Source organism: Dietzia massiliensis (assembly GCF_018390595.1).
Classification (GTDB): Bacteria; Actinomycetota; Actinomycetes; order Mycobacteriales; family Mycobacteriaceae; genus Dietzia; species Dietzia massiliensis.
Window position 1 is genome coordinate 1 of record NZ_JAHBAV010000011.1, and the last position, 56321, is coordinate 56321.

General features: G+C 71.7%; 52 protein-coding genes, 2 pseudogenes and 1 riboswitch (1 of these 55 running past the window's edge). Of the genes and pseudogenes, 23 read left to right on the forward strand and 31 right to left on the reverse strand.

From position 1 onward, the window contains the following. Positions 1 to 288: 288 nt before the first annotated feature. From KHA85_RS04610 to KHA85_RS04620, 3 genes are all read right to left on the reverse strand, one after another. The gene (locus KHA85_RS04610) at positions 289 to 1557 is read right to left on the reverse strand and encodes an MFS transporter (protein ID WP_308936851.1); all 1269 of its coding nucleotides are present in this window, start codon (positions 1555 to 1557) and stop codon (positions 289 to 291) included. 48 nt (positions 1558 to 1605) lie between these two features. Next, the gene (locus KHA85_RS04615) at positions 1606 to 2478 is read right to left on the reverse strand and encodes a bile acid:sodium symporter family protein (protein ID WP_213184941.1); all 873 of its coding nucleotides are present in this window, start codon (positions 2476 to 2478) and stop codon (positions 1606 to 1608) included. Positions 2479 to 2593: 115 nt separating this feature from the next. Next, positions 2594 to 3817, reverse strand: a complete 1224-nt coding sequence (locus KHA85_RS04620; RefSeq protein ID WP_213184942.1) for an NADP-dependent isocitrate dehydrogenase — start codon at positions 3815 to 3817, stop codon at positions 2594 to 2596. A gap of 157 nt (positions 3818 to 3974) precedes the next feature. Continuing rightward, a riboswitch (SAM riboswitch) is annotated at positions 3975 to 4091 on the forward strand. A gap of 54 nt (positions 4092 to 4145) precedes the next feature. Here KHA85_RS04620 and KHA85_RS04625 point away from each other — a divergent pair. The 5 genes and pseudogenes from KHA85_RS04625 to KHA85_RS18435 all read left to right on the forward strand — a co-directional run bounded on the left by KHA85_RS04625 (position 4146) and on the right by KHA85_RS18435 (position 8391). Next, on the forward strand, positions 4146 to 5480 hold the full coding sequence (locus KHA85_RS04625) for an O-acetylhomoserine aminocarboxypropyltransferase/cysteine synthase family protein (RefSeq protein ID WP_213184943.1): 1335 nt from the start codon (positions 4146 to 4148) through the stop codon (positions 5478 to 5480). A gap of 9 nt (positions 5481 to 5489) precedes the next feature. After that, complete coding sequence (gene metX, locus KHA85_RS04630) at positions 5490 to 6659, forward strand: homoserine O-acetyltransferase MetX (RefSeq protein WP_213184944.1); 1170 nt, start codon at positions 5490 to 5492, stop codon at positions 6657 to 6659. Next, positions 6656 to 7129, forward strand: coding sequence for a hypothetical protein (locus tag KHA85_RS04635; RefSeq protein ID WP_213184945.1), 474 nt, complete (start codon positions 6656 to 6658; stop codon positions 7127 to 7129). The genes metX and KHA85_RS04635 overlap by 4 nt, the downstream gene beginning before the upstream one ends. 319 nt (positions 7130 to 7448) lie before the next feature. After that, positions 7449 to 7547: pseudogene (locus KHA85_RS18430) on the forward strand (type IV toxin-antitoxin system AbiEi family antitoxin domain-containing protein); the annotation flags it as partial. Between the two features lie 508 nt (positions 7548 to 8055). Continuing rightward, positions 8056 to 8391: a putative endonuclease domain-containing protein gene (locus KHA85_RS18435; RefSeq protein WP_308936854.1), complete on the forward strand. Its 336-nt coding sequence runs from the start codon at positions 8056 to 8058 to the stop codon at positions 8389 to 8391. A gap of 370 nt (positions 8392 to 8761) precedes the next feature. Here KHA85_RS18435 and KHA85_RS04645 read toward each other — a convergent pair whose 3' ends face one another. Next, positions 8762 to 9115, reverse strand: a complete 354-nt coding sequence (locus KHA85_RS04645; RefSeq protein WP_213184946.1) for a DUF3017 domain-containing protein — start codon at positions 9113 to 9115, stop codon at positions 8762 to 8764. A gap of 8 nt (positions 9116 to 9123) precedes the next feature. After that, complete coding sequence (locus KHA85_RS04650; protein WP_213184947.1) at positions 9124 to 9981, reverse strand: bifunctional methylenetetrahydrofolate dehydrogenase/methenyltetrahydrofolate cyclohydrolase; 858 nt, start codon at positions 9979 to 9981, stop codon at positions 9124 to 9126. 60 nt (positions 9982 to 10041) lie between these two features. Between KHA85_RS04650 and KHA85_RS04655 the strand changes: the two genes are divergently transcribed. The 5 genes from KHA85_RS04655 to KHA85_RS04675 are packed head-to-tail and all read left to right on the forward strand — an operon-like array spanning position 10042 to position 13883. Then, a complete protein-coding gene (locus tag KHA85_RS04655) occupies positions 10042 to 10533 on the forward strand; it encodes a tRNA (cytidine(34)-2'-O)-methyltransferase (RefSeq protein ID WP_213184948.1) in 492 nt (163 codons plus the stop codon). 14 nt (positions 10534 to 10547) lie between these two features. Then, entirely contained in the window at positions 10548 to 11519 is a 972-nt protein-coding gene (locus KHA85_RS04660; protein ID WP_213184949.1) for a metal ABC transporter substrate-binding protein, read from the forward strand. Next, positions 11516 to 12334, forward strand: a complete 819-nt coding sequence (locus KHA85_RS04665; protein ID WP_213184950.1) for a metal ABC transporter ATP-binding protein — start codon at positions 11516 to 11518, stop codon at positions 12332 to 12334. Before KHA85_RS04660 ends, KHA85_RS04665 begins: the two co-directional genes overlap by 4 nt. Continuing rightward, positions 12331 to 13200, forward strand: coding sequence for a metal ABC transporter permease (locus KHA85_RS04670; RefSeq protein WP_213184951.1), 870 nt, complete (start codon positions 12331 to 12333; stop codon positions 13198 to 13200). Before KHA85_RS04665 ends, KHA85_RS04670 begins: the two co-directional genes overlap by 4 nt. Further along, positions 13197 to 13883 carry a metal-dependent transcriptional regulator gene (locus KHA85_RS04675; RefSeq protein WP_063974160.1) on the forward strand — a complete coding sequence of 229 codons (687 nt, stop codon included), beginning with the start codon at positions 13197 to 13199 and terminating at the stop codon, positions 13881 to 13883. The genes KHA85_RS04670 and KHA85_RS04675 overlap by 4 nt, the downstream gene beginning before the upstream one ends. 178 nt (positions 13884 to 14061) lie before the next feature. Here KHA85_RS04675 and KHA85_RS04680 read toward each other — a convergent pair whose 3' ends face one another. Further along, entirely contained in the window at positions 14062 to 15453 is a 1392-nt protein-coding gene (locus tag KHA85_RS04680; RefSeq protein WP_213184952.1) for an FAD-binding oxidoreductase, read from the reverse strand. Positions 15454 to 15562: 109 nt separating this feature from the next. Between KHA85_RS04680 and KHA85_RS04685 the strand changes: the two genes are divergently transcribed. After that, a complete protein-coding gene (locus KHA85_RS04685) occupies positions 15563 to 16594 on the forward strand; it encodes an SLAC1 family transporter (RefSeq protein WP_213184953.1) in 1032 nt (343 codons plus the stop codon). A 41-nt stretch (positions 16595 to 16635) separates the two neighbouring features. On the opposite strand, the gene KHA85_RS04690 is transcribed toward KHA85_RS04685, so the two are convergent. After that, entirely contained in the window at positions 16636 to 19959 is a 3324-nt protein-coding gene (locus KHA85_RS04690) for an error-prone DNA polymerase (protein ID WP_213184954.1), read from the reverse strand. Between the two features lie 33 nt (positions 19960 to 19992). Then, positions 19993 to 20916, reverse strand: a complete 924-nt coding sequence (locus KHA85_RS04695) for a ferredoxin family protein (RefSeq protein WP_213184955.1) — start codon at positions 20914 to 20916, stop codon at positions 19993 to 19995. 86 nt (positions 20917 to 21002) lie between these two features. Between KHA85_RS04695 and KHA85_RS04700 the strand changes: the two genes are divergently transcribed. Continuing rightward, positions 21003 to 21644 (forward strand): AMIN-like domain-containing (lipo)protein, encoded by a 642-nt coding sequence (locus tag KHA85_RS04700; RefSeq protein WP_213184956.1) that lies wholly within the window; start codon positions 21003 to 21005, stop codon positions 21642 to 21644. Between the two features lie 32 nt (positions 21645 to 21676). On the opposite strand, the gene KHA85_RS04705 is transcribed toward KHA85_RS04700, so the two are convergent. Continuing rightward, positions 21677 to 23329, reverse strand: coding sequence for a DNA polymerase Y family protein (locus KHA85_RS04705; protein ID WP_213184957.1), 1653 nt, complete (start codon positions 23327 to 23329; stop codon positions 21677 to 21679). Continuing rightward, positions 23326 to 24087: a DnaE2-dependent mutagenesis accessory factor ImuA' gene (gene imuA' / locus KHA85_RS04710; RefSeq protein WP_213184958.1), complete on the reverse strand. Its 762-nt coding sequence runs from the start codon at positions 24085 to 24087 to the stop codon at positions 23326 to 23328. The genes KHA85_RS04705 and imuA' overlap by 4 nt, the downstream gene beginning before the upstream one ends. 72 nt (positions 24088 to 24159) lie before the next feature. On the opposite strand from imuA', the gene KHA85_RS04715 reads away from it, so the two are divergent. After that, on the forward strand, positions 24160 to 25551 hold the full coding sequence (locus tag KHA85_RS04715; protein ID WP_308936852.1) for a DUF2254 domain-containing protein: 1392 nt from the start codon (positions 24160 to 24162) through the stop codon (positions 25549 to 25551). 94 nt (positions 25552 to 25645) lie between these two features. Next, positions 25646 to 26599, forward strand: a complete 954-nt coding sequence (locus KHA85_RS04720; protein WP_213184959.1) for an L-lactate dehydrogenase — start codon at positions 25646 to 25648, stop codon at positions 26597 to 26599. 2 nt (positions 26600 to 26601) lie between these two features. Here the strand turns inward: KHA85_RS04720 and KHA85_RS04725 are convergent, their stop codons facing one another. Next, the gene (locus KHA85_RS04725) at positions 26602 to 26748 is read right to left on the reverse strand and encodes a hypothetical protein (protein ID WP_007630246.1); all 147 of its coding nucleotides are present in this window, start codon (positions 26746 to 26748) and stop codon (positions 26602 to 26604) included. A gap of 124 nt (positions 26749 to 26872) precedes the next feature. Between KHA85_RS04725 and KHA85_RS04730 the strand changes: the two genes are divergently transcribed. Beyond that, positions 26873 to 27274: a DUF6157 family protein gene (locus tag KHA85_RS04730; RefSeq protein ID WP_043567586.1), complete on the forward strand. Its 402-nt coding sequence runs from the start codon at positions 26873 to 26875 to the stop codon at positions 27272 to 27274. Positions 27275 to 27310: 36 nt separating this feature from the next. On the opposite strand, the gene KHA85_RS04735 is transcribed toward KHA85_RS04730, so the two are convergent. The 4 genes from KHA85_RS04735 to KHA85_RS04750 are packed head-to-tail and all read right to left on the reverse strand — an operon-like array spanning position 27311 to position 30946. Continuing rightward, positions 27311 to 27931 carry a GDSL-type esterase/lipase family protein gene (locus KHA85_RS04735; protein ID WP_213184960.1) on the reverse strand — a complete coding sequence of 207 codons (621 nt, stop codon included), beginning with the start codon at positions 27929 to 27931 and terminating at the stop codon, positions 27311 to 27313. A gap of 53 nt (positions 27932 to 27984) precedes the next feature. Further along, positions 27985 to 28686, reverse strand: coding sequence for a LuxR C-terminal-related transcriptional regulator (locus KHA85_RS04740; protein WP_043567584.1), 702 nt, complete (start codon positions 28684 to 28686; stop codon positions 27985 to 27987). Beyond that, positions 28683 to 29954 carry an ATP-binding protein gene (locus KHA85_RS04745; RefSeq protein WP_213184961.1) on the reverse strand — a complete coding sequence of 424 codons (1272 nt, stop codon included), beginning with the start codon at positions 29952 to 29954 and terminating at the stop codon, positions 28683 to 28685. Before KHA85_RS04745 ends, KHA85_RS04740 begins: the two co-directional genes overlap by 4 nt. 11 nt (positions 29955 to 29965) lie before the next feature. After that, the gene (locus tag KHA85_RS04750) at positions 29966 to 30946 is read right to left on the reverse strand and encodes a mechanosensitive ion channel family protein (protein WP_213184962.1); all 981 of its coding nucleotides are present in this window, start codon (positions 30944 to 30946) and stop codon (positions 29966 to 29968) included. Between the two features lie 90 nt (positions 30947 to 31036). On the opposite strand from KHA85_RS04750, the gene KHA85_RS04755 reads away from it, so the two are divergent. Beyond that, a complete protein-coding gene (locus tag KHA85_RS04755) occupies positions 31037 to 32284 on the forward strand; it encodes a PspC domain-containing protein (RefSeq protein WP_213184963.1) in 1248 nt (415 codons plus the stop codon). Beyond that, a complete protein-coding gene (locus KHA85_RS04760) occupies positions 32281 to 32649 on the forward strand; it encodes a hypothetical protein (protein WP_213184964.1) in 369 nt (122 codons plus the stop codon). The genes KHA85_RS04755 and KHA85_RS04760 overlap by 4 nt, the downstream gene beginning before the upstream one ends. Positions 32650 to 32897: 248 nt before the next feature. On the opposite strand, the gene guaA is transcribed toward KHA85_RS04760, so the two are convergent. Further along, positions 32898 to 34511 (reverse strand): glutamine-hydrolyzing GMP synthase, encoded by a 1614-nt coding sequence (gene guaA, locus KHA85_RS04765; RefSeq protein WP_308936853.1) that lies wholly within the window; start codon positions 34509 to 34511, stop codon positions 32898 to 32900. 161 nt (positions 34512 to 34672) lie between these two features. Between guaA and KHA85_RS04770 the strand changes: the two are divergent. From KHA85_RS04770 to KHA85_RS04775, 3 genes and pseudogenes are all read left to right on the forward strand, one after another. Next, positions 34673 to 35443 (forward strand): annotated as a pseudogene (locus KHA85_RS04770) (wax ester/triacylglycerol synthase domain-containing protein); the annotation flags it as partial. Positions 35444 to 35532: 89 nt separating this feature from the next. Continuing rightward, positions 35533 to 35682 (forward strand): WS/DGAT domain-containing protein, encoded by a 150-nt coding sequence (locus KHA85_RS17855; protein WP_236885199.1) that lies wholly within the window; start codon positions 35533 to 35535, stop codon positions 35680 to 35682. 12 nt (positions 35683 to 35694) lie between these two features. Continuing rightward, positions 35695 to 37089 (forward strand): WS/DGAT/MGAT family O-acyltransferase, encoded by a 1395-nt coding sequence (locus tag KHA85_RS04775; protein ID WP_236885190.1) that lies wholly within the window; start codon positions 35695 to 35697, stop codon positions 37087 to 37089. Positions 37090 to 37123: 34 nt separating this feature from the next. Here KHA85_RS04775 and KHA85_RS04780 read toward each other — a convergent pair whose 3' ends face one another. From KHA85_RS04780 to guaB, 3 genes are all read right to left on the reverse strand, one after another. Beyond that, positions 37124 to 38887 (reverse strand): FAD-dependent oxidoreductase, encoded by a 1764-nt coding sequence (locus KHA85_RS04780; RefSeq protein ID WP_213184966.1) that lies wholly within the window; start codon positions 38885 to 38887, stop codon positions 37124 to 37126. 193 nt (positions 38888 to 39080) lie between these two features. Next, entirely contained in the window at positions 39081 to 40220 is a 1140-nt protein-coding gene (locus KHA85_RS04785; protein ID WP_213184967.1) for a GuaB3 family IMP dehydrogenase-related protein, read from the reverse strand. Positions 40221 to 40226: 6 nt separating this feature from the next. Beyond that, a complete protein-coding gene (guaB, locus tag KHA85_RS04790) occupies positions 40227 to 41762 on the reverse strand; it encodes an IMP dehydrogenase (protein ID WP_213184968.1) in 1536 nt (511 codons plus the stop codon). A gap of 113 nt (positions 41763 to 41875) precedes the next feature. On the opposite strand from guaB, the gene KHA85_RS04795 reads away from it, so the two are divergent. Next, positions 41876 to 42298 carry a DUF5319 domain-containing protein gene (locus KHA85_RS04795; protein WP_043568413.1) on the forward strand — a complete coding sequence of 141 codons (423 nt, stop codon included), beginning with the start codon at positions 41876 to 41878 and terminating at the stop codon, positions 42296 to 42298. Between the two features lie 126 nt (positions 42299 to 42424). On the opposite strand, the gene KHA85_RS04800 is transcribed toward KHA85_RS04795, so the two are convergent. The 4 genes from KHA85_RS04800 to groES form a co-directional block, all read right to left on the reverse strand. Then, positions 42425 to 43450 carry a hypothetical protein gene (locus KHA85_RS04800; protein ID WP_007632300.1) on the reverse strand — a complete coding sequence of 342 codons (1026 nt, stop codon included), beginning with the start codon at positions 43448 to 43450 and terminating at the stop codon, positions 42425 to 42427. Further along, positions 43447 to 44028, reverse strand: coding sequence for a sigma-70 family RNA polymerase sigma factor (locus KHA85_RS04805; protein WP_043568407.1), 582 nt, complete (start codon positions 44026 to 44028; stop codon positions 43447 to 43449). The genes KHA85_RS04800 and KHA85_RS04805 overlap by 4 nt, the downstream gene beginning before the upstream one ends. Positions 44029 to 44302: 274 nt before the next feature. Then, entirely contained in the window at positions 44303 to 45925 is a 1623-nt protein-coding gene (gene groL / locus KHA85_RS04810) for a chaperonin GroEL (RefSeq protein WP_007632302.1), read from the reverse strand. Positions 45926 to 46048: 123 nt separating this feature from the next. After that, positions 46049 to 46342: a co-chaperone GroES gene (gene groES, locus KHA85_RS04815; protein WP_197471542.1), complete on the reverse strand. Its 294-nt coding sequence runs from the start codon at positions 46340 to 46342 to the stop codon at positions 46049 to 46051. Between the two features lie 313 nt (positions 46343 to 46655). Between groES and KHA85_RS04820 the strand changes: the two genes are divergently transcribed. Beyond that, a complete protein-coding gene (locus KHA85_RS04820) occupies positions 46656 to 47471 on the forward strand; it encodes a formate/nitrite transporter family protein (RefSeq protein WP_213184969.1) in 816 nt (271 codons plus the stop codon). Between the two features lie 7 nt (positions 47472 to 47478). Beyond that, positions 47479 to 47796 carry a DUF4190 domain-containing protein gene (locus KHA85_RS04825; protein ID WP_061229094.1) on the forward strand — a complete coding sequence of 106 codons (318 nt, stop codon included), beginning with the start codon at positions 47479 to 47481 and terminating at the stop codon, positions 47794 to 47796. 73 nt (positions 47797 to 47869) lie between these two features. Here KHA85_RS04825 and tsaD read toward each other — a convergent pair whose 3' ends face one another. The 8 genes in view from tsaD to glmS are tightly spaced (at most 21 nt apart) and all read right to left on the reverse strand, a layout consistent with a single transcriptional unit that may run on beyond the window. Continuing rightward, entirely contained in the window at positions 47870 to 48907 is a 1038-nt protein-coding gene (gene tsaD / locus KHA85_RS04830; RefSeq protein WP_213184970.1) for a tRNA (adenosine(37)-N6)-threonylcarbamoyltransferase complex transferase subunit TsaD, read from the reverse strand. Continuing rightward, positions 48904 to 49470 (reverse strand): ribosomal protein S18-alanine N-acetyltransferase, encoded by a 567-nt coding sequence (gene rimI, locus KHA85_RS04835; protein ID WP_213184971.1) that lies wholly within the window; start codon positions 49468 to 49470, stop codon positions 48904 to 48906. The genes tsaD and rimI overlap by 4 nt, the downstream gene beginning before the upstream one ends. Next, complete coding sequence (gene tsaB, locus KHA85_RS04840) at positions 49467 to 50255, reverse strand: tRNA (adenosine(37)-N6)-threonylcarbamoyltransferase complex dimerization subunit type 1 TsaB (RefSeq protein WP_213184972.1); 789 nt, start codon at positions 50253 to 50255, stop codon at positions 49467 to 49469. Before tsaB ends, rimI begins: the two co-directional genes overlap by 4 nt. 4 nt (positions 50256 to 50259) lie before the next feature. Next, positions 50260 to 50781, reverse strand: coding sequence for a tRNA (adenosine(37)-N6)-threonylcarbamoyltransferase complex ATPase subunit type 1 TsaE (tsaE, locus tag KHA85_RS04845; RefSeq protein ID WP_213184973.1), 522 nt, complete (start codon positions 50779 to 50781; stop codon positions 50260 to 50262). Further along, the gene (locus KHA85_RS04850) at positions 50778 to 52019 is read right to left on the reverse strand and encodes an alpha/beta fold hydrolase (RefSeq protein ID WP_213184974.1); all 1242 of its coding nucleotides are present in this window, start codon (positions 52017 to 52019) and stop codon (positions 50778 to 50780) included. The genes tsaE and KHA85_RS04850 overlap by 4 nt, the downstream gene beginning before the upstream one ends. Beyond that, entirely contained in the window at positions 52016 to 53245 is a 1230-nt protein-coding gene (alr, locus tag KHA85_RS04855) for an alanine racemase (RefSeq protein WP_213184975.1), read from the reverse strand. Before alr ends, KHA85_RS04850 begins: the two co-directional genes overlap by 4 nt. A gap of 4 nt (positions 53246 to 53249) precedes the next feature. Next, positions 53250 to 54803, reverse strand: a complete 1554-nt coding sequence (locus tag KHA85_RS04860) for a bifunctional ADP-dependent NAD(P)H-hydrate dehydratase/NAD(P)H-hydrate epimerase (RefSeq protein ID WP_213184976.1) — start codon at positions 54801 to 54803, stop codon at positions 53250 to 53252. A gap of 21 nt (positions 54804 to 54824) precedes the next feature. Next, on the reverse strand, positions 54825 to 56321 hold the 3' portion of the coding sequence (gene glmS, locus KHA85_RS04865; RefSeq protein ID WP_213184977.1) for a glutamine--fructose-6-phosphate transaminase (isomerizing). It continues 360 nt past the right edge of the window; only the last 1497 of its 1857 coding nucleotides appear in the window; its start codon lies beyond the right edge, outside the window — the gene reads right to left on this strand; it ends in the stop codon at positions 54825 to 54827.

Here is a 56321-nt window from a genome sequence, read left to right on the forward strand (position 1 = left end):
CGTCGGTCGCCAGGTGGCGCCGGATCGACGCGACCGTCCCTGCCCAAGCGTAGAACCCCGGAGCGATCTTCGGCGCCGCGGGATCGAGGGCGAGCCCTTCGGCGAGACCGTCTCGAACCGCCTCGACTACAGCTCGCTCCGAGATTCCAAGGCGTCCGAGGATCTCCTTCGACGCCGGACGCCCGGGCGTGGCTTGCGCTGCATTCCCCATGGTCAGCCTCTCGGTGTGGTGACGAAAGCCGGTTGTCCCGGCCGCGTGCCCGCACCTTCTCAGACGGCTACGACATTTCAGGGCGCCGCGGTTTCTCCCTTGCGCACCGACCGCACGGCCACGGCGAGGATCGCCAGCCCGAGCGCCGCCAGCGCGGCACCGGCGAGGGCGGGCGAGGTGTAACCCCACCCGAACGCGATCACGACCCCGCCGAGCCAGGCGCCGAGCGCGTTGGCGGCATTGAGTGCCGAGTGGTTGAGCGCGGCGGCCAGCGTCTGCCCGCGGCCGGCGTGCCGCATGAGCCTCGACTGCAGCCCGGGCACGAGCGCCGAGCCCGTGGTCCCCACGAGGAACAGACCGATCACCGCGGTAACGGGGTGATGCGCGGCGAGCGCGAACCCCGCCAGCACGAGCGTCATCACGGCGGCGATGCCGACGAGGCCCCGGTCGAGGTCGCGGTCGGCGACGATCCCGCCCACGATGTTGCCGGCCACCATGCCCAGCCCGTAGACGGCCAGGACGGCGGGCATCCACGCGCGGTCGATCCCGGCGACGTCGACCATCGTCCACTGGATATAGGTGTAGATCGCGAACATCCCGCCGAAGCCCACGCAGCCCACGGCCAGCGTGGCGAGGATCTGTGGCCGCGCCAGGGCGGCCAGCTCCTCGCGGGCGCGCACGACCACCGTGCCGGTGGGTTCGGGGACGACGACGAGGATGGCCGCCACGGTCAGTGCGCCGATCACCCCGACCGCGAGAAAGGCCGACTGCCACCCGATCGACTCCCCGAGCCAGGTCGCGGCCGGGACACCGATCACGTTCGCGACCGACAGGCCCAGCAACACCTGGGAGACCGCGCGCGCCTGCCTGCCCGGTCCCGCGAGGGACGCCGCCACCAGTGAGGCGACCCCGAAGTACGCGCCGTGCGGGATGCCGGCGACGAAGCGGGCGACCACCAGCAGTTCCGCGGTCGGCGCGAAGGCCGCCGCCACGTTGCCGACGGTGAACAGGGCCATGAGCACCAGCAGCAGGGTGCGCCGGCGCCACCGCGACGTCCACACGGTGAGCAGCGGCGCGCCCACCACCACGCCGAGCGCGTAGGCGGTGATGACGTTGCCGGCCTGTGGCTCGGTGAGCCCGAAGCCGTCCGCGATCGAGCGCAGCAGACCCATCGCGGCGAACTCGGTGACGCCGATGCCGAACCCGCCCAGCGCGAGCGCGAGGATCGCCGCCGCCACCCGCCGGGCGGTGGGCGCGGGCCCCGCGGTGGCGGACGCGGACGCCGCGGTGGCGGAGACGGTGGGGGCGGCGGCCGGCTCGGCGGCGGGGTCGGGGCGCGTGGTCACCGGAGCAGGCTACGCCGCCCGAACAGGTGGTCCCGCCGCGCAACCCTCTCAGGGGGCGGTACGCATGAGGCGCCGTCCGCCGTAGACCACGAGGAACGAGGTGACATACATGACGATGCTGTAGACGGCGGCGGCGAGACCGACCTCTTCGTCACCGATGACCGTGAAGGCGATGAGCATCGTCAGGGTCGTGTTCTTGATGCCGAACTCCACCGCGACGGCGATCTGCTCGGCGCGGCCCAGTCGGCACACCCACGCGAGGAGCCCGCCCAGGAGGATGAACGCGATGTTGAGGACGATCACCGCCGGGCCCACGGTCGCGACCAGGTCGACGATCCGGTCCCGCTCGCCCAGGACGATGCCCACGATCAGCGCCACCAGCACGATAAGCCCCACCACCCCGACGAACCGCTCGATGCGCGCGGCCAGCGACGGCGCCTTCGCCCGCAGCACCATGCCGATCGTCACAGGGATGAGGATGACGCCCAGCAGCAACCCGAAGGTCTGACCGAGCGGGACGCTGACCTCCGAGTCCGCCGCGCCCGGGATGAACCGGACGCCGAGGTCGAACCACAGGGGCAACGTGAGGATGACGGCGACGGAGGTGATGGCGGTGAGGATGACCGACAGGGCGACGTTCCCGCGGGACAGGTAGGTGATGAGGTTGGACGTGGCACCGCCGGGTGTCGCGGCCACCAGCACCACCCCGAGTGCGAGCATCGGCGTGAGGTCGAAGAGGAGGGCGACCCCGACCCCCATCAGCGGCACCAGGACGAGTTGGCCGACCAGGCCGACGATCGTGGCCCACGGCGACCGGGCCTGGACCGCGAAATCCTCCCGCGTGAGACTGAGACCGATCCCGACCATGATGATGGCCAGGGCGATCGGCAGACCGACGTCGATCAGCGGGCTCTGGTCCACGGGACCTCCTGGGGCCTCTGGGCGGGGGCGGCCGCACCGTGATGTGGACCACTGTCCGGTTGACCGTAGCCCATCTCGCCACGGGCGGTGGGCCCGTGCGCCGATCCAGCCCGGGTCAGGAGCCGGCGCGGGTGCGCTTGAGGTTATCGTCGAGCGCGGCGAGGAAGTCCTCGGTGTTGAGATACTCCTGGTCGTCTCCGACGAGCAGGGCGAGGTCCTTGGTCATCTGACCGCCCTCGACGGTGTTGATGACGACGTCCTCGAGCTGGTGGGCGAACTCGATCACCTCGGGGGTGTTGTCGAGCTTGCCGCGGTGCTCGAGGCCCCGGGTCCACGCGAAGATCGAGGCGATCGGATTGGTGGAGGTGGGCTCGCCCTGCTGATGCCGGCGGAAGTGGCGGGTCACGGTGCCGTGGGCGGCCTCGGCCTCGCATGTCTTCCCGTCCGGGGTGAGCAGGACCGAGGTCATCAGGCCGAGTGAGCCGAAGCCCTGCGCCACGGTGTCGGACTGCACGTCGCCGTCGTAGTTCTTACACGCCCATACGTATCCGCCCTCCCACTTCAGCGAGGACGCCACCATGTCGTCGATGAGGCGGTGCTCGTAGGTCAGACCCGCCTCCTCGAACTCGTCCTTGAACTCGCGGTCGAAGACGTCCTGGAAGATGTCCTTGAAGGCGCCGTCGTAGGCCTTGAGGATCGTGTTCTTGGTGGACAGGTACACCGGGTAGCCGCGGTCCAGGCCGTAGTTGAACGAGGCGCGCGCGAAGTCCTCGATGGACTTGTTGAAGTTGTACATACCCATCACCACTCCGCCCTCCTCGGGCAGGTCCACCACCTCGTGCTCGATCGGCTCGGACCCGTCGGCCGGCGTGAAGGTGATGGTGACCCTGCCCGCCCCCGGGGCCTCGAAGTCGGTGGCGCGGTACTGGTCACCGAAGGCGTGACGGCCGACGATGATCGGTTTGGTCCAGCCCGGCACGAGACGGGGGACGTTGGAGATGATGATCGGGGCGCGGAAAATGGTCCCGCCGAGGATGTTGCGGATCGTGCCGTTCGGCGAGCGGTACATGCGCTTGAGCCCGAACTCCTCCACGCGGGCCTCGTCGGGCGTGATGGTCGCGCACTTGACGCCGACGCCGTGCTCCTTGATCGCGTTGGCCGCGTCGACGGTGATCTGGTCGTCGGTGGCGTCACGACTGGAGATCCCGAGGTCGTAGTACTCGAGGTTTACGTCCAGGTAGGGATGGATCAGTTCGTCTTTGATGAACTTCCAGATGATGCGTGTCATCTCGTCGCCGTCGAGTTCGACGACCGTCCCCTCGACCTTGATCTTTGACATCGGCCCCTCTTTCCCCGCCCGGACCTCGTGAGACCGGCGCTGTCGGTGAATATCGTGACGCACATCTCATGTTACTGACGCGGGGCACGCGGCACCTGCCGAAGCGGGGTGGCCCCTCGTTGCAGCCGCGAAGCGGCTTAGGCTAGCCTGACCCCCAGGTCATGAGTTCCAGCGCGAAGCCCCGGCTCGCTGGACGGCAACCCTCCACCGCGGTGGGGTGCCCCGGGAGACGACCTGGCCACCACCCGACCGGGTGGACGGGCAAGCGCGGGTCCGCTGTCTGACGAAGCGGCCGGACCCTTCTGAGGAAAGGAGGGGCTCCGCCCCTATGACCTACGACAACAGCAACCCTGACTGGGCCTTCGAGACCCGCCAGATCCATGCCGGGCAGCCCGTCGACTCCGACACCGGCGCCAGGAACCTGCCGATCTACCAGACCACCTCGTACGTCTTCGCCGACGCCAAGCAGGCGGCCGACCGGTTCGCCCTCGCAGAGATGGGCCCCATCTACACCCGTATCACCAACCCGACGGTGGCGGCGGTCGAGGACCGCATCGCCTCTCTGGAGGGCGGCGTCGCGGGTCTGCTGTTCGCGTCCGGTCAGGCGGCCGAGACCGCCGCCATCCAGGCCATCGCCCAGTCCGGCGGCCACGTTGTGTCCTCCCCGCGCCTCTACGGCGGCACGCACACCCTGCTGCGGCACACCCTGCCCAAGTACGGCATCGAGACCACTTTCGTCGAGAACCCGGACGACCCCGCCTCGTGGCAGGCGGCGGTGCGCCCCAACACCAAGCTGTTCTTCGCGGAGTCCATCTCGAACCCGCTCAACGACATCCTCGACATCCCGGCGATCGCCGAGGTGGCGCACGACAACCAGGTGCCGTTGGTCATCGACAACACGGTGGCGACCCCCTACCTGATCCGTCCGCTCGAGCTGGGAGCCGACGTCGTGGTGGCCTCGGCGACCAAGTACCTCGGTGGCCACGGCTCGTCCCTGGGTGGAGTGCTCGTCGACGGCGGCAAGTTCGACTGGCGTGTGCAGCGAAACGGTGAGGACGTCTTCCCGTCCTTCACGACCCCCGACCCGGCGTACCACGGGCTGGTCTACGCCGACCTCGGCGCGCCCGCGCTCGCGCTCAAGGCCCGCGTCACCCTCCTGCGGGACACCGGTGCGGCCGCGTCCCCGTTCAACGCGTGGACCCTCGCCCAGGGCATCGACACCCTGAGCCTGCGGATCGAGCGCCACGTGTCCAACGCGCAGCGCATCGCCGAGTGGCTCGAGGCCCGCGAGGACGTCGCCAAGGTGCAGTACGCCGGCCTCGCGTCGTCGCCGTACAACGAGCTGCAGAAGAAGATCTCCCCGAAGGGCGCCGGCGCGATCGTGACGTTCGACATCGTCGTCCCCGACGGCGCGTCGGACGAGGAGGTCAAGCAGCGCGCGTGGACGTTCATCGACGCCCTCAAGCTGCACTCGTGCCTGGTGAACATCGGCGACGTGCGGTCGCTGGTGTCCCACCCGGCCACGACGACCCACTCACAGGGCACCCCCGAGGCCAACGCGATCGCGGGTGTCACGTGGGCGACCATCCGCCTCTCGGTGGGCATCGAGTCCGTCGAGGACCTCATCGCCGACCTCGAGCTCGGTTTCGCCGCGATCTCCTGACCCGATCCCATGGTCAGCTCTTCCGATCCGCTCGCGCTGTTGCCCCCGGGTGACGGCACCCTCGGCCATGTCGCCATCGGCGACATCACATTGGTCACCGGTGTCGTCCTCCCGGGGGTGACGCTCGCCGTCCAGCGGTGGGGGCGGATCGCAGAGGACCGCTCTAACGTCGTGCTGGTCGAGCACGCGCTCACCGGTGACTCGCACGTCGTGGGACCGGTCGACTCGCTGCACCCCACCCCGGGATGGTGGAACGGGCTCGTCGGGCCCGGTCTGCCGCTGGACACCGATCGCTACTGCGTACTGTCGGTCAACGTCCTGGGTGGCTGCCGGGGGTCGACCGGCCCCAGTTCGCTACACCCCGACGGCCACTACTGGGGAGCCCGGTTCCCCGCCGTCTCGGTGCGGGACATGGTCGAGTCCGAGCGCGTTCTGGCCGATCTGCTGGGCATCGAGCGCTGGGCCGCCGTGATCGGCGGATCCATGGGCGGGGCCCGCGCCCTGGAGTGGATGGTCTCCCACCCGGACCGCGTCCGCGCGGCGTGCGTACTGGCGGTCGGCGCCCGGGCGTCGGCCGATCAGATCGGTATTCAGACCGCGCAGATCATGGCCGTCACCTCAGACCCGCACTGGCAGCAGGGCGGGTACCACGGCACCGGCCGCACCCCTGTGACCGGCCTGGGCATCGCCCGCCGCATCGCCCACCTGTCCTACCGGGGTGAGGTGGAACTGGACGAACGCTTCGCCAACCGTCCGCAGCCGGGCGAGGATCCCCGCGGCGAGGACCTGTCCATGTCGGGCCGCTTCGCCGTGCAGTCGTACCTCGACCACCAGGCCGGCAAGCTCGTCTCCCGCTTCGACGCCTGCACGTACGTGCTGCTCACGGACGCGTTGAACCGTCATGACGTGGGCCTCGAGCGCGGCGGCGTCGAGGAGGCACTGCGCTCGTGTCCGGTTCCCTGCGTCATCGGCGGCGTCACCACCGACCGGCTGTACCCGCTGCGTCAGCAGGAGGAGCTCGCCGCGCTGCTCCCCGGAGCGGAGCCACTGGTCGTCATCGACAGTCCCGCCGGGCACGACGGGTTCCTCACCGAGGCGGATGTGGTCGGCCCGATGCTCGCGCGCACCCTGGAACTCGCCGAGCAGGGAACCGCCGAGAAGACGCGGGGGCACGCGTGACTGGCCCGGACCACCACGATCACCCGCATCACGCGGCCGAGCGGGACCAGACCCCCCGCCCCGCCGCGATGCTGCTGGCCGGACTGGCGGCCGGCCTGGGGATCATCGGCGTGGCCATCGGTTTTGCCACCGTGCTCGGCCTGGCCGCCACCGCGAGCGGAGGCAGCGGTACCGCCGGATTCGGGCCCCTGGTCGTCTCAGCCGTCTCCTCGCTGGTCCTGGGGCTGCTGCTCCTCGTCGGCGCGGTCCTGCTGTGGCGGGCGCACCGTGCGTCGCTGGTGGTGATCAGCGCCGGCGTGGGCCTGCTGACGCTCAGCTCACTCGCCCGGACGGTGCTGGACAGCCTCACGTTCATCTCGGTGGTCGGCACCGTGTTCTCGTTGCTCGCCCTGGCCGCAATGGGATATCTCATCGCGTCGGACGGGGTTCGCGATCATGTCCGCGAGGGCGTCCCCCTCCGGCTGCGCTGACCGACTCCCCCGCCGACGCGGTCCCCCGGCGAGCCGCGCAACTCGCCTACGCGCTTCGTGCCGTCAGGTCGCAACGCCGCCCATCGGATCGAGCGCCGCCCAAGGGAACCCCTAGGCGGCGCGCATCCCGATAGGTGACCTGCGATGCAATGACGTGCCGTCGTGCGAGATCGTCCATCCATGACCCGCGCGCGGCACGATGCGTGCTGCTCAGCCCGGGAAGTCCAGCACGCGTACTCGTCCATCCGCAGGCCCGGCGCTCTCCACAGCTAGGCCGCGTCAGGCGGTGCTGAGCCGATTTCCCGGAGTCTGGGCCCAGATGATCGGGCCCGTGAACACACCAGACGACCTGATCTCCCTGCTGGTCACCTCCGATCAGCTACTCGCCCGCGGAATCACGAGTCAGAGCATCAGCCGCGCGGTGAAGTCCGGCGATCTGATCCGACTCAGGCCCGGGTTCTACGTCGAAGGACGAGCGCGTGACCTCGGAAGGCGCGAGCGCCACCTCTTGTCGATTCTGGCCGCGGACGCCGCACTCGACGCGCCGGTCTTCTCCCACTCATCCGCGGCCCTCCTCCACGGGCTTCCGGACTGGGGTCTTCCGCTGCGCAGGGTCGCGGTGTGCGAGGACGGCCCGACGCCGCGGTCCCGCACAACCAGTCTGACGACCTTCCGCACCGCGCCCGGCCTGTCCGATGAGGTGATGACGGTCAATGGATTGCGGGTCACCACCCCGGCACGAACAGTCACCGACATCGCGATCTCGACCGCCCAGAGACGCTGCCGTGGCGGTCGCCGACGCGGCGTTGTACGGGGAGATCGTCACCAGGGACTCGCTCGACGAGTCTCTGCGCAGATCCGCGGGTCGTCGCGGGATCAGACGTGCACGGCAGTCGCTGAGTGTCGTCGACGGGAGGAGCGAGAGCGTGGCAGAGAGCCTCAGCCGGCCGACCTTCCACGACTTCGGCCTACCGGAGCCCGAGCCTCAGGTGGACGTCTTCACCTCTCGAGGCGTTCGGGTCGCCCGTGTGGACTTCTTGTGGCGGGAGTACGGCGTGATCGGAGAGTGCGACGGTTTCGGCAAGTACTTCGACGGGCTGAGCCCCGGCGAGACACGGCGCCGCCTGGGTATGGAGAAGGACCGCGACGCCGAACTGATGGCCCTCGGTTACCGGGTCCTCCACTGGCGGTGGCGCGATCTGCAGGAACCGCATGTGCTGGCTGCGCGGATCAAGCGTGTGCTCCTCGCAGCCGCTGCGTGATCGGGGCCGATCCGGCGGACCCGCCAGCGGCTGTGGCCCGGGCCCTCCCGACCGGGTGCAACCACCGGACAGAAGCCGCCGGGCGCACCCCCAGAGCTAGCGCCGCCTATCCGACTATGCGCCGCCTACGGGGCCCCATAGGTGGCGCGCGGTCGGATAGGTGGCGCGCGGTCGGATAGGTGGCGCGCGATTCGATAGGTGTCGCCGACGTCAGCGGAGCGGCGACCGGGCGCGGAGGCTGCCGCGAGCCCAGCAACCGCACCGAGCGCCACAGCACGGCCAAGCGCGGAGGCTGCGGCGAGCCCGGCAACCGCGCCGGACACCGCAACCCCGCGGGGCATAGCACCCCCGCCGTGCACGACCCGGAGGATCAGCCGGTACCGAGCGAGTCGACGGAGGTGGCCAACCACAGGATGACGGCTCCGATCCCGACGTAGAACGCCACGTCGAACCCCTTGCCGCGTACCCCGAGCAGCCGCGCCCGCTCGTCCGGGAGCACCGCGCGCAGGGTCGCCGCCGCCAGCGCAACCAGCCCCAGCAGAAACGCGCCCCTGCGCCAGCGTTCGAGGACGACGAAGCCCAGCGCAACGACGACCCCCGCCAGCACGAGCGCGAGCGGCCACTGCGCACGCACCTGCGCCCACGTCAGGCGGGCGGGACGCGCCCGGCGCGGCCGGGCGTCGGTGGCCCGGTGCCGGGCGCGGTCGGGAGCAGGGTCGGTCACGATAGCCGTCAGGTGTCGGCGTCGAGCCGCTCGCAACGCTCGACCACGTTGCCCAGCAGGAACGCGCGGGTGAGCGGTCCGACGCCGCCCGGGTTGGGTGAGATCGCCCCGGCGACCTCCCACACGTCCGGGTGCACGTCGCCGGCCAGCTTGCCGTCGAGTCGGGAGACCCCCACGTCCAGCACGGCGGCGCCGGGCTTGACCATGTCCGGGGTGAGCATGTGAGCCACTCCCGCGGCGGCGACGATGACGTCCGCGCGCCGGGTCTCCGCCGCCAGGTCACGCGTGCCGGTGTGGCACAGGGTCACGGTGGAGTTCTCGCTACGCCGCGTGAGCATGAGGCCGATCGGGCGACCGACGGTGACGCCGCGGCCGACCACCACGACGTGCGCACCGTCGAGCTCCACCCCGAAGCGACGCAGCAGGTGGATGCAGCCGTTGGGGGTACACGGCAGCGGGGCGGGCTCGCCCAGCACGAGCTTGCCGAGGTTGACGGGGTGGAGTCCGTCGGCATCCTTGACCGGGTCGATGCGCTCGAGGATCGCGTTCTCGTCGAGGTGCTTGGGCAGCGGCAGCTGCACGATGTACCCGGTGCACGCGGGATCGTCGTTGAGCTCGTCGATCACGGCCTCGAGTTCGGCCTGGGTGGTGTCGGCGGGCAGATCACGTCGGATGGAGGCGATCCCGACCTGCTCGCAGTCGCGGTGCTTCATCTTGACGTAGGAGTGGCTGCCGGGGTCGTCCCCCACCAGAACCGTGCCGAGCCCCGGGGTGATCCCCTTCTCCCGCAACGCGGACACGCGCCGGGTGAGGTCGGCGACGATCTCGTCGCGGGTGAGCTTGCCGTCCAGCTTGATCGCGGTCACGCGCACCAGTATCCCACTCCCGGGCGCGCCCGTCGTCGCGGCGCTGCGAGAATGGCCCCCATGACCGGTGTGGGTGTGCGCGTGCTGTTCGACCGTCCGTGTATCCCACCCAACACCGGCAACGCGATCCGCATGGCGGCCGGCGCCGGGTGCGAGCTGCACCTGGCGGGCCCGCTGGGCTTCGACCTGTCGGAGCCGCACCTGCGGCGGGCCGGGCTGGACTATCACGACCTCGCGCACGTCGAGGTCCACGAGGACCTCGAGGCGGCGTACTCCCGACTCCTGCCGGCGCGGGTGTGGGCGTTCTCAGCCCGAGCCGACCTCGCGCTGCCCCAGGTGCGGTTCGCCCCCGGCGACGTCCTGCTCTTCGGCCCCGAACCCACCGGCCTGGCCGAGGACGTCCTAGCCGATCCGCGGGTGACGGCGCGGGTGCGGATCCCGATGCTGCCCGGGCGGCGTTCGATGAACCTGTCCAACGCCGCCGCGGTGGCGGTCTACGAGGCGTGGCGCCAGCAGGACTACCGGGGCGGTATGAATTTTCCAGCCAATTGATTTAACGTTTCGGCATGCCGAAACCCAGAGGCGCTGCCACCCGTAGCGCCGCCCCCCTCCGAGCAACCGCCGCAGCGCTCACCACTGCGCTCGCGCTGCTGTCCGGGTGCGCGGTCGGCGCCACCGGCCCGGCGGACGTCGACGACCGGCCGCGCACCGTCGCGCCCGGGGACCGAGTCGTGGTGGCCACGACGTTCACGATCCTGGCCGACATGGTCGACCGCGTCGGCGGCGACCGCGTGGTGGTCGAGTCCGTCACCACGCCGGGCGCCGACGTACATCAGTACGAGCCGACCGTCGAGGACCTCAAGCGGGTCGAGGGCGCGGACCTCGTGGTGAGTAACGGGCTGGGGATGGACGACTGGCTCCTGCGGTTCATCGACGGGACCGACGCCGCCCACCTCGTCACCTCGGACGGGGTCGAGCCCCTGCCCATCCGGGCGGGCAACTACACCGGCCGCCCCAATCCCCACGCGTGGATGTCGCCGGTCGAGGGCGCACGCTACGTCCACGCGATCGCCGGCGCCCTCGCCGACCTCGATCCGGACGGCGCGGCGGAGTACCGCGCCCGCGCCGAGGACTACGTCGCCGACCTCGAGGAGATGGCGGTCCGCGCCCGCGACGCGGTAGCGGAGGTGCCGGCGGACCGCCGCGTGCTCGTCACCTGCGAGGGGGCGTTCTCCTACCTGGCCCGCGACCTGGGGCTGGAGGAGCTGTACCTGTGGCCGGTCAACAGTGAGAACCAGGGCCTGCCCCGGCAGGTCACCGCGTTGATCGACCGGATCCGCGAGCGGGAGATCCCCGCGGTGTTCTGCGAGTCGACGGTCTCCGACGCCGCCATGGAGCAGGTCGCCGCCGAGACCGGCAGCCGCTTGGCGGGCCTGCTGTACGTCGATTCGCTCTCCGGCCCCACCGGACCCGTGCCCACCTATCTCGACCTCCTCGACCACGACCTCGAGACGATCACCCGGGAGCTGACCTCATGACCGATCGGCCACTGCCCTTCTCCCCGGACGCCGGCCCGCCCGCCGTCGTCGTCTCCGACCTCACCGTCGACCAGGGACAGGTCCGGGCCCTCGACGCGGTCTCGCTGTCCGCGCGGCGGGGGGAGATCACCGTCCTGCTCGGCCCCAACGGCTCCGGCAAGTCGACCCTCCTGCAGGCGCTGCTCGGCCTGGTCACCCCCACGGCGGGCTCCGTCCGTCTTCTCGGCACGTCCGTCCGCGGCGCGCTGCGCAGCGGACGGGTCGCGGCGGTGCCGCAGGCCGACGGCATCGACGAACACTTCCCCGTCACGGCCGCCGAGGTCGTCATGCAGGGCCGCCGGCACTTCACCGGGCCGTGGCGTCGGCCGTCGGGACGGGACCGGGACGCGGTGGCGCACGCCCTCGAGAGGGTGGGGCTGTCGGGGCTCGCGTCGCGGCGCATCGGCGAGCTCTCGGGCGGCCAGCGCCGCCGGGTCATGTTGGCGCGCTGCCTGGCCCAGGAGGCCGACCTGCTCCTGCTCGACGAGCCGTTCAACGGGATGGACGCCGGTAGCGAGGAGGTCTACATCGACGTTCTGCGCGAGCTCACCGCCGGCGGCCGCACCGCGCTGGTCTCCACCCACCACCTGGGCACCGTCGAGCGACTCGCCGATTCGGTGGCATTGCTCAACGGCCGCCTGGTCGCCCACGGCCCGGTCGCCGAGACCACGACGCCGCACGTCCTGTCGACACTGCTCGGCGCCCGCCTCCCCGGCGCCGCCGGCTCCACCCCGGGCGCCACCGCGTCCCCTGTCACCGATCGGGCCGTCTCGTGATCGAACTGCTCACCGAACCGATGTCGTACGAGTTCATGCGCCGCGCCCTGCTCGTGGTGACGGCCTCCGGGATCGCCGGCGCGCTGCTGAGCTGCTGGCTGGTCCACATGGGGTGGTCGCTCATGGGCGACGCCGTGTCGCACGCGGTCCTGCCGGGAGTGGTGATCGCGGCGCTGACCGGCATCCCGTTCGCGGTCGGCGCCCTCGTCGCCGCGCTCATCGCGGTGTGGTTGATCGGCGCGGTCCGCGAGAGCGGGACGGTGCGGCCGGACGCCGCGATGGGCATCGTGTTCACGGCCCTGTTCTCGTTCGGTCTCGTGCTCATCGCCCGGTTCCCCACCCAGCAGGACCTGCACTCGATCCTGTTCGGTTCCGTGCTGGGCGTCCGCGACTCCGACCTCGTGCAGGTGCTCGTGGTGGCCGCGTTCACGGTGATCGTGCTGCTCACGTTCCGGCGCGACCTGATCCTGCTGGCGTTCGACCGGCTCCACGCGCACACCCTGGGGCTGCGCACCCGGGCGCTCACCGCCCTGCTGCTGGCGACGCTGGCCACCGCGACGGTCGCCGGGGTGCAGTCCGTGGGTGTGATCCTGGTCGTGGCGACGCTCATCATCCCGGGCGCGACCGCCCAGTTGGTGGCGGACACGATGCGGGGGACGATGGTCCTCGCCGTCGTCGTTGCCCTGATCGGCGGTGTCACCGGCCTGTACCTCGGCTACTACGCCGACCTCCCGCCCGGCCCGGTCGTGGTCCTCACCCAGGCGGTCATCTTCGCGGCGGCGCAGTTGCTCGCGCCCCGGCGCGGGGTGATCCCGCGGGCGGTGGCGAGCGCCCGCGGGCGACGATCGGGGATGATGGTCACATGACCGTCGACCCGCCGAGAGCCCTCGCCGACCTCACCCCGACGATCCAGGCCTACCTCATGGCCGTGCACGCGCTCGGCGCCGGCGGCGACCCCGTGACCTCGAGTGCACTGGCCGAACGTCTCGGCGCGTCGCCTTCCTCCGTGAGCGAGGGCGTCCGCAAGCTGGTCGCGATGGACCTCGCCGAGCACCGCCCGTACGCGCCGGTGGTGCTCACGGAGGCGGGTCGGTCGTTCGCGGTGGCGATGGTGCGGCGGCACCGGATCATCGAGACGTTCCTCGCCCGCTGCCTGGACTACCCGTGGGACGAGGTGCACGCCGAGGCCGACGCGCTCGAGCACGTGGTCTCGGACCGGTTCGTCGACGCCCTCGACGTGTTCCTCGACCACCCGCGCCGCGATCCCCACGGCGATCCCATCCCCACCCGCGACGGCCACCTCGACCCCCTCGGCGACACCCCGTTGGATCACGTCGAAGAGGGCTCTACGGGTGTGGTGACCCGGGTCTCCGACCGCGACAACGCCGTTCTGCGCCACCTCGCCGAGATTGGCCTACGCCCCGATTCCCCCGTGGAGGTGGTCTCCCGGCAGGTCGAGTTGGGGATCATCTCGGTGTCGCTGGCGGGCCGGGTCGTGCAGGTGGGCACGCCGGTGGCCGCGGCGGTGCGGGTGCGCGTCGACGACTGACGTCGGGCACCCCGTGCGGCGAGCGGGGCGACGACGACGAGGTCCGCATCCGCCCCGCTCCCCCGCGGTCACTCGCAGAATCGGTCGGTGACCATGAGGTGGGTGCTCGTCGGCCGGGCGCGACCGCGCATCGGGGAAATCCCCGGGATCCGGCCTGATTCCGGCCCGGTGACGGCCGCTACAGCATCGTGCCGGGGTTGAGGATCCCCTGCGGGTCGAGCGCGTTCTTGATGCGCCGGGTCAGGGCCATGACGTCATCGCCCAGCTGCGCGGGCAGCCAGGGAGCCTTGAGGCGTCCGACGCCGTGCTCCCCCGTGATCGTCCCGCCCATCCCGATCGCGAGGTCCATCACCTCGCCGAACGCGAGGCGGGCCCGGTCGGCGCGGTCCGGGTCGTCGTCGGTGAGGACGATGATGGGGTGGGTGTTCCCGTCACCGGCGTGGGCGACGAGGGCGATCGGGACGTCTCGGCGCGCGGAGATCTCCTCGATTCCCGCGACGAGCCGGGGCAGCGAGGGCAGCGGCACGCCGACGTCCTCGAGGAGCAGGGTCCCGACCTTGCCCAGGCTCGTGAACGCGGCCCGGCGCGCCATGGTGAACTGTTCGCCCTCGTCGGGGTCGTCGGTGGCGAAGACCTCGGTGGCGCCGTGGGTGCGGAAGGCCTCGGCCATGAACTCGGTCTCGGCCGCGCGGTCGGGTCCGGTCAGCTCGGACTGGGCGAGCAGCATGGCGCCGGCATCGGTGTCGAGACCCATCCGCAGGTCCGCCTCGACGGCCCGGATGCTGACGGTGTCCATGAACTCGAGCATCGCGGGGCGGATCCGGCGGGTGATGGCCAGGACCGCCTCGCTGCAGGCGACGACGTCGGGGAAGATCCCCACCACCGTCGACCGCGGTGGCTGGGCGGGGATCAGCCGCAGGATGATCTCGGTGACGACACCCAACGTCCCCTCGCTGCCGACGAACAGCTTCGTCAGGCTCAGCCCGGCGGTGTCCTTGAGCCGCGGTCCGCCGAGTCGGACGGCGGTGCCGTCGGCCAGGACGACCGTCATCCCGAGGACGTAGTCGGTGGTGACGCCGTACTTCACGCAGCACAGTCCGCCGGCGTTGGTCGCTATGTTGCCGCCGATCGAGCAGATCTCGTAGGAGGACGGGTCCGGCGGGTACCAGAGGCCGTGTTCGGCGACGGCCTGCTTGACCTCGGCGTTGTACAACCCCGGCTGGACGGTGGCCGTACGGGTGACAGGGTCGACGTGGAGGTCGCGCATGAGTTCCGTGGACAGGACTATCCCGCCGTCCACGGCGGTGGCGCCGCCGGACAGCCCGGATCCCGCGCCGCGCGGGACGACCGGGACGGAGTGGGTGCTCGCCCAGCGCATGACCTCCTGGACGTCCTCGGTGGTGCGTGCGCGCACCACGGCGAGGGGCGTACCGGGGTCGGGGGCCTTGGCCCAGTCCTGCCGGTAGCTCTGCAGGACGTCGGGGTCGGTGATGAGGTGTGAGTGGTCGAGACGGGTACGGAGGTCGTCGAGTGCCGCGGCGGGATGACGGTCGGCGGAGGGGACGCTCATGCCCCGAAGGTACGGCGTCGCCCCACCTGCCGCCGCGGTATCCGCGCATGGTCCGCGCCCTCCACCCCCCGGTTCTTCGCGCGTGGGCGGCCGGGGGCATAGTGTCCTGGTGACCGAGACCTCCGGAGCAGGACGAGAACCTGCGGCGTCCGCTGTTCCCGGCCCGGGGCCGGCGTGGTTCGGCGCGGTGATGGGAACCGGTGGCCTGGCCACGCTTCTGCAGATGCACTCGGTGCGGGTGCCCGGTTTCTCCCCGGCAGCGGTGATCATGCTTGTCGCGGGATGGGTGCTCTTGGTCGGGCTGGGCGCGGGGTTCGCCAGGTCGGTGGCGCGCGATCCGGACATGTGGACGTCGTCTGTGCGGGACGCGGCGATGCTCCCGCTGTGGGGCATGGTTTCGATGGGACTGCTCGCGGTGGGGTCCGCCTCGTTCGTCGTGGTGGACGCCCATGCGCCGACGCTGGCGTGGATCGCCTTCGGCGTGGATGTGGCGTTGTGGGCCGCGGGCACGGTGCTCGGCCTGGCCACGGCGGTGGGGTTCGCGGTGTGGCTGTTCGCTACGCGACCCGACCATCCGCTCCCCACGTGGGCGTTGCCGATGGTGCCGCCGATGGTCTCGGCGACGGCGGGTGGCGTGATCGCCCGGCAGTTCGAGTCGGATGTCGCGAGGGTCCTGTTGTCGGCGGCGTGCGTGTTCTGCTTCGTGCTGGCCCTGGCGCTGGGGAGCGCGGTGATCGTGATGGCGTACCACCATGCGTGGTTCCGCACGCCGGTGCCGGTGGTGCTGTCGACCTCGACGTGGATTCCGCTGGGGATCGTGGGACAGTCCACGGCGGCGGCCCAGGTGCTCTCGGGTCCGGCACTGGCGGGTGTGGCCCGGGTGTACGGGGCCACCGTGCTGGTCGCCGGTGCGGGGCTTGGCGCGTTCGCGGTTCTGACGACGGTGCGGGGATTCCTGGCCCGGATGCCGTTCACCCCGGGGTGGTGGGCGATGACCTATCCGTTGTCGACCTGCGGCCTGGGCGCTCATTACCTCGGATGGCATGCGGCGAGCCTGCTGACGGTGGCGGTGCTCATCGTCATCTGGGTGGTGTGTGCGGTCGCCAGCGTCCGCGCGATCGCCTCGGTGCGGGCCGCCTGACACCGCCCCTCGGCGGGCCCCTCTGTCGCCGCCCCGGGTGGTCACCGGAAGTCCCTGCTGCGTCCGATGGCCATGCCCAGGTGGAGTCGTTCGATCTTGTCCGCCACCACGCTGACCGCGCCCGAGCGGTTCTCCACGGTGCCGCGAACGATGAGCGCCGGGGCCGATGAGACGATCGGCCGGTAGCGCGCCCACAGCCCGACCGAGCAGACGATGTTGGTCATGCCGGTCTCATCCTCGAGGCTGAGGAAGGTCACGCCCTCCGCGGTGGCGGGCCGCTGTCGGTGGGTGACCGCCCCGGCGACCCGGATGCGGCTGCCGTCGGGGACGTGCGCGAGCCCGGCGGTGGTGCACACCCCCTGGGAGTCGAGCCACGGCCGGGCGTGGACGGTCGGGTACTCCTCCGGGCTGATGCCGGTGGCGGCGAGGTCCGCGGAGGTCAGTTCGAGAACGCTCATCCCGGGGAGTGCGGGAGCGTCGACCTGGCTGAGCCCGGGCAGCATGCCGGGCTTCTCACGGGCCGCCGTGGCCGCCGACCACAGGGCCGCGCGGCGTCCTCCCGTGCCGAGCGAGTCGAGCGCCCCGGCGGTGGCCAGTGCCTCCATCTGCCGGACGGACAGTCCGGTGCGCCCGGCGAGGTCGGCCGCGGAGGTGTAGGGGCCGTGTCTGTCGCGCTCGTCGGCGATCGCGGTGGCCAGGTCCTCCCCGATCGCCCGCACGGATTCCAGGCCGAGGCGCACCTCGGTGCCGTCGTTCTCGCATGTGGCGCCGCCGAGCGAGCGGTTGACGCACGGCCGGTGCACGGTGACACCGTGTCTGCGGGCGTCGGCCACCAGCGACTGGGGTGAGTAGAAGCCCATGGGCTGGCTGCGCAGCAGGGCGGCGCAGAAGATCGCCGGGTGGTGACACTTGAACCACGCGGAGTAGTAGACGATCGCGGCGAAGGACTGGGAGTGGCTCTCGGGGAAGCCGTAGTTGGCGAAGGCGCACATCTTCTCCCAGATCCGCTCCCCCACCTCCGGGCCGGTGTACGGGGTCCCCGGCGGGCTGGTGCCGATGCCGTGCAGTTCGCGCATGCCCGCGAAGAACCGCTCCTTCAGCCGCGCCATCCGTTCCGGGGACCGCTTGGCCCCCATCGCCCGGCGCAGCTGGTCGGCCTCCGCGCCGGTGAAGCCGGCGATCACCGTGGCGATCTGCATGAGCTGCTCCTGGAACAGCGGGATCCCCAGCGTCCGTCCCAGCACCTCTTCCAGGGCGGGATGATCGAATTCCACCTTCTCCCGCCCGTTGCGTCGGCGGATGTAGGGGTGGACGGAACCGCCCTGGATGGGGCCCGGGCGGATGAGGGCGACCTCCACCACGAGGTCGTAGAACGTCCGCGGTCGCAGCCGCGGCAGGGTGGCCATCTGGGCGCGCGACTCCACCTGGAACACGCCCACGGAATCGCCGCGGCACAGCATCTCGTAGACCTGTGGGTCCGCGAGGTCCAGTCGGGCCAGGTCCACGTCGAGGTCCTTGTGCTCGGCCGCCAGGTCGATGGCGTGGTGGAGTGCGGTGAGCATGCCCAGACCCAGCATGTCGAACTTGACCAGTCCGACCGCCGCGCAGTCGTCCTTGTCCCACTGCAGTACCGTCCGCCCCGGCATCCGCGCCCATTCGACGGGCACCACGTCGGCCACCGGGCGGTCACAGATCACCATGCCCCCGGAGTGGATGCCCAGGTGTCGGGGCAGGCCGACGAGCTGTCGTGCCAGCGCGAGCACGTCGGGCGGGACGGTGTGCTCGGTGGCCTCCCGCTCGTGGTTCTTCAACCCCGACCACCGGTCGACGCTCTTGGACCAGGCGTCCTGCTGTCCCGGGGAGTACCCGAGCGCCCGGGCCACGTCCCGCACCGCCGAGCGTCCTCGGTAGGTGATGACGTTGGCCACCTGGGCGGCGTAGTCCCGGCCGTACCGGGAGTAGACGTACTGAATGGCCTCCTCCCGACGACCGGATTCGATGTCCACGTCGATGTCGGGCGGACCGTCGCGCTCGGGCGCCAGGAACCGCTCGAAGAGGAGTTGGGCGCGCACCGGATCGACGTTGGTGATACCCAGGGAGTAGCAGACCGCCGAGTTGGCGGCCGAGCCCCGGCCCTGGCAGAGGATGCCCTCGCGGCGGCAGAACTCGACGATGTCGTGGACCACGAGGAAGTACCCGGGGAAGCCCAGCTCAGCGATCACCTTCAGCTCGCGGTCGATCTGCGCGTACGCCTCCGGCATCTCCTCACGGGTGCCGTAGCGGCGGGCGGCGCCGGCGTAGGCGAGCTCGGCGAGCATGGTGTCCTCGGTGTGGCCCTCGGGGACGTCGAACGGCGGCAGCTGCGGGGCGATGAGCCGCAGGTCGAACGCGCACTCCCGGCCCAGCCTGTCGGCCCCGGCGACGGCGTCGGGCCACCGGTCGAACAGGTCGGCCATCTCCTCTCCCGAGCGCAGGTGGGCACCGCCCGCCGCGGGCAGGTGTGCGGCGTGGGTCTCGAGCGCGTCACGCGCGCCGAGAGCCGCCATGACCGAGGCCAGCCGCGCGCCCTCGGGCCCCGCGCAGTGGGCTGCGGTCGTGGCCACGACGGGGAGCCCCGCCCGGGCCGCGAGTCCGGCCAGCGCGTCGCACCGCTCGGTGTCCTCGGGCACCCCGTGGCAGGTGAGTTCCACGACCACTCTGTCCCGCCCGAACAGCTCGACCAGCTGGTCCAGAGCCGTGCGGGCCGCCTCGGTATCGAAATCGGGGGCTCCGGTGCCGCCGCGTTCCAGCGCACGACGGACGCGGCCGCGTCGGCAACCGGTGAGCACGTACCAGTGGCCCCCGGCCGCCTCCGCGAGCTCCGTGATCTCGTAGCGCGGCTCGCCCTTGGCCCCGCCACGCAGGTGGGCGCGGGCGATCGCGCGGGACAGCCGGCGGTACCCCTCCTGCCCCCTGGCGAGAACGAGCAGGTGCTCGCCGCCCGGCAGGGACAGCTCCGCCCCGAAGACCGTGGCCAGGCCCAGCTCGGAGGCGGCCTCGGCGAAACGCACGACCCCGTACAGGCCGTCGTGGTCGGTGATCGCGAGGGCCGTGAGCCCTAGGTCTGCCGCCGCCTCCGCCATCGCCTCGGGCGAGGAGGCGCCGTCGAGGAAGCTGAACGCCGTGTGGGCGTGCAGCTCCGCGTACGGCACGCGTCCCTGGACGCGCGGCCGCTGCGGGGGCGTGTAGTCACCCCGTGTGCGCGACCATGCGGGGGCGTCGCTGCCGTCGCCGGGATGGGGGTTCTCGGGCCCTCGCGGGTTCGGCCGCCCGGACAGCACCCGTTCGAGCTCTCCCCAGCTCCTGGGCCCGTGGTACCAGTTCACCGGGGCTCACCCGCCCGGTGTCGGTGGGTGCGGTCAGAGCCGGGTGAGGGACTCCACGACCCATGCGGAGGCCTTGCCCGGTGGCTTGCGGCAGCTCTGCGCGCGGGGCGGGAGCGGGCGTGTGCCGGTCTCGACGCGCCAGGCGCGGCCGTCGGTGTGCTGGACGACGGCCACGTGCGGGTCGTCCGGGTCGATGTCGACGACGAGGTCGTCGATCCCCGCCTCCACGCCGGAGTCGCGGACGGCGACCTCCGCCACCTGCCCGGCGGGCGGCCACGTGCTGCGCCCCCGCAGGTGCTCGGTGACGACCCGGCCGTCCAGTTCGGCCTCGACGATGCGGACCGCGAGGTCGGTCTCCGCGGGCCCGTAGGTGTAACCGGTGCCGGGCAGCAGCAGGACCGGGGCGAAGCGGTGCCCGCCGGTGTGGGAACACTCCCACACCGCGGCGTCGGGATCGAGCGAGGACAGACGGTTCCCGAGACGGGACTCGAGTCCGGCCACGACCGGGCGGCCCCGGACGGCGCAGCACTGATCGCGCTTGGCGTGGGTACAGACGAGGACCACGGGCCCCTCGACCTCACGGGTGCCGTCCACGTGTCCACCGGGTGAGAGATCGAGGTCGAGCATGTCCGCGGGTCGGTCGACGCGGCCGACCCTGATGCTCCGCCGACCGGGGCGCGTGTCACAGAGGTAGAAGCGGTGCCGGTCGATGCGTTGGCCCTCGCGGCCGGGCCGCCTGATGAACAGCATGCGGGCCCCGCAGTCGGATACGTGCTTCTTGAGGCGCTCGGAGAGCTCGTCGCCCAGCGCCTCTCCGTCGAAGATGTCGCGTCCCCAGCGCGCGGGGACCTCCAGCAGTACCCACGATTCCTCGTGGGCAGCGGTGCCGGCCGGTGGTTCGTCGGCCGACTGGAGCGAACACCAGGCGGGGACTGGGGCGGGATCGATGACTGACACGCCCCCATGGTGCCCCACCGTGCGAAGTGGTGTAACTGTAGCCACCTTGTGGGACAAAAGTGATGAAAGCGACTTACTCTGGAGGCATGCGCACCCGACATCGCCGCCTCGCAGCGGCTGCCGCTCTGACCGCCGTCGCGTCCCTGGCCATGACTGGGTGCGGGGCGGACACCTCGACCGACGCCCCCGCCACGAGTCAGACGACCACCGCCGGGTCCTCGCCGGCCGCCCTGGCGCAGGCCCTGTCGCCGGAGGAGACCGAGGCCGCCGACCCCACGGCCGGGCCGGCCGACTCCGCCCCCAAGCGCGAGGAGTCGAATGCCGCCGCCGGCCCCGCCGAGCTGGTGGTGTCCGAGATCCGTATGGGCAACTATCAGGGCGAGGACCGCGTGGTCTTCGAGCTGGACGGCCGCGGCCTCCCGAGTTACTCCGTGGACTACGTCGACACCCCCACCCAGCAGGGCAGCGGTTTCCCGGTGGAGGTTCCGGGCGACTCCTTCCTCCAGGTGATGATCGGCGACCAGGTGCTGCCCACCCGGACCGACATGGAGGAGGTGCCCGTGGGAACCGTGGCCGGCGATGACGCGACCGGAGTGGCCGGCGTGGCGTTCACGGGGCAGTTCGAGGGACAGGCCCAGGCCGTGATCGGCCTCGAGGGCTCGGACCGCGCTTTCTCCGCCTTCCTGCTGCAGAACCCGACCCGCCTGGTGGTGGACATCGAGCGCTGAGCCGCGCCGCTGGCGATACATCCGCGAACGGTTCATTCGTAGACTCCTTCGACAATCCAGCTCCCCTGTTCGTCCCCGAGCACGCCGTAGAGCAACAATGCGGCCGCACGCTCGGGGACGACCTGCATGCGGGCCCGGGGACTGCGGGGCCCGCCGTCGGGCGCGGGCTCCCACCAGACCTCGTCCATCGGCCACGGCCGCGACCAGCCGAGCAGCGCACAACGGCGGCCACCCACCTCGATCGCGGCGGGCCTGCCACTGAGCAGGCCCCGCGAGGTCACTCCGACGACCTCTCCGGCCGCAGTGCGCAGCATGACTCCCCCGGCGAGGGACACCCGCGCCGCGACGGCGGCCCCCGGATCACCGCTCTCCCGGATCTCCAATCGGTAGCCCGGGCCCGGCCACACCACCGACGGTGAGGGGGCGGGCAGCGCACCCGGCCACGGCCCCTGCGCGACGGACTCGGCCGGGGCGTCGCCGTACGGCAGTGACCGCACTCGCTCGGCCGGACCGCGTCCGCCCGCTTCCACGGGCACGCGGACGGCCTCGGGTCCGAGCAGTCCCTGGACCCGCACGAGCGCGCGGTGGACGCGAGCCTCCGCGAGCCCGGCCTCACCCCACAGTCCCTCCTGGACGCGGCCGGCGGGGACCACCTCCACCGGCTCCAGGACCAGGGCGGTGACCGCGCCCCCTGCCCCGCCCGTGATCGCGGTTCCGGTGAGCCAGCCCTCGAGTTGCCAGCGGAGCCGGTCGGCGGTGCCCTCCGGGGTGAGCGGCGACGAGCACCGCCACACCCGGTTGACCTCCGTACCTCCCTCGACCCGGGCGGTGATGGACAGCCGCAGACACGAGACACCCGCGGAGGCGAGCACGGCGTGCAACTCCCCTGCCAGCCGTCGGCCGAGGAACGCCGCCTCGTCGACCCGCTCCAGAGGCGGGTCGCACCGGTGCTCGACCGACGATCCCGTGGGTACGGCGGACACCGAGGGCGGGCGCCACGGGACGGCGCGGGCTATACGGTGCGCCACCGCACCGGCCTCGCCGAAGCGGGTGGCCACATCACGTGGCGGTACCGCGGCGAAGTCACCGAGCGTCCGCACGCCGAGGCGATGCAGCAAGCCGACCAGCTCGGACAGCACATCTGGGTCTCCCAGCGCGGGGTCCACCACGAGGGCATCCACGGGCAGGTCGGCCAGGTAGTCGGCGTCCCCGCCAGGCTCCAACAGCGTCGAACCGCGGGCCCCGAGCACGGCCGTGGGCAACTCGTCGGCGAGTCCCACCTGGCACTCAACGCCAGCGTCCGCCACCGCGTCGACGACGCGGGTGACGACCTGCTCGACACCGCCGTGGAAGCGCAGGGCACCGGCCGCGGAGAACACGAACAGTCCCGGCCGCAGCACCTCGATGCCCGGGACCACGGCGTCGAGCGCCTGCACCACGGGCTCGAACCACGCGGCGTCGCGCGCCGGGTCCGCCGCGACCACCACGAGCTCGGGACAGCGGAACTGCGCCTCACGCCGACGCAGCCCACGACGCACTCCGACCGCGCGGGCGACGGCATTGCACGCGAGCACCCCGCGGGGCCCGACGACCGCCAACGGAAGATGCAGCCCGTGCCCCTCGGCCCGGGCCGCCGCGACCGCCGGCCAGTCCGGGCACCACACCGCCATGACCCGGGCGCTCATCCTGCCGCCACCCATTCCGCGGTCCGGGCGGGCGCCGCCCGACCGGTACAGCGCACCACGGTGGAGACCGAGGCCAGCCGACCCGCCCCCGCTCCCAGCCCGCCATAGCGGCAGTGCCGCCCCGCCAGCGTCAGCTCCACCCCGGGCCAGTCGACCCCTACGACCAGCACCGCGCCAGCGGCCCGGACCCGCCCCGCCAGCACACGTGCACGGGACGGGGCGGCCGTGGCCACGCCGGGGCCCAGCAGGACCAGATCCAACCCGTCGAGCAGGACGGACACCACCGCCGCGGGGTCCGGACCGGGATCCGGGACCAACGCCAGGCAATCCAACCGACCCCCCTGCTCTGCCACCGCGGCCAGTCCGAGCTCGGGCCACCCGACCACCGCGCACCTGGCACCGGCAGCCGTGGCCGCGGCGAGCAGACCCACCCGGAGGGTGGCACTACCGGACACCGCCGTGACGCGGCCCGCGGGCAGCACCCCACCCGGCAGCAGGGGCGCCACCGACTCCGGAACCGCGACCCCGGGCACGACCGAGATCTCCGTGGCCGCACACGCCTCCGCCCCCTCGGACGCGGCGGTGGCGACGGACGCAGCGGACGCGGACACGACCGAGGCGTCCCCTGTCGGGGACTGGGCACGCACCGCCGCCGGAGCGCCACCGCCGGGCATCGTGGCCAGACGCCGACGCAACTCGTTGACGCGCTCCGCCCGGCCCAGGTCCGACAGGTCGACAGACGACGTCGCCTTTACCATCACCGCCACCTCCTGCCATAGCCGACACGCCGATCACGACGGTGATCGAATGACCTTTCGAGCACGCGATCAGTGAACACCACGGGTACGACATCACGCAAGAACACCCGTTCGACGGGCCGGAACGGGTTCACCGTCGGACCCACCGGCTACGCTGTGTCCACCAACGAGAGGACAGCCATGGCCGGACTACGTTTTCGACTCCGCCAGCTCAGCCGGCGCTTCTGGTTCCTACCCGCCGTCATGACCTTCGTGGCGTTGGTCCTCGCCCAGTTCGGGACGTGGCTGTCCACCAATCCGGGGACGAGCGGCGACGCACCCGCCTGGCTCTACGGCGGCGGGGTGGAGGGCTCCCGGAGCATCCTCGCCGCCGTGGCGAGCAGCTCCATCGGTGTCGGCGGCACCATCTTCTCCATCACCATCGCCGCCCTCTCCTACGCCGCCGGCACCATGGGTCCCCGCCTACTCCAGAACTTCACCGAGGACCGCGGCAACCAGGTCACGCTGGGTGTCTTCATCTCCACCTTCGCCTTCAGCCTCTACAGCCTGCGCACGGTCACCGGCGGCGAGGAGGGAGCCCCGTTCGTGCCCCACTACAACGTCACCCTGGCGCTCGTCCTGGCCCTCTGCAGTATCGGCGCGCTGGTGTACTTCATCGGCCATGTCACCAGTTCGATCAACACCACCCGGGTGGTCAACCTTCTCACCGCCGATCTCCGGTCCTCCCTGCTCAACGCCACCGAACTGACGGATCCGGAGCGCAACGTGCAGTCGCCGCCGGAGGAGGAGTTCTGGGCGGATGCGGAGACTCTCCTGACGGAGAAGAGCGGGTACCTCCAGCTGGTCGACCACGAAGGTCTCGTCGCTCTCGCCGTCGAGACCGGGACGACGATCCGCCTCCTCGTCCGGCCGGGGGACTACCTCTACCCCAACTCTCCCGTCGCCGAGGCCGTTCCCACCCTGCCCGACGGCATCTACTCCCGGCTCACGATCGGTGACTCCCGTACCAGAGAACAAGATGTCGAGCATGCCGTTCGTCTGCTCGCCGAGGTGGGCACCCGAGCGCTGAGCCCGGGTACCAACGACCCGTTCACCGCGGTCGACGTGGTCGACCGCTTCGGTGACGCCCTGTGCACTCTCGAGGACCGGCAGTGGCCGACCGGCGTGTACTCACGTGACGACGAGCTCCGCCTCGTCGTGGCCACCTCCGGTTTCGAGGGACTCGTCGCCTCGATGTTCGACCAGATACGGCAGTTCGGCTCGGGCGCTCCGGCCGTCAGCATCAGGATCCTCGACGTCCTCGCCGTCGCGGCTCGGGTGCTCGATGACCCCGACCGACGGGCGGTCGTCACCCACCACGCCACGAAGCTCCGTGATGACGCCCTCGAAGCCACCCGGAACGCCGACGACCGGATCACCATCGAGCGCCGTCACCGCGCCGTGCTCGAGGCCGCCGACGGATGACGCGGACGGGTCGGCGGGGCGATTCAGCTGGGATGGGCCGGCGTCGGCCAACTACCGCCCGCAGGGCCACCCGACGCCTTTACCCTGACTAGGCATGAAGGCCTCCATCGGGAATCGCATCGTGCTCATCGGCGCCGGCGACGTGGGAATCGCCTACGCCTACGCGCTGATCAACCAGGGCCTGGCGGACCACCTGGCGATCATCGACGTCGACCACGACAAGCTCGTCGGGGAGGTCATGGATCTCAACCACGGCGTCGTCTGGGCGCCCTCTCCCACCCTCGTCACGGAGGGGACCTACGCCGACTGCACGGACGCCACCATGGTCGTCATCTGCGCCGGGGCCGCCCAGAAGCCCGGCGAGACCCGCCTCGACCTGGTGGGCAGGAACATGGCGCTGTTCGAGAAGATAGTCGGCGACGTCATGGCGACCGGCTTCGACGGCATCCTGCTAGTGGCCACCAACCCCGTCGATATCCTCGCCCAGGCCACCTGGCGTTTCTCCGGGCTGCCGTCGGCGCAGGTGATCGGGTCCGGGACGATCCTCGACTCCGCACGGTTCCGGTTCATGCTGGGCGAGTACTACGGCGTCGCCCCCATGAGCGTGCACGCCTCGATCATCGGCGAACACGGCGACACCGAACTGCCGGTGCTCTCCTCCGCCAACGTCTCCGGGGTGCCGCTGCGCCGCGACCTGGACGGCGACCCCGCCAAGCGGGAGCGGCTCGCACAGATCTTCACCGAGACCCGGGACGCCGCCTACCGGATCATCGACTCGAAGGGCTCCACCAGCTACGGCATCGGCATGGGCCTGGCCCGCATCACCCGCGCCGTCCTGCGCAACGAACAGGTCTCCCTACCCGTGTCCACCCTGCTGCGGGGCGAGTACGGCGAGGACGGCCTCTTCATCGGGGTGCCCGCCGTGATCGGACGGACCGGCGTGCACCGAGTGGTGGAGCTGGAGCTCGACACCACCGAGCGCGAACAGTTCGCCCGCAGCGCGAGCGCGCTGCGGGCGGTGTCCGAACAGTTCGAGATCCTGAGATGAGCTCAGGGAGCCCCGGGGGGATCGCTGGCCGGGAAAGACTCGTCGCCCCACTCGTCGGCGAGGTCGTCCTTCGAATCCGGACGGTTGTCCCTCTCGTCCTTCTCGTCGGACTTGTCGTCGTTGTGGTCAGAGTTCTGCGGGTTGGACATGCAACAATCTCCTCCCGCCGTACCGGGCGTACGGCGAGACTCACGTTACCGGACACCCCGTCCGGCACGACCGCACAGCACCGCCCGGCGCCGGATGCCGGGCGACGAGGGCCGGAGGCTCGCCATGCACACCACCAACTACACCGACACGCTCATCCTGCCCGCCCCCGACACCCGGGCCGAGACGGCGACCGTCCCACCGTCCGGGAAGGGCACGGTCGCCGAACTGCAGTACGAGCGGCTCGCGGACACGGACTACACGTGGACGAGCGACGACCTGTTGTTCGACGTGCACTGCGTCCGCAAGGGGATCCCGAAGAGCGACCGCGCCGCCGAACGCGAGCGGTTCTTCGGCAAGGGTCAGCCCTGCCTGCGTACCTCTCCCCTGGCCAAGACCTACGGATGGGCCCTGCACTTCGACGCCGACGGGCGGATCGCGCTACTGCCCATGGACTCGCCCCGTGTGGCCGAACTCGAGGCCGACCCGGCCGTCACCGTCAGGCGCGCCATGAAGAGCTCCCGCTAGCGACCCGGTGCTACGTCTGACAGCCCGGCTCGACGTCTAGTAGCCCGGTTCGGCATCGGGTAGCGAACCCAGCCACGCGAGCGTCGGGCCGGCGACGACGTCCGCGAACTGCTCGTACCCCCCGGAGCCGGGATGCGCCCCGTCGCCGGCGGCGACCTCGCGCATCCACGCTCCACCCGTCAACAGCACGTCGAACGTCGGCACGAACGGCACGCGGGCCTCGTCACAGATCGCGGCCATCGCCTCGGCGCGGGCGGCGATCCGCTCGTTGACCTCGTCCCACACGACCGGCGGCGGACCCACCACGAGGAACCGCCCGCGAGGAGCCCGATCGATCATCCCGCGCAGCGCCGCGACCGTGCCCGCCTCGTCGACGCGCATCTCGCCCTCGACCTCCATGACGTCGTTGACGCCGAACTCCGCGATCACCGCGGTGGTCGGGAACGCCGCCCGCCGACGGTCCACCTCGTCCCAGCGGGCCAGGATCATCTCGGACGTGTCCCCGCCGATCCCCGCGACGGTGGCGTGCAGATTCAGCCCCTCGCGGGCACCCGCCTCGACCAGGTGCGCGGTCCAGCCGCGACCCGTCTCGTCGCCGTATCCGGCCACGAACGAATCACCGATGAAGCAGACGGGCAGGTCACGCGGTTCGCTCATGCCGTCACCGTATCGGGCCGTCCGGATCGCCGGGGGCGGTCCCGGGCGGGGGCTCAGTCCAGGTGCCGCGACTGCGCCCAGCGGGTCAGGGCGTGCCGGTTGGACTGCTGCGTCTTGCGCAGGACGTTCGAGGCGTGGGTCTCCACGGTCTTCACTGAGATGAACAACTCCTCGGCGATCTCCCGGTAGGTGTAACCGCGGGCCAGCAACCGCAGCACCTCCTTCTCGCGCGGGGTGAGCGAGTCGACCTCGGGATCGTGGACGGGTTCGCCGCGCTCCTCGGGGCCGGGCGCGGCGCGGGCGAAGGCGTCAAGCACGAAACCGGCCAGACGCGGGGAGAACACGGCGTCCCCGTCGGCGACCCGGCGGACCGCGTCAGCGAGGTCGTCGCCGGTGATGGTCTTGGTGACGTACCCACGGGCGCCGGCCCGGATCACGGCGATCACGTCCTCGGCGGCGTCGGAGACGCTCAGCGCGAGGAAGGTCGGCTCCGGGGCGCGAGCGGGATCGGCGACGCCGCCCGGGTCCGCGCCCAGCACCGACCGCAGCACGGCCACGCCGCCACCGTCGGGCATGTGCACGTCGAGCAGCACCACGTCGGGGTGCGCCCGACCGATCCCGGCGACGGCCTCGCCCACCGACCCGGCCTCGCCGACCACCTCGATCGCCGACTGCCCTGCGAGTTCGGCGCGGACGCCACTGCGGAACACCGCATGGTCGTCCACGAGGAACACACGACACGGCCCGTCCGTCATTCGCCCTCCAGCGGCATCTCGATCCCGATCTCGGTCCCGCGCCCGAGCGTACTGCGCACCCGTACGGTTCCCCCGCGGCTCTCCACGCGGTGTCGGATGGACTGCGCCAGGCCGTGCCGGTCACCGTCCACGGCGTCGGGGTCGAAGCCCCGGCCGCGGTCGCGGACGAACGCGCTGAGGACGCGCCCGTCGTTCTCGACGAACACGTCAGCGGTGTCGACCCCCGCGTGTTTGGCGACGTTGACCAGCGCCTCGCGGACGGCGCCCAGCACGGCGTCCTCGGCATCGCCGACCGGGCCGTCGCCGCCGACCACGACCTGGTCGACCCGCAGTCCGTAGACGTCCTCGACGTCGCCGATCATCACCTCGACCGCCCCGGCCACCGTCGCGGCGCCGGAGGACATCCGGGAGCCGGCGCCGAACAGCCACTGCCGCAGCTCGCGTTCCTGTCGGCGGGCGAGGCGCGCGACCTGCGCGGGGTCGTCGGAGCGCTTCTGGATGAGGGCCAGGGTCTGCAGGACGGAGTCGTGCAGGTGGGAGGCGATGTCGCTGCGTTCGGCCTCGCGGATCCGCGCCGCGCGTTCCTCCTCGAGCGACCGCCACAGTCGCAGTCCGACCGGCACGCTGAGCAGTCCCACGCCGACGAGGGTGGCCACGACCGCGAGGAGGGACGACCGCAGCGCGGCGAACTCGACCTGACCGAGGACCACGACGGCGAGCCCGACGACGACGAGGGTGGCCCCTGCGGTAACCCTGGCCCAGTCGAAGACCGACCGCGGCGCGACTCGTCCCCCACCGTCGTACTGCTGCCAGACCAGCCCGGCCCCCAGGGCCACAACGAGGACGGGGACGATGACGCTCAGGCCCGTGGCGGTGGTCACCATGAACGAGAGCACCGCGCCCGCCACCGCCACGACGGCCAGTGCCATGCCGCGTCTGCGCTCGCGCTCGTCGCCCCGGCCCGCGCCCGCCGACGCGGGCCCCGTCGGGGTGAGCGCCCACAGCGCCGAGTACAGGGCCACGCCGGCGCCCGAGAGCGTGGCCAGCAGAACCATGACCAGGCGCACGTGGACGACCCGCACCCCGAGGTGGTCGGCCAGACCCACGCACACGCCCGCGACCACGGATCCGTCGCTGCCGCGGGTCAACCGCGGGTACCAGCGGAAGTCGGTCGTCGCCACGGCGGCGGACCGCGCCTGTGGTCCGGCGACCGGGGACGCCGACCGGGCCGCGGCGGTCGGCGCGCGATCGGTCGCGTTCTCACTCATGGACGCCATCGTCACAGATCATCGCCCCGAGGGGAATCGGGAAGTACCCGGATATCCACGGCCACGCTCGCCGGCGAGACACCCCCCTCCCGCAATCCGGCGACCAGGTCGCGGGAGATGGCGTCCTTGACCGCCCGCGCACCGTGACTGCCCACGATGAAGCGGACGGTGGCGAGGATCCCGTCCTCCTGGAGGGAGATGAACACCTGCGGCCCGAACTCCCGGACATCGACCGCGTATACGCGGCTCATGCGCTGCATGCTCGCCATCGCCTCGTCGCTCAGTTCCCTCGTGTGCCGCTCGGCGCAGGCGTGGAACACGGTGTCGACACGTCGGAGATCCACGTCGAACGGCAGCTTGAGCGACAGTTCCTCCCAGAGGAAGGGGAACCCGCGGGTGTAGTTGTAGACCGCCTCGTCGAAGATCACGCCGTTCGACACCGTCACCACTCGGCCGGTGAACTGACGGCTCGGTACCCAGTTGCCGGTCTCCGCGCCTGCCATGGATGACGGGGACCCCATCTCCATGACGGTGGTGCGGAGGAACCCGAGCGACATCACATCGCCCCGGACCGATCCGACGGCGATCCGGTCCCCGACCGCGAACACCCTCCCCCGGAGGATGACGAAGTACCCCGCCAGACTCGCGATCATCTTCTGCAACGCGAACGCCAGGCCCGCGGTGACGAGTCCGACGCCCACGGTCAGATCGGTACCCGGGGTCACCCAGATCGAGAAGAGCGCCAGCACGGCCACGATCGCGGTGAACAACTGCAGACTCTGCTTGGTCCAGAACCTCGACGCCGACCCCGCGGGCCCGGTGATCAGCCGCATCACCGACCGTGAGACCGAGGTGAACAGGGACAGCAACGCGAAGAGCAGAATGCTGAGCAGCACCTTGAGAACGGTCCGTCCGCTGACGCCGACGAGCGTCACCCCGAAGAGCCGCAACTGTTCGTCGGAGCCCAGAAAACCCATGACGGTGTCGACCATCCCGCCATCCTCCCTCCCCTGCGCTCTCGGGGTCGGAAATCAGGGTCGGACCCCGATGTGTGGCGGCCCCCCGAGGACCACTATGGGGTCATGTCCAGAACGAACAGCCAGGACCTCTCGTCCGAGCTCCGCTCCTTGTGGCGGACCCGTCCCGTCCGGACCCCGGACGATTCCAGGATCGCCGGCGTCTGCGGCGGATTCGGTCGACGCTACGGAATCGACCCCGTACTCCTGCGCGTCGTGTTCGTCATCGCGTCCCTGTGGGGTGGGGCGGGTGTGTTCCTGTACGCGCTGATGTGGCTGCTCCTGCGCTCCGCCGGCGACGAGGTCTCCTCCGGGGAGGCGCTCCTGGGGAAAGGCCGGGCGTCGGGCTCCAAGGTCACCGCGGTGGTCCTCGTCGTCGTCGCCCTGTCCGCCCCCACCGTCGGCGGATCCGGGGAGACCCTCTTCGTGGGCACCGGGTTCCTCATGGCCGCGGTGATGCTCGCCGGCTGGTACGGCCTGCACCGACGCGCCCCCGAACCGCCCGCCGGGTGGGCGGAGGTCTCCGCGGTGCGGCCCTCCGCCGCTCGCGGACCCGACGCGTCGCGCGGCCGGGCCCCGGCCACCGGCGCCGGACCGTGGCGCGCGCCCGGGGCCCCCCAGGAGCCCGGCTCCGGCCCCGGCGCCCCCTTCGGTCCCCCCGTGCCACCGTCCTGGGACCCACTCGGGGCCGCCCCGTTCGCGTGGGACCTGCCCGAACCCGGCCTCGCCCCCGCCCCGGTCGAACCGACCCGGCCCCGGTCGCGGCTGACGACCATCACGCTCGGCCTCGCGCTCATCGCGACCGCGGTCGCCACCGGGTTGTCGACGCTGGGCGGATTCACCTGGCTCGACACCACGCGCATCGCCGCGCTCGCCCTGGCGGTGGTGGCGTGCGGTCTGCTCGTCGGCGCCGTCACCCGCCGCGGGTACGGGTTGCTCGTGGTGGCCGGACCACTCGTCGGGTTCGTGCTGCTCGCGCTGTCGGTCCAGGTCCCCACGGGTGGCTGGGAGACCATCGGCGACGAGCGGGTGGAGATCACCTCCCCCGTCCAGCTCGACACCCCGGTCACCCACGAGGTCGGCACCGTCACCGTCGACATGCGCGCGCTCGAACTGGACCGCGACCGCAGCTACAGCATCACCAACGAGGTCGGTGAGGTGCGGGTGCTGCTGCCCGACGGGCTCGCCGTGCAGGCCGACTGCCGGACCGAGATCGGCTCCGTCGACTGCCCCGAGCCGCCCGTCGACACCGACGGGCCGGTCCTGACCCTGGACATCACCAACGAGATGGGAAGCGTGAAGGTCACCCGATGAATACGAACACGCCCGCAGACGACCGCCACCACTCCACCGCGGGCGCCCCGCCCGACCGGTCACCGCGGTTCGACCCGCAGCTGTACGACCCGCTGCCCTACGGCACCGGCCATTCGACGGCTGAACCGTTCTCCCACGACGTGCTCGGATTCGGCGTCTCGCCCGAACCCGCTCCGGCCGGCGGCATCGAGGTGGCGGAGCGCCGGCGGTTCGGGTCGCCGGTGCTCGCCCTGGCCGGCGTGACCTCGCTGGGGGTGGCGGTGTGGGCGATTCTCGGCGCACCCGCGATAGCCCCGACGGCGTTGCTGGCCGCGGGACTCGTCCTGGCGGTGCTCGTGGGACTGATGATGGTCATCCGCCGCTGACGCCCGACCGCGATACGCGCCGCACGGCCCCTGCGCCATCCATCGGCCCCGAATTCGTCGGCGGCGTGGACAGCCGCCCGCCGCGAAGGCGTCTCGCGTGAGCCGCGGGGCAGGCCAGACGCCATCGCGGGGGGCGGCTGTATCCGGAACGTACAGGCGCGCGAGCGAGAGTTCAGGGGCGCGAGCGAGAGTTCAGGCGCGGGAGCGGATGCCCGGGCGGTGGGGTGGTGTGGGCGTGCGGGGGCGGCTCACTCCCACTCGATGGTGCCCGGCGGCTTGCTCGTCACGTCCAGCACGACCCGGTTGACGTCCGGGACCTCGTTGGTGATGCGGTTGGAGATCAGCGCCAGCGTCTCGTACGGCACGCGCGTCCAGTCGGCGGTCATGGCGTCCTCGGAACTCACCGGCCGCAGCACGATCGGATGACCGTACGTCCGACCGTCGCCCTGCACGCCCACCGACCGGACATCGGCCAGCAGGACCACCGGGCACTGCCACACCGTGGAGTCCAGGCCCGCCGCGGTCATCTCCTCGCGCACGATCGCGTCCGCCGCGCGCAGGGTCTCCAGTCGGTCGCGGTCCACGGCGCCGACGATGCGGATCGCCAGGCCCGGACCGGGGAACGGGTGGCGGCCGACGATCGCCTCCGGCAGACCGAGCTCGCGGCCCACGGCGCGGACCTCGTCCTTGAACAGCAACCGCAGTGGCTCGACGAGCGTGAACTCCACATCGTCCGGCAGGCCGCCGACATTGTGGTGGCTCTTGATGTTGGCCGTACCCGCTCCGCCACCGGACTCGACGACGTCCGGGTAGAGGGTGCCCTGGACGAGGAAGTCGACGGAGGAGGCGGCGGCCCCACCGGAACCCTGGAGCTCGAGCGCCTGCGTCACCGCCCGCTCGAAGGACCGGATGAACTCGCGGCCGATGATCTTGCGCTTGGACTCCGGGTCGGTGACATCGGCGAGGTGCCCCAGGAAGACATCGGAGTCATCCAGCGTGATGAGGCGGGCACCGGTGGCGGCCACGAAGTCGTTCTCGACCTGCTCACGCTCGCCCGCACGCAACAGTCCGTGGTCGACGAACACACACGTGAGGCGGTCCCCGATCGCACGCTGGACCAGGGCTGCCGCGACGGCCGAGTCGACGCCGCCCGACAGGCCGCAGATCGCGTGGCCGTCGCCGATCTGCTCGCGGACGGCCTCCACCAGCTGGTCGGCGATGTTCGACGCGGTCCACGTCGGCTCGAGCCCCGCCACCTCGGTGAGGAAGCGGCTCAGCACCTGCTGGCCGTGCGGCGAATGCAGGACCTCCGGGTGGTACTGGACTCCGGCCATGCGCCGCTCGGTGCACTCGAACGCGGCGACCGGGGCGCCGGACGACGACGCGGTGACGGTGAACCCCTCGGGCGCGGCCGTGACCGCGTCCCCGTGGCTCATCCACACCGGGTGGTGCTCCGGCAGGCCGGCGTGCAGGAGGCCGCCGGACACGCTCACGTCGGTGCGGCCGTACTCGCGGCTACCCGTGTGTGCGACCTCGCCGCCGAGGGCACCGGCCATCGCCTGGAAGCCGTAACAGATGCCGAACACCGGCAGACCCAGCTCGAACACCGCCGGGTCGAGCGAGGGCGCGTCCTCGGCGTACACGCTCGCGGGTCCGCCGGACAGCACCAGGGCGACGGGGTCCTTGGCGCGGATCTCCTCGATCGTCGCGGTGTGCGGGATCACCTCGGAGTAGATGCGCGCCTCGCGCACGCGGCGCGCGATGAGCTGCGCGTACTGGGCGCCGAAGTCCACCACGAGTACCGGGCGGGGCGCCACCGCCTCGGCGGCGATCTGGGAGTCGGTCTGTGCGTTCTCGGCCACGGGGTCGAGTCTAGGCCCCGCGGCCCATCCGCCGAACTCGGCCACATCCCCCGTGCCGGGGTTCACAATGAACTCCACCACGACCCCGGCCGGCCCGGGACCGAGAGAGCTGGAGCGCATCGATGGAGCGAATGACCGGTTTCGACGCGAGCCTGCTGTACATGGAAACCGCCCAGCAACCCCTCGTGGTGGGCGGAGTCCTCTTCGTCGACGTCTCCGGCCTCGAGGTCGGGTACTTCTTCGAGTGGCTCCGGACCGAGCTCGGCCGCCGGGTCAAGGAACTGCCCGAACTGCGCCGCAAGATCTACGACTCCCCACTCAACCTCGGTCACCCCGCGTGGGTGGAGGAATACGACCTCGACATCACCGCACACGTCCGCCGCGTCGACGTGGACCACCCCGGTGACGACCGCGCGGTGTTCGAGATGTGCGGCACCCTCGGCAGCCGCCCGCTGGACAGGTCACGCCCCCTGTGGGAGATGTGGGTCCTCGAGCGGCTCACCGAACCGGACACCATCGTCGTGTACTTCCGCGCCCACCACGCCATCCTCGACGGGGCCAACGGCGCGGACATCCTGCGCACGTTCGCCTCCGCCGGACAGCAGCCCTCCGCCCGCGACCTCGACATGGTCCGCGTCGAGGCGGGCAACGCCAACCCCATCCGGCTCCTCGCCGGCGGGTGGTGGGATTTCTCCGTACGGCGCCCGCTGACCCTGGCCCGGCTGGTGCCCGAGGTCGCCGCGCTCCCCTTCACACTGCGCAGGGCCACGGCGGCCAGGAAGAAGTCGGACGATCCGGCCCCGGAGGCGACGGGCACGGCCGACGCCACGGACGACCTCGTCGTCGTCCCCAGGGCGGCACCGTTCACCGCGCCCCGCACCCGCTTCAACGCCACCATCACCCCCCACAGGGCGGTCTGGGGTGCCTCACTCGACCTCGGCGAGATCAGCGAGATCAAGGACGCCTTCGGCGTGACCGTCAACGACGTGTTCCTGGCGGTCTCTCGGTCACCGCCATGTCGATGGGCGGTCGACTCGACGTGGGGATCAACGCCTGCGAGCATCTGGCCCCCGACCCCGATCTACTGGCCACCGAGATCCGGGAGGCGATGGCCCGACTGCTGGAACTCACCCGGGAGGCGGCGCGGTCGGCGGCCGCCGGGGAGCGCTGACACGTGGAACGGATGACCGGGCTCGACGCGAGCTTCCTCTACCTCGAGACCCCCGAGCAGATGATGGTGATCAACGGCCTCGTCCACCTCGATGTGACCACCGTCGAGGAGGGCTACTCGTTCGAACGCCTCCGATCCGGGCTCGCCCGCCGGGTCAAGGTCGTCCCCCCGTTCCGCCGCAAGGTCCACGACTCACCGTGGAACCCCGGCCACCCGGCGTGGGTCGAGGACTCCGACTTCGACATCACCCACCACCTACGCCGGATCGAACTCGGGCCGGCCGGCACCGAGGACGAGCTGCTGGAGACGTGCGGTCGGCTCGCCTCCACCCCGCTGGACCGCGCCCACCCGCTGTGGCAGGTCTGGATCATCGAACGGGGTGACCCGCACGCGCCGACCGTCAGCGCGTTCTGCCGGGTCCACCACTCGGTGATCGACGGGATGCTGGGCGCCGAGTTGCTCTCCGCCCTCGCCGCGACGGACGCCACCACGCCCGACCAGGATCCCGCGCTCGTGCGCACGCACGTCGGACGGGCCAACACCCTGCAACTGATTGCCGGTGGCGCCCGCGACGTGCTGGGCCGGCCCCTCGCCCTCCTCCGTCTGCTCCCCGAGACGCTGTCGGTCCCCGCGGCCATGAGACGCGCCCGCGGCCGGGCCGGCCACGGGGAATCCGTGCCGGCCCCGTTCACGGCGCCGCGGACCCTCTTCAACCACTCGCTCACCCCGCACCGCGCCGTGGCCACCGCGTCACTCGACCTGGCGTCCGTCAAGCTCGTCACCGCCCGCCTCGGCGGCACCGTCAACGATGTCCTCCTCACCGTGGTCGGCGGTGCTGTGAGGTCCTACCTCGAGGCCCACGGAGACGCCCCCGCCTCGTCCATGGTGGCGATCGTCCCCATGTCCACCCGAGACGATCTGGCCACCGGTGGCGCCAACCAGGTGTCGGCCATGTTCGCCTCCCTGGCCACGGATGTGACCGACCCGGTCGAACGGTACGATCGGATCTCCGCCGCAGCGGAGACCACGAAGCGCCAGGCCGCGAGCATCCGCCCGGCGCTCCTGGACAACTGGGCCCGCATGGGCCCCCGTCGGCTACTCGACATGGGCATGCGGGCGTACGAGGCGCTGAGACTCGCCGACGTCCACCCGGTGATCTACAACCTCATCGTCTCGAACGTGCCCGGCCCCCGTCACGCCCTCTACTTCCTCGGCGCGCGGATCACCCACATGCACCCCTTCGGCCCGCTGCTCCACGGTGCGGGGCTGTCCGTGACGAGCCTGTCGACCGACGGGCGGCTCGACCTGGGGGTGACCTCGTGCGAACACCTGGTGCCGGACCCGGACGCGGTGGCGCGCGGGATCACGGCGGCGCTCGACGAGTTGCTCGAGCTCACCGCCCCCTGACCGGGCTCACCGCCTCCTGACCACGGGTAGACCGTCAGCTGACCTGGACGATCGGCAGCCGCAGGGCTCCCGGCGCGGCCTCCGGGACCATCGGCGACACGGGCGGGACCGGCGACAGGCGCCGGTAGTCCTCGCCCTGGGCCGGGCGCTGGTCGGCCTCACCCTTGTTGGGCCACAGCGACATGGCCCGCTCGGCCTGGGCGGTGATGCTGAGCGCCGGGTTGACACCGAGGTTCGCGGAGATCGCCGATCCGTCCACGATGTGCATCGTCGGGTAGTTCCACACGCGGTGGTACGGGTCCACGACCCCGGTCTCCGGCGAATCCGAGATCACGCAGCCGCCCAGGAAGTGGGCGGTGAGCGGGATGTTCGCGATCTCGCCCCACGTGCCCCCGGGCAGGCCGCCGATCTCCTCGGCGATCTTGCGGGTGGCCTCGTTTCCGGCGGGGATCCAGGTGGGGTTGGGCTCCCCGTGACCCTGCTTGCTGGTGACGTACCTGAACGGACCGAAGCGCTTGACGTAAGTCTGCAGCGAGTTGTCCAGGTTCTGCATCACGAGCGCGATCACCGAACGCTGGCTCCAGCGGCGCAGGTAGAACAGCTGCATGAACATGGCCGGCTCGCGCCGGACCTCGTTCAGCAGGGTGCGCCACCGCGGGAGCGGCCCGTCACCGTCCGTCAGCAGGGTCTGCAGGATGGCGATGGCGTTGGAGCCCTTGCCGTACCGGACCGGTTCGATGTGGGTGTCCGACCGGGGATGGAACGACGACGTGATAGCCACCCCCTCGGAGAAGTCCTGCTCCGGCTTGTAGTTCGGACGCATGGCCCCGAGGATCGCCTCAGAGTTGGTCCGGGTGAGCCGACCGATCGCATCCGAGAGCCTGGGCAGGGACCCGGAGTCCTTGGCGTAGTGGAGCAGGTGCTGGGTTCCCCAGGTGCCGGCCGCCACGACAACCTGTCCGGCGGTCACCGTGGTGGTGCGCTTACCGCGACGCGTCCAGGCGCCCGTCCGCTCGAGGGTGATCTCCCACGTGCCGTCGCCGCGCTCACGCAGGTCGCTGACCGTGGTCCGGTCCAGGATGCGGGCGCCCGCGCGCTCGGCCAGGGCGAGGTAGTTCTTCATCAGCGTGTTCTTGGCGTTGTGCCGGCAGCCGGTCATGCACTCGCCGCACTCGATGCACGCGTTGCGGTCCGGTCCCACCCCGCCGAAGTACGGATCGGGGACGAGTTCACCGGGCTTGCCCTTGCCGCCGGTCTTCTCGCCGAAGAACACGCCGACCGGGGTGTAGACGAAGGTGTCCTCCGCGCCCATGTCGCGGGCGACCTTCTTCATGACCTCGTCCGAGTGGGTGTGCGTGGGGTTGGTGACCACGCCGAGCATGCGGCGGCCCTGGTCGTAGAACGGCGTGAGCTCGTCCTCCCAGTCCGTGATGTGGCCCCACTGGCGGTCCTTGAAGAACTGGCCGGTCGGCTTGTAGAGCGTGTTGGCGTAGTTGAGCGAGCCGCCTCCCACGCCCGCGCCGGCGAGGATCATCACGTCGCGCATCATGTGGACGCGCTGGATACCGAACAGCTTGAGCTTGGGCGCCCACACGTACTTGTGGAGACGCCACGACGTCTTGGGCAGGTCGGCGTCCTCGAAACGACGACCGGCCTCAACCACCGTGACGCGGTAGCCCTTCTCCGTGAGCCGCAGGGCCGTCACGCTGCCGCCGAAGCCTGATCCGATCACGAGGACATCGGTGTCCGTCGCCGCGGAGGGGGCGTGGGACGGGATCGACTGCGTGTGTGACGTCATGATGCAACTCCCGGGAGTGGTCGATGTTGTGGGTCACAGTACCTGAGCACGGCTAACTTACCCGACAGTAGCCCGCGGTTTGTCCAGAGGTCGGGGGCTGTCGGTGGCGCGGCTGACAGGGCCGCCTGCCGGAACGGCCGCGCACCCGGGCCCTGGTGCGGGCTTCCGGGTGCGCGGACTGGAGTCGGAGGGATCAGGGACGGACGGAGAGGTCCACCTTCTGGAAACCCTTGACGTCGGAGTACCCGCACTTGGCCATGGCCCGCCGCAGGGCGCCCATGAGGTTGCGGGTGCCGTCGGGGACGCTGGTCGGCCCCTCGAGGACCTCGGCGAGCGGCGCCAGGGCGGTCTCGTCCTCCACCTCGGCGACGTGCCCCCGCGGGACCTTGGGGTGCGCGGAGACCGAATTCCAGTAGACCCCGCGGCCCGGGGCCTCGAGCGCTCCGGCCAACAGCGGGCCCAGCACGACCGCGTCCGCACCGCACGCGACCGCGCGGGCGATGTCTCCCGAGGTGTAGATGTCACCGTCGGCCAGCACGTGCACGTAGCGACCACCGGTCTCGTCCAGGTAGTCACGGCGGGCCGCGGCCGCATCGGCGATCGCGGTGGCCATGTGGACCTCCATGCCGAGCACCGGCCCGGTGGTGGTGACGCCGTCGGCGCCGCCGTAACCCACGATCACGCCGGCGGCACCGGTGCGCATGAGATGCAGGGCGGTCTTGTAGTCCACGACGCCGCCGGCGATCACGGGAACATCGAGCCCGCCGATGAAGTCCTTCAGGTTGAGCGGAGCGTCCTCACCACTGACGTGCTCGGCCGAGATGATGGTGCCCTGCACCACCAGCAGGTCGATCCCGGCCGCGACCAGACCCGGCGTGAGTTCGCGCGCGTGCTGCGGCGAGACCCGCACGGCGACGGTCGCGCCCTCGTCGCGGATGCGCTGCACGGATGCGGCGAGCAGTTCCCGGTCGATCGGCGCGCGGTGCAGCTCCTGCAGACGGGCGACCGCGCGGTGACCGGTCAAATCCTCCAGAGCGAGCTCGCGCAGTTCCTCGATCACCGCCTCGGGGTCGGCGTGCCGGGCCCAGAGTCCTTCACCGTTGAGCACGGCGAGACCACCGAGCTTCGAGAACTCGACGGCCGAGGACGGGGAGACCACCGCGTCCGTCGGGTGCGTCATCACGGGGATGTCCATCTGGTAGGCGTCGATCTGCCAGGAGGTCGACACCTCCTTGGAACTCCGGGTCCGGCGGGACGGGACGATGTCCACCTCGCCGAGCCCGTACATCCGACGGGCCTCACGGCCCAGGCCGATCTCCACGACGTTGCGCACGCGCCCTCAGTCCTTGACGTTGTAGTTGGGGGCCTCGACGGTCATCTGGATCGCGTGCGGGTGGCTCTCCCTCAGCCCCGCGGCCGTGATCTGGACGAACTGGGCGTCGTTCATCTCCGGGATGGTCGCCGACCCCGTGTAGCCCATGCCCGCGCGGAGACCACCGGCCAGCTGGTGGAGGACCTGCGCGACGTCGCCCCGGTACGGGACACGCCCCTCGATGCCCTCGGGGACCAGCTTCTCCTCCGAGAGCACGTCGTCCTGGAAGTAGCGGTCCTTGGAGAACGACTTCTCCTGGCCCGGATTGCCGCGCCCGCGCATCGCTCCCAGCGAGCCCATGCCGCGGTAGACCTTGTACTGCTTGCCGTCCACGAAGATCAGCTCGCCCGGGGACTCGGTGCAGCCCGCCAGCAGCGAGCCGAACATGCAGGACGACGCGCCAGCGGCGATCGCCTTGGCCACGTCCCCGGAGTACTGCATCCCGCCGTCGGCGATCACCGGGACCCCGGCCGCCTTCGCGGCCACCGAGGCCTCGAGGATCGCCGTGATCTGGGGCGCACCCACGCCCGCGACGACGCGGGTGGTGCAGATGGAGCCGGGACCGATGCCCACCTTGATGGCGTCCGCTCCCGCGTCGATCATCGCCTGGGCGGCACCGCGGGTGGCGAGGTTGCCGCCGATGACCTGGACGCGGTCGCCGAGCTCACGCTTGACGCGGGCCACCATGTCGAGGGCGTTGCGGTTGTGGGCGTGCGCGGTGTCGACGACCAGCGCGTCCACACCGGCGTCGGTGAGGGCGCCGGCGCGCTGCCACGCGTCCTCGCCGGTGCCGATCGCGGCGGCCACCCGGAGGCGTCCGTCGGAGTCCTTGGTGGCGTTCGGGTGCTGCTCGGTCTTGACGAAGTCCTTGACCGTGATGAGGCCGGTCAGACGTCCGTCCCCGTCCACGATCGGCAGCTTCTCGATCTTGTGCCTGCGCAGCAGCCCGAGCGCGGCCTCGGCGGTCACGCCCTCGCGCGCGACCACGAGGGGCGCGCGGGTCATGACCTCGTCGACCCGCCGCGACTTGTCCATCTCGAAGCGCATGTCGCGGTTGGTGATGATGCCCACCAGCTCGCCGCGCTCGTCGGTCACCGGCAGGCCCGAGATGCGGTAGCGGGCGCACATCTCGTCGACCTCGGCCAAGGTGTCGCCCGGGGCGCACGTGACCGGGTCGGTGACCATCCCGGCCTCGGACCGCTTGACCGTCTCGACCTGCGCGGCCTGGTCCCCCACGGACAGGTTGCGGTGCAGGACACCGATGCCGCCCTGGCGGGCCATGGCGATGGCCATGCGCGCCTCGGTGACGGTGTCCATCGCCGAGGAGATCAGGGGCACCCGGAGGGTGATCTCCCGGGTCAGTCTCGTGCTGGTGTCGACCTCGCTGGGGACCACCTCGGACGCGGCCGGGAGGAGGAGAACGTCGTCGAACGTCAGGCCCACCATCGCGACCTTGGTCGGGTCGTCGCCGCCGGTGCGTACGGGGCCTTGCGACTCGCTCATCTGCCGTCCTCCTGGGGGGTCGTCTCGGTGCTGGGTTCGAGGATAGTGCTTACCGGGCCCGCGGCTCGAACCGTCGGCCCCGTGAGACCGTGGTCACGGGTACGGTGGAGGGCGTGAACGATCCCCTACGGCACGGAATGCCGCCCGACCCGTTCGCCGGCGATCCGGATGACCCGGCCGCGGAGCTGGCCGGGCTCGACCCCATCGACGACGGGGTGCCCTCGGGCCCCCTCGACGCCGATGAGCGACGCGCGATCGAGGAGGACCTGGCGGACCTCGCGGAATTCCGCCGGTTGCTGGCCCCGATCGGGGTCAAGGGTGTCGCGGTACAGTGCGAGGACTGCGCGGAGGAGCACTACCACGAGTGGGACATGCTGCGCGCCAACCTCATGCAGTTGCTCGACGACGGTTCGCTGCTGCCCCACGAGCCCGCTTTCGACCCGATCCCCGACGACTACGTCACCTGGGAGTACTGCCGCGGTTACGCGGACGCGGTGCGCGCGATGCGTCCCCGCCGGCTGAACTGGCGTCGCTGACGCCGGGTCAAGAACAGGGACACCGATCCCCGCCTCCCTGTCACGGGAGACGGGGATCGGTTCGTTCGGCGCGTGACACGGGCGGTCACTCGGCCACAGTGCCGGCCACAGACCCCGGACCCCGGATCAGTTGGTCGGCGCGGTGGACTCCGGCGCCTGCTGCGACGACGTCGGGGGCTGCTGGGTCGGGGTGGGTACCTGGGTCACCGTGGTGCGGGACGGGGACGGTGGCACGCCCAACTGGTCCTCCCCCACGTCCCCGCTCGGTCGGCCCGTGGTGGGCGCCAGGAAGTCCTGGATCCGCTGGGTGTCGATCGGGATCTGGAGCGTCGTGGAGATGCGGAGTCCGTCGAGCGGCAGCGGGATGACCGGCATGCCGGGGGGCGGCGGGGGGATCAGGTTGGACGGCAGCGGCACCGGGACACCCGGGACCAACGTCGCCGCTCCCGGTGCGGGGGCGGGCGCCGGATTCGGGGCGGGCGCCGGTGCGGGCGACGGCACCGTGCTCGGGGTCACCCGGCTGAGATCGCGCTTGATGGCGTCCCTGCGCTTCATCAGCTCCACGCGCTCCGAGGCGTCGGAGACCTCGTCGAGCCGCTCGCTCACCTCGTCGAGGAGGCGTTCGGCTTCCCCTCGGTCGCCCTCGCGGGCGGCGAGGTCGGCGGCGGAGAGGAACTCGGTGAGGTCGTTGACCAGCTCGACGTCTCCGGCGCGGTCGGAGAAGATCGTCTTGGACACGCCCCAGAGGGGATCGCCGGGCATCGCGCTGTGCGCGGCGACGGACAGTCCACCGACGATCACGGCGGCCACGGCCGCGGCACCGGTCACCGCCTGCCAGAGCGCGGGCCGCCTGCCGTGATGGTGGTCGCCGGAGGAGACCCACCCGCGCCGGGGCCACAGCCGCGACACGTTCGGGGCGAGAGCGACCTCGATCTCCTCGTCGCTCGGGAGAGCGGGCAACTCGGCGGATCCGGTCTCGGAGCGCCAGTCGGCGAACAGGGCCAGGAGCGGATCGTCCCCGTCGGGGCGCTCTCCGCGTCCGAGGGCGTCGAGGAGCTCATCGTCCCGGTCGACCTCGAGCGGGTCCACCTGGTGCTCGTCGAGCGAGGCGTCGTCGTCCCGGGCGCCGGGGTCGACATCGTCGTCGTTCATCGCCATCGCTCCTCTCCGTCCTGTTCGATTCTCGCGCGGAGCTGCTTCATCGCCCGGTGCTGGGCGACGCGCACGGCTCCGGCCGTGCTGTCGACGATCTCCGCCGTCTCCTCCGCGGAGAGTCCGACCACGACTCGCAGTCGGATGATCTCCCGCTGCTTCTCGGGCAGGGTGTCGAGCAGGCGGCTCACCGCTCTCGACACCTCGCCGTCGAGGACGTGGTCCTCCGGCCCCGTGTCGGTCGAGAGCACCTCGGGGAGGTACTCCACGGGATCAGACTTGTTCCGCGCGGCGCCACGATGGGCGTCCGCGACCTTGTGGGCCGCGATCCCGTACACGAAGGCCATGAAGGGACGTCCCTGGTCCCGGTATCCCGGCAGAGCCGAGAGCACCGCGATCAGCACCTCCTGGGCGACATCGTCAGCAGACAGGTTGGCCCTCTCCGAGCCTCCGACGCGGGAGCGGCAATACCGCACCACACCGGGTCGCACGAGCTCCAGCACCCGCGCGGCAGCGGCGCGGTCACCCTTGACCGCGTCGGCGACGGCGAGTTCCAACTCGTCTGCTGTACCTGTCATCGGATTAGGGGGGCCACGCGTTACACGGATGTGTTACGGGGCACGGCCTTTCTCTCGGGGCGCGACACGGGTCGCGACGGGTCCCACGCCCGGGCCCGGGGGCGGCCGGCGCGGCTCGCGCTCAGAATAGGCGCGTGACCGGAGTGTCGGGGGTGTACTGCTGAGCGCCCAGCGTAACCCTTGCCGCGGGCGCGGGACCACACGACCGGCGTGGAACGGCGACGGGCCCCGCTCCCCGCCGGTGCGGGGAACGGGGCCCGTGAGCGGGTCGCGATCAGTGGGAGTGACCGGCGTGCGAGTGCGCGTCGGCGCCCTTCTCCTCGGGCTTCTCGACGATCGCGGTCTCGGTGGTGAGGACCATGCGGGCCACCGAGCACGCGTTGACGACTGCGGAGGACGTGACCTTCACCGGGTCGATGATCCCGGCGGAGACCAGGTTGCCGTACTCGCCCGTCGCGGCGTTGAAACCGTCCCGGGGGCCGAGGTCCGCGACCTTGCTGACGACGACGGAGCCGTCCTCGCCGGCGTTGGCGGCGATCCAGAACAGCGGGGCGGACAGCGCCTTGCGGACCACGGTCACGCCGACCTTCTCGTCGGAGTCGGTGGTGTCCTCGGCGAGCCGCTCGAGCGCGGCGGCCGCCTGGACGAGCACGGAGCCGCCACCGGCGACGATGCCCTCCTCGACGGCGGCCTTGGCCGAGTTGACGGCGTCCTCGACACGGAGCTTGCGCTCGGTCAGCTCGGTCTCGGTGGCCGCGCCGACACGGATCACGGCGACGCCGCCGGCGAGCTTGGCGATCCGCTCCTCGAGCTTCTCGCGGTCCCAGTCGGAGTCGGTGGCCTCGGCCTCGCGGCGCAGCTGCGCCACGCGGGCGTCGACGTCGGCCTGGTCGCCCGCGCCGTCGACGATGATCGTCTCGTCCTTGGACACGGTCACGCGGCGGGCCTGCCCGAGCACCTCCAGTCCGCACTCGGACAGCTTCATGCCCAGGTCAGGGCTCACGACCTGCCCCTTGGTGACGATCGCGAGGTCCTCCTGGAAAGCCTTGCGGCGATCACCGAAGTACGGAGCCTTGATGGCGACGACCTTGAGCGTCTTGCGGATCGAGTTGACCACCAGCGTCGACAGCGCCTCGCCGTCGACGTCCTCGGCGACGATCAGAAGCGGCTTGCCGGTCTCGGCGACCTTCTCCAGCAGCGGGAGCAGGTCCGGCAGGGAGCTGATCTTCTCGCGGTGGAGCAGGACCAGGACGTCCTCGTAGATGGCCTTCTGCTCATCCGGGTCCGTGACGAAGTACGGCGAGAGGAAGCCCTTGTCGAAGGCGATGCCCTCGGTCACGGACACCTCGGTGTGCAGCCCCTGCGACTCCTCGACGGAGACCACGCCGTTGACGCCGACAGCGTCCATGGCCTCGGCGACCATGCGGCCGATCTCGGGGTCACGCGAGGACACGGTCGCGACCTGCGCGACGGCCTCGGAGCCGGAGACGGGCGTCGCGGCCGAGCGGAGGAACTCCACGACGGCGGAGGCGGCCTTCTCGATCCCCTTGCCCATCGCCATCGGGTTGGAGCCGGCCGCGACGTTGCGCAGCCCCTCACGGATGAGGGCCTGGGCGAGCACGGTGGCGGTGGTGGTGCCGTCGCCGGCGACGTCGTTGGTCTTGGTGGCGACGCTCTTGACTAGCTGCGCCCCGAGATTCGCGAACGGCTCGGCCAGCTCGATCTCACGGGCGATGGAGACGCCGTCGTTGGTGACGGTGGGGCCGCCGAACGCCTTGGCGAGCACGACGTGGCGCCCCTTGGGGCCGAGCGTGACCTTGACGGTGTCGGCGAGCTCGTCGACACCGGCGAGCATGCCCTTGCGGGCCTCCTCGTCGAACGCGATCAACTTGGACATTGATGGAACTCCTGGAGGGAAGTGGGTGGTCGGGTCGATACGGTGTCGCGGCGTGAGACACCACCGCCCCGGTGGTGCCTGGCAGTCGCCGGCGCCGCCGGGGCGGGGTTGACGCGGCTCACGTCAGTCGATGACCGCGAGGACGTCACGCGAGGAGAGGATCAGGTACTCCTTGCCCTCGTACTTGATCTCGGTGCCGCCGTACTTCGAGTAGATGACCTTGTCCCCCTCCTTGATGTCCATGGGGATGCGGTCGCCGTCCTCGTCGAAGCGGCCCTTGCCGACCGCGACGACGGTGCCCTCCTGGGGCTTCTCCTTGGCGGTGTCCGGGATGACGAGGCCGGACGCCGTGGTGGTCTCGGCCTCGATGGCCTCGACGAGAATCTTGTCCTCAAGCGGCTTGATCGCCACGATGATCCTCCCGTATGGGGTGTGGCCGCCCGGATCCCGGGCGGCTCGGAGTGTGGTTCGAAGATCCGGGACACCGTGGGCGTCCCGTGGTTTCCGTACGACCCGGCCCGCCGCGTGCGCCGTCGCGGGTGACGCCCTCGGTGCACCGTGTCTATTGGCACTCTACACAGGCGAGTGCCAGCACTCAAGGAAACCGCGTGCAGGCTCTTCGCGTTGCGGATCCCCGCGCCGCCGGTAGGCTCGCCCGCACGCACGGACGTCTGCCACCAGAACACCTCTGCCCGATCCGATCACCCATCGAGGACAGCGAGGCCCAGCGATGACCGCAGTAGCCCCTTCCGACATCGTCACCGCCACCGTCGACGCCGGGGAGAAGAAGGCCCACATCCCGGGATGGCAGCTGGCACTGCGGGGCTTCCTCGCCGTCTATCTGCTCGGCGCGGCCACGACGCTGGCCGTCATGGTCACCGACGCGACCGGGGTCGAGATCGTCGGCGCCGTCCTCTTCCCCATCGGCCTCACCCTGGTCGTGCTGCTCGGGTGGGAACTCGTCACCGGCGCCTACGGGCTCGTGCCGCTCGCGGTCATGGAGAAGCGGGTCCGGGTGCGGGCCTGTCTGCGGGTCTTCGGCTGGATGATCCTCGGCCACACGATCGGCGGACTCGCCGCCGCCTGGATGATCACCTCCGTGCTCACGGGGATGGGCACGGAGCCGGACGCGACCGGCGCCCAGGCCCTCGCCGACCTCGCGGTGGAGAAGACGATCGCCTACAAGGAGGCGGGCCTGGTCACCGGGCTGAGCTGGGTGACGCTCAGCGCGGTGCTGTGTAACTGGCTGGTGGCGCTGGGCGTGATCATGTCGTTCTCCTCCTCGAGCACCTCGGGCAAGATCCTGGCGATCTGGCTGCCGATCCTCACGTTCTTCGCGCTCGGCTACGAGCACGCGGTGGTCAACCACTTCACGATCCCCGCGGGGATGATGCTCGGGGCGGACGTGAGCGTCGCCGACTGGCTGCTGTGGAACCAGATCCCGGTCCACATCGGAAACTTCATCGGCGGATTCACGCTCGCCGGGCTCGGCCTGTACTTCGCACAACGGACCCGCGTCCACCGCACCGAACCGGCCGGGGACTGACCGGCCGGTGTCCGACCCGTATGACCCGGTGCACCCGGCAGGCGGAAACGAGTTGGCTCTCGTAGCCCTCGTCGTCGCCGTGGGCAACGTCGTCTTCGGCTCGTTCCTCGGCCTGTTCGTCCCGCTGGTGCCCGCGGTCATCACCGTGATCGTGGTGATCCTCGGGCACGTGTCGCTCGCGCAGATCAGGCGGCGGGGACAGGAGGGCCGCGCGATGGCGATCTCGGCCCTCGTCATCGGCTACCTCGGCATCGCGTGGATGCTCATGTTCCTCGTCCTCGCGCTCACGTCCGCCGCGATGGGGATGGCGATTCTCGGGTTCTAGCCGCGTCGGTGCCGCGCCGGCGCCGTGCCGCCCGCCGCGCCGGCGCCGGGCGCCGTGCCGCCCGCCTGCGGAGTCAGGCGACCTGCGTGACCTCGACCGGCAGGCCCGGGTCGGCGGCGACGGTCAGCGGACTGGGCGCGGCGCCCGAGGCGAGCAGGGCGGAGGCGACCCCCACCACCATGGCGCCGTTGTCCGTGCACAGGCGCGGCCGCGGGACACGCAGTGTGAGGCCGGCCTCGGCGCACCGGTGGGCGGCGAGGTCGCGCAGCCGCGAGTTGGCCGCCACGCCGCCGCCGATGAGCAGGGTGTCCACCCCAAGATCGGTGCAGGCCCGCACGGCCTTCATGGTGAGAACGTCGGCGACCGCCTCCTGGAACGACGCCGCGACGTCGGCCACGTCGAGCTGCTCGCCCTCCCGCTCGGCGGTCTCGATCCGCCGGGCCACGGCGGTCTTGAGCCCGGAGAAGGAGAAGTCGTGGCGGGCGTCGCGCGGGCCGGTCATCCCGCGGGGGAACGCGATGGCGCGGGGGTCGCCGGTGGCGGCCAGGCGGTCGATCACCGGTCCGCCCGGGTAACCGAGACCGAGCAGACGGGCGACCTTGTCGTACGCCTCGCCGGCGGCGTCGTCGACGGTCGACCCGAGCTCCGCGACCGGCTCGGTCAGCGAGCGTACGTGCAGCAGCTGGGTGTGGCCGCCGGAGACCAGCAGGGCCACGCACTCCCCCAGCGGCCCGCCATCGAAGCCCGCGACGGCGACGTGGCCGACCAGATGGTTCACGGCGTAGAACGGCACGCCCCAGGCGGCGGCGTAGGCCTTGGCCGCGGACGAGCCCACGAGCAGCGCTCCGGACAGCCCGGGTCCGATGGTGGTGGCGACGGCGTCGGGTCGCTCCACCCCGGCCTCGGTGAGCGCGGCGCGGACCGTGGGGACGAGCGCCTCGAGGTGGGCGCGGGAGGCGATCTCGGGGACGACGCCGCCGAAGCGGGCGTGCTCGGACATCGACGAGGCGACCACGTCGGACAGCAGCTCGGCCCGCCCGTCGTCGTGGACCCGGGCCACGGCCACGCCCGTCTCGTCGCACGAGCTCTCGATCCCCATGACGGTCCTCATCGGCCGCTCCCCTCTCCCGTGTCGTCGCCACCAGTGTCCGCGCTTCCGCCGCCCGCGCTGCCGGCGACGTCACCGTCCGCGCGCCCGCCGGCCCGCGCCGACCGCACCATGAGATGCGCGTCGGCCATGCTGGGCCGGTAGTACCGGGGCCGCAGGCCGACGACCTCGAACCCGTGGGTCTCGTACAGCGTGCGCGCGGGGACGTTGTCGGTCCGCACGTCCAGGACGACCGGCGCGCCCTCCGCGTCGGCCACCGCGAGCATCCGCCGCAGCAGCGCGCGTCCGATGCCGCGCCCCTGGTACTCCGGGTCGACGCCGATGGTGTGCACCTCGAACTCGCGGTCGCCCTCGGGCCCGAGCCCGGCCAGGACCGCGTAGCCGACCAGCCGCCCGTCGACGCGGGCGGCCAGGCACGTGGTGTGACGCGAGCCGATCTCGGACAGGAACGCCGCCGCCGACCACGGGCCGTCGCCGCGGAACAGGAGCCTCTCCAGGTCGGCGCAGCGCATGGCGTCGTCGGGGGCCAGCGCGTCGTGGACGACGTCGGCCGGCGTCGCGGTCATCGCCCCACCCCGCGCAGGGCCGCGGAGGGTTCGGCGCGCCGGGGCGGGACCGCGTCGGGGCGTCGCAGGTAGAGAGGCTCGAGCGGGGCCGGCGTTGCGCCGGCGAGCAGGTCGTCGGCGGCCGCGGTGACGAGTCCGGCCGGACCGGGCGCGTGCACGCCGTCGAGGACACGCGGCAGTGAGTCGCCCGCGCCGTGGTCGCCGCGGACGGCGCCGGGACCGTGGGTGTCGGCGGGACCGTGGACGTCGGCGGGACCGTGGGCGTCGGTGACCTCGCGCAGGCGGCCGGGATCCCCGACGAGGTGGCTGGCGCCCGCGACGTCGATGTCGGCGGCGGGCCCCACCGTGGGACCCGACGTCCGCACGCCCTGCGGTGAGTAGCGGGCGTGATACGCCTCGCGGCGACGGGCATCGGTGACGACGACGAGGTCCCCGTCGGCCCCGGCGGCGCGCGCGGTGGCCGCGAGCCCGTCGAGCGAGCACACCCCGTGGACCGGTCTACCGAGGGCGTCGGCGAACGCGGCGGCGGTGGCCATCCCGACCCGCAGCCCGGTGAACGGACCCGGACCGGTGCCCACCACCACGGCGTCGAGGCCGTCCGCGGCCAGGCCGGCATCGGCGAGACAGTCGAGGATGTGCGGGGTCAACAGCTCCGCGTGGGCGCGGGCGTCCTCGGTGACGCGGATGGCCAGCGTCTCGACCACAGGGTGGTCGTCACCGGGCACGAGGCGGCACACCCCCGCGGTGACGAAGGGGGTGGAGGTGTCGACGGCGAGGACCAGCACGGGGTCAGGGTACCGCCGGGCCGACCGCGTGGCCGGGCGAGGCGCCCCGGCTCCAGACGGCGGTGCGCACGTCGGTGCCGTCGGGCCGGCGCAGGGTCACCACGAGCGGGGCCTCGACGAGCGAGTCGACGAACCCGGCGCCCCATTCGACCACCACGACGTCGGTGTCGAGGGCCGAGTCCAGGTCGAGGGACTCGAGTTCGTCGGCCAGGTCGCCCGTCGTGGGCCGGGTCCCGTCCGGGTCCTGCCCGCCGAGAAGTCGGTAGGCGTCGACGTGGACGAGTCCCGGGCCGCCGGGCGTCGTGGGCGGGTGGCGGCGCGCGATGACGAAGGTCGGCGAGGTCACGCGGCCCCGCACGCCGAGGCCAGCGGCGATCCCGGTGGTCAGGGCGGTCTTGCCCGCGCCGAGGGGTCCGTCGAGCACCACCACATCGCCGGCGCGGAGCAGCCCGGCCAGCTCGACGCCCAGCGCGCGCGTGTCCTCGACCGTCGGCAGGTCGCGCTCCCCCGGCACACCGATCGTCACGATGTCCGGCTCCCGTCGGCGCGGCCCGCCCGCTCGAGGCGGCGCCACTCGATGATCGCGTCGGCCACGAGGTCGCCCAACACCTCGGACACGTGCGCGGGCTCCTCGAGCATCACCATGTGCCCGGCGCCCGGGACCACGACGAACTCGGCGTCGGGGAGCTCCTCGACGATGTCGACCGACCTGTCCAACGGGGTGAGCAGGTCGCGGTCGCCGCTGAGGACCGTCGTGCGGACCTCGCGGAGAACGGGCATGGCGGCCGACTCGTCGTGTCGCGTGAGGGTCTCGAAGAAGTTGGCGATGGTCAACACATCGGTCGAGGCGATGAGCTTGTCCACGAACCGGGCGACGGTCGGACTGACCGTGGCGGGGTCCCCGAACGACCCGCCGTAGATGAACGGCGAGATGATCGCCCCGAGCGCGCGCCGGCTGCTCGTGAACACGCCGGGGCTGCGGCCGGCCAGCCCGGCGAGGCGGGCCACGCTCCTGTTGTCGAGCACCGCCCCGAGTCCGGCCTCCGAGAGCTCCGCCATCGCGGTGGAGACCAGCCCGACCCCCAGGACCCGCTCACGGACCGTCTCGGGGTGCCGGGCGGCGAACCCCATCACGGTCATCCCGCCCATGGAGTGGCCGATCACGACGACGGGCCCGGTGGGGGCGGTCGCCGAGATGACAGTGTCGAGGTCCCGGGACAGCTGGTCGATGGTCGCGTTCTTCCGCGAGCCGGCCCCGCTCAGGCCGTGCCCGCGCTGGTCGTAGAAGACCATCCGGATCTCGGAGCCGAACCGGTCGGCCAGGTGCCGGCGCTGGAAATGCCAGGTGTCCATCGACAGGGTGTAGCCGTGGACGAACACGACCGTCATCGGAGCGTCGGTGGGCCCCGCCTCGCGTACCGCGAGCGGGACACCGTCGGTCGCGGCGACCATGGAGCCCCGGTCCACCCCGAGCTCCCACATGTCCTCGCCGGCCCAGGGGTCGTTGGCGCGTCGGCCGGGCAGCAGCGTGACCACCGACCCCAGGGTGGCGGCGCCGAGCGCGCTCAGGCCGGCGCGCAGGCCACCGGGCGTCCGGATCCGTTCGGCGACCGCCTCCGCGTCGCGCGGCGTGCCCCCGGCCATCTCGGGCGGTCGGATCTCGACCGGCGTCTCGGCGGCCGACCGCTCGGGCCGTCTCGGCAACCGCAGCCGGGGCCCACCGCGCGGGTCGTCGCCGACCTCGTCGTCGTGGTCCTCGCTCATCCCCAGACCCCCCGCCCGGCCCCCGGTGCGGCGTCGTCGCTCCGCGCGACGGCGCGGGTCCCACGCGCGGACGGCGCGGCATGGCTGCCGCGTACCACGTGGTGGCGCGCGGCCCGGCCACGCACCGCGGTGACCACCTCGTAGTGGATGGTGCCCAGGGTCTCGGCCCACTCGGCGGCGGTGGGCCCGCCGTCGGCGCCCGTGCCGAACAACACGGCGGTGTCCCCCACCCGCACCGCCTGTCCGGGGTCGGGTCCGAGGTCGACGACGAACTGGTCCATGCACACGCGGCCGACGTTCGGATAGCGCCGCCCGCCGATCGAGACGTCCAGCCGGCCCGAGAGCAGCCGCCACACTCCGTCGGCGTAGCCCGCCGCGATGAGGGCGACGGTGGTGTCGTGAGGGGCGTGCCACGTGTGCCCGTAGCTCACACCCTGCCCCGCGGCCAGCCTCTTGACCATGAGCACCTCGGCCGAGAACGTCATGGCGGGCACCAGGTCCACCTCGAGTCCCTCGACCGGGTTGAGGCCGTACAGCGCGATGCCCGGGCGGACCATCTCGAACCCGTCCTCGGGGCGGGTGAGCGTCGCGGCCGAGTTGGCGTGGTGGTTGACCGGGCAGTCCAGACCACGGCCCCGCGCCTGGGCCACACACTCGTGGAGCCGCGCCACCTGCAGGTCGATGACCGGGTTACCCGGGTCGTCCGCGTGCGCGAAGTGAGCCATCAGACCCGTGACCTCGACCAGCCCGCCGGCCGTGGCCGTGACGAGCCGCTCGAGCACGGCCGGCCACTCCTCGAGGGAGATGCCGGACCGCGCGAGACCGGTGTCGATCTTGGGAGTGACGCGGGCACGACGGCCCGTGCGGCGCGCGGCCTCCAGGACGGTGTCCAGGTGGGCCGGGCTGGGGATCGCGAGGTCGACATCCGCCTCGACCGCCGCGCGGACATCGTCCGAGGCGGAGTAGAGCCACGCGAGGATCTCCGCGTCGATGCCCGCCGATCGCAGCTGCAGGGCCTCGGCGATGGTGGTCACCCCCAGCGCGTGCGCACCCCCGCGTAGCGCGGCCAGGGAGACGGGGACGGCGCCGTGCCCGTAGGCGTCGGCCTTGACCACGGCCATGACCCGGGCCCCGCGGGCAGACCGGACGAGGACGCGACTGTTGTGCTCGATCGCGTCCAGATCGATCTCGGCGCGGCACGGAGCCGGGGGGACAACTGGACCCATTCTGTCAATTCTGCCAAAAAGCGCCGGCGGGCAGCGATTCCCTCCCCCGCAGCGCCGAGATCGCCCCCGGTATCGCGGCCAGCAGGTCGGATGCACCGATCGGCGCGCCCGGGCCCCCGTGAGCACCGCCCGCGCCCACGGTGTGTCGGTGCGCCGCCCGGCGCGCGGCCTCCCCGTGCACCGTCGCCGCCTCGACCGCCGGCCACGCCGGAGATCCGTACGCCGCCCTGCCGCTCGCGAGCAACGCGCCCACGATCCCGGACAGCACATCGCCCGAACCGGCCGTCGCGGCCCAGGAGGAACCGGAGTCCACCGCGAACGTCGTCTCGCCGTCGTCGACCAGGGTGACACGTCCCTTAAGCAGCACCGTCGCCTCGATCCCACGGTCCCGCAGCCCCGCGACGTACCGGCGCAGCGCGCCGGGGCGGTCGCCGCGGTCCCACCCGCCGGTGAGCCGGTCGAACTCGCCGGCGTGCGGGGTGAGCAGCACCGGCGCGGCGGCGCTCCGCAGCAGGACCGGGTGGGTGGCGACGCAGGTGAGGGCGTCCGCGTCGAGCACCGTCGGCCGCCCCTCCGCGAGGACCGCGTCGATGTCCGCCACCGCGTCCGGCCCGGTCCCGCCGCCGGGTCCCACGATCCACGCCTGTGCACGACCCGCGTCGGCGACCGTCGGGTGGCACACCACCTCGGGGCGGGCGGCCAGCACCGCGTCCGCCCCCGACCCCACGTACCGCACCATCCCGGACGTGGCCGTCACCGCAGCCGACACGCACAGGACCGCCGCACCCGGGTACCGCTCGGACCCGGCGCGCACCGCCACAACGCCCTGCGTGTACTTGTCGTCGTCGAGCCCCGGCACCGGCCAGTGGCGCCCCACCTCGGCGGGGTCCGGGCACCGCACGGCCGCCGGCCCGGCCGGCGGTTCGGTCAGGCCGATGTCCACCAGCTCGACGCGGCCGCACTCCGGCGAGGCGAGCAGGTGCGCGCGGCGCAGCATCCCGAAGGTGACGGTGAGCGCCGCCCGCACATGCGGCTCGTGGACGGTGCCCGTGTCGGCGTCGATCCCGCTGGGCAGGTCCACCGCCACCCACGGCACGCCGGCCGCCGTCAAGCCCCGGACGATCGCTCCCGCCGGGTCACGCAGCGGTCCCCTGCCGTTCAGACCCACCACACCGTCGACGGCGACATCGGGGACGGGTACGTGGGAGCCCACGGTCTCCGCGCCGCGCACCCGCCCGCCCGCGCGGCGCAGGGCGGCGAGACCACGTTCGTGCACGCGGTCCGGGCTCAGCAGAACGGCCTCCACGCGGCACCCGCGGCCACGCAGGATCGCGCCCGCGTACAGGGCGTCCCCGCCGTTGTCACCGCTGCCCACCAGCAGCAGCACGGAGCGGCCGTAGACGCCGCCGGTGCGCTCACGCAACAGCGCCGCGGTGTGGTGGGCGACGCCCGCCGCCGCGCGCCGCATCACCGCGTCGGGGTCCCCGGCCGCGGCGGCCGCCTCGATGAGCGGACGTTCCGCGGCGCGGATGACCTCGACGGGATGGGCGCGCCTCATGATCTGCCTACCGCGGGCGGGTCACTCCACCGTGACGGACTTGGCGAGATTGCGGGGCTTGTCCACGTCGTACCCGCGCGCGGCGGCGACCTCGGCGGCGAAGGCCTGGTACGGGATGGTGGCCAGCAGCGGCTGGAGCAGAGTGGTCGAGGCCGGGATCGGGATGAAGTAGTCCGAGAGGGGCCGGGCCACCTCGTCGCCCTCCTCGGCGATCACGATGGTCCGCGCACCGCGCGCCCGGATCTCCTGGATGTTGCTCACCAGCTTGGAGTGGAGGACCCCGCGACCCTCGACCGGCGGCATCACGATGAAGACCGGCATACCCTCCTCGATAAGGGCGATCGGACCGTGCTTGAGCTCGCCTGCCGGGAACCCCTCGGCGTGCATGTACGCCAGCTCCTTGAGCTTGAGCGCGCCCTCCAGTGCCGTCGGGTACCCCACGTGGCGGCCGAGGAACAGCACCGACTTGGAGCCGGCGAGCTCGCGGGCGATCCCCCGGACCGGGCCCAGGGAGTCGACGACCTTCTGGATGTCCTCGGGCATGCGTTCGAGCTGACGGAACTCGGCCGCCACCTCGTCCGGGTACTTGGTGCCGCGAGCCTGCGCGAGCGCGAGACCGACCAGGTAGTTGGCCGTGATCTGCGCGAGGTACGCCTTGGTGGAGGCGACACCGATCTCCGGGCCGGCATGCGTGTACAGGACGGCGTCGGCCTCCCGCGGAATCTGCGAACCGTTGGTGTTGCACACCGCCAGGACACGGGCCTTCTGGGCCTTGGCGTGACGGACCGCCTCGAGGGTGTCCGCGGTCTCGCCGGACTGCGAGATGGCCACCACGAGCGTGGAACGGTCCAGGACCGGGTCGCGATAGCGGAACTCCGAGGCGATCTCGACCTCGCATGGGAGCCGGGTCCAGTGCTCGATCGCGTACTTGGCGACCATGCCCGAGTGGTAGGCACTGCCGCAGGCCACGATGAACACCTTGTCGATGTCGCGCAGGTCCTGATCGCTCATCCGCTGCTCGTCCAGCACGATGCGACCGTCCTGGAAGTGACCCAGCAGCGTGTCGGCGACCGCCCCGGGCTGCTCGGCGATCTCCTTGAGCATGAAGTAGTCGTAGCCGCCCTTCTCGGCGGCGGCCAGATCCCAGTCGATGTAGAAGGGACGCCCCTCGGAGGGCTCGCCGGCGAAGTCGGTGATCTCGTACGAGTCCGCGCGCAGGACCACGACGTTGTCCTGACCCAGCTCGATGGCGTCACGGGTGTGCTCGATGAACGCCGCGACGTCGGACCCCAGGAACATCTCACCCTCGCCGACGCCCAGCACGAGCGGGGTCGAGCGCCGCGCGGCCACGAGGACGTCCGGGTGGGCGGCATGGCTGAAGACCAGAGTGAAGGCGCCCTCGAGGCGACGGAGCACCGTGCGGCACGCGGCCACGAAGTCCCCGCCACTGGCACCCGACTCCATCTCCCGACGCAACAGGTGGGCCGCGACCTCCGAGTCGGTGTCCGACTCGAGCTC

What these genes read in the sequence shown, in the direction of transcription:
- KHA85_RS04820 (WP_213184969.1), top strand. Translation starts at nt 46,656, where the DNA reads ATGACCGCAGTAGCCCCTTCCGACATCGTCACCGCCACCGTCGACGCC.
- KHA85_RS04675 (WP_063974160.1), top strand. Translation starts at nt 13,197, where the DNA reads ATGACCGTCGACCCGCCGAGAGCCCTCGCCGACCTCACCCCGACGATC.
- alr (WP_213184975.1), bottom strand. Translation starts at nt 53,245, where the DNA reads ATGGGTCCAGTTGTCCCCCCGGCTCCGTGCCGCGCCGAGATCGATCTG.
- KHA85_RS04800 (WP_007632300.1), bottom strand. Translation starts at nt 43,450, where the DNA reads ATGAACGACGACGATGTCGACCCCGGCGCCCGGGACGACGACGCCTCG.
- KHA85_RS04655 (WP_213184948.1), top strand. Translation starts at nt 10,042, where the DNA reads ATGACCGGTGTGGGTGTGCGCGTGCTGTTCGACCGTCCGTGTATCCCA.
- imuA' (WP_213184958.1), bottom strand. Translation starts at nt 24,087, where the DNA reads ATGGTAAAGGCGACGTCGTCTGTCGACCTGTCGGACCTGGGCCGGGCG.
- guaB (WP_213184968.1), bottom strand. Translation starts at nt 41,762, where the DNA reads ATGAGCGAGTCGCAAGGCCCCGTACGCACCGGCGGCGACGACCCGACC.
- tsaD (WP_213184970.1), bottom strand. Translation starts at nt 48,907, where the DNA reads ATGAGGACCGTCATGGGGATCGAGAGCTCGTGCGACGAGACGGGCGTG.
- KHA85_RS04760 (WP_213184964.1), top strand. Translation starts at nt 32,281, where the DNA reads ATGAATACGAACACGCCCGCAGACGACCGCCACCACTCCACCGCGGGC.
- KHA85_RS04735 (WP_213184960.1), bottom strand. Translation starts at nt 27,931, where the DNA reads ATGAGCGAACCGCGTGACCTGCCCGTCTGCTTCATCGGTGATTCGTTC.
- KHA85_RS04745 (WP_213184961.1), bottom strand. Translation starts at nt 29,954, where the DNA reads ATGAGTGAGAACGCGACCGATCGCGCGCCGACCGCCGCGGCCCGGTCG.
- KHA85_RS04780 (WP_213184966.1), bottom strand. Translation starts at nt 38,887, where the DNA reads ATGACGTCACACACGCAGTCGATCCCGTCCCACGCCCCCTCCGCGGCG.
- KHA85_RS04720 (WP_213184959.1), top strand. Translation starts at nt 25,646, where the DNA reads ATGAAGGCCTCCATCGGGAATCGCATCGTGCTCATCGGCGCCGGCGAC.
- KHA85_RS04750 (WP_213184962.1), bottom strand. Translation starts at nt 30,946, where the DNA reads ATGGTCGACACCGTCATGGGTTTTCTGGGCTCCGACGAACAGTTGCGG.
- KHA85_RS04680 (WP_213184952.1), bottom strand. Translation starts at nt 15,453, where the DNA reads ATGAGCGTCCCCTCCGCCGACCGTCATCCCGCCGCGGCACTCGACGAC.
- metX (WP_213184944.1), top strand. Translation starts at nt 5,490, where the DNA reads ATGGTCAGCTCTTCCGATCCGCTCGCGCTGTTGCCCCCGGGTGACGGC.
- KHA85_RS04620 (WP_213184942.1), bottom strand. Translation starts at nt 3,817, where the DNA reads ATGTCAAAGATCAAGGTCGAGGGGACGGTCGTCGAACTCGACGGCGAC.
- groL (WP_007632302.1), bottom strand. Translation starts at nt 45,925, where the DNA reads ATGTCCAAGTTGATCGCGTTCGACGAGGAGGCCCGCAAGGGCATGCTC.
- KHA85_RS04860 (WP_213184976.1), bottom strand. Translation starts at nt 54,803, where the DNA reads ATGAGGCGCGCCCATCCCGTCGAGGTCATCCGCGCCGCGGAACGTCCG.
- KHA85_RS04700 (WP_213184956.1), top strand. Translation starts at nt 21,003, where the DNA reads ATGCGCACCCGACATCGCCGCCTCGCAGCGGCTGCCGCTCTGACCGCC.
- KHA85_RS17855 (WP_236885199.1), top strand. Translation starts at nt 35,533, where the DNA reads ATGGGCGGTCGACTCGACGTGGGGATCAACGCCTGCGAGCATCTGGCC.
- KHA85_RS04660 (WP_213184949.1), top strand. Translation starts at nt 10,548, where the DNA reads ATGCCGAAACCCAGAGGCGCTGCCACCCGTAGCGCCGCCCCCCTCCGA.
- KHA85_RS04725 (WP_007630246.1), bottom strand. Translation starts at nt 26,748, where the DNA reads ATGTCCAACCCGCAGAACTCTGACCACAACGACGACAAGTCCGACGAG.
- KHA85_RS04625 (WP_213184943.1), top strand. Translation starts at nt 4,146, where the DNA reads ATGACCTACGACAACAGCAACCCTGACTGGGCCTTCGAGACCCGCCAG.
- KHA85_RS04775 (WP_236885190.1), top strand. Translation starts at nt 35,695, where the DNA reads ATGACCGGGCTCGACGCGAGCTTCCTCTACCTCGAGACCCCCGAGCAG.
- KHA85_RS04805 (WP_043568407.1), bottom strand. Translation starts at nt 44,028, where the DNA reads ATGACAGGTACAGCAGACGAGTTGGAACTCGCCGTCGCCGACGCGGTC.
- KHA85_RS04705 (WP_213184957.1), bottom strand. Translation starts at nt 23,329, where the DNA reads ATGAGCGCCCGGGTCATGGCGGTGTGGTGCCCGGACTGGCCGGCGGTC.
- KHA85_RS04665 (WP_213184950.1), top strand. Translation starts at nt 11,516, where the DNA reads ATGACCGATCGGCCACTGCCCTTCTCCCCGGACGCCGGCCCGCCCGCC.
- rimI (WP_213184971.1), bottom strand. Translation starts at nt 49,470, where the DNA reads ATGACCGCGACGCCGGCCGACGTCGTCCACGACGCGCTGGCCCCCGAC.
- KHA85_RS04755 (WP_213184963.1), top strand. Translation starts at nt 31,037, where the DNA reads ATGTCCAGAACGAACAGCCAGGACCTCTCGTCCGAGCTCCGCTCCTTG.
- KHA85_RS04730 (WP_043567586.1), top strand. Translation starts at nt 26,873, where the DNA reads ATGCACACCACCAACTACACCGACACGCTCATCCTGCCCGCCCCCGAC.
- KHA85_RS04740 (WP_043567584.1), bottom strand. Translation starts at nt 28,686, where the DNA reads ATGACGGACGGGCCGTGTCGTGTGTTCCTCGTGGACGACCATGCGGTG.
- KHA85_RS04850 (WP_213184974.1), bottom strand. Translation starts at nt 52,019, where the DNA reads ATGAGCGAGGACCACGACGACGAGGTCGGCGACGACCCGCGCGGTGGG.